Source organism: Escherichia sp. Lx600-2 (genome assembly GCF_036662595.1).
Lineage (GTDB): Bacteria > Pseudomonadota > Gammaproteobacteria > Enterobacterales > Enterobacteriaceae > Escherichia > Escherichia coli.
Genome location: NZ_JAYQWM010000013.1, coordinates 1 through 56581, shown reverse-complemented (window position 1 = coordinate 56581; position 56581 = coordinate 1). Strand labels below are relative to the sequence as shown.

General features: G+C 52.2%; 58 protein-coding genes and 2 pseudogenes (1 of these 60 cut by a window edge). 41 read left to right on the top strand and 19 right to left on the bottom strand.

What is annotated here, in order from left to right; translation table 11 throughout:
* Nucleotides 1-214: the 5' portion of a phosphoenolpyruvate carboxykinase (ATP) gene (pckA, locus tag OQV04_RS07275; RefSeq protein ID WP_032261894.1), read on the bottom strand. Its footprint begins 1409 nt before the window's first position; 214 of the gene's 1623 nt are visible here — the first part of the coding sequence; the start codon lies at nt 212-214; its stop codon lies off the left edge, out of view.
* A 378-nt stretch (nt 215-592) separates the two neighbouring features.
* Between pckA and OQV04_RS07270 the strand changes: the two genes are divergently transcribed.
* Nucleotides 593-2317, top strand: coding sequence for a DUF4153 domain-containing protein (locus tag OQV04_RS07270; RefSeq protein WP_032281712.1), 1725 nt, complete (start codon nt 593-595; stop codon nt 2315-2317).
* A gap of 62 nt (nt 2318-2379) precedes the next feature.
* Here OQV04_RS07270 and hslO read toward each other — a convergent pair whose 3' ends face one another.
* The 4 genes from hslO to igaA form a co-directional block, all read right to left on the bottom strand.
* A complete protein-coding gene (hslO, locus tag OQV04_RS07265) occupies nt 2380-3258 on the bottom strand; it encodes an Hsp33 family molecular chaperone HslO (protein WP_001135574.1) in 879 nt (292 codons plus the stop codon).
* Nucleotides 3259-3282: 24 nt separating this feature from the next.
* Nucleotides 3283-3684, bottom strand: a complete 402-nt coding sequence (gene hslR, locus OQV04_RS07260) for a ribosome-associated heat shock protein Hsp15 (protein ID WP_000660483.1) — start codon at nt 3682-3684, stop codon at nt 3283-3285.
* A 10-nt stretch (nt 3685-3694) separates the two neighbouring features.
* On the bottom strand, nt 3695-4363 hold the full coding sequence (gene yrfG / locus OQV04_RS07255; RefSeq protein ID WP_001295168.1) for a GMP/IMP nucleotidase: 669 nt from the start codon (nt 4361-4363) through the stop codon (nt 3695-3697).
* A gap of 64 nt (nt 4364-4427) precedes the next feature.
* Nucleotides 4428-6563 carry an intracellular growth attenuator protein IgaA gene (gene igaA / locus OQV04_RS07250; protein ID WP_000104522.1) on the bottom strand — a complete coding sequence of 712 codons (2136 nt, stop codon included), beginning with the start codon at nt 6561-6563 and terminating at the stop codon, nt 4428-4430.
* Nucleotides 6564-6882: 319 nt separating this feature from the next.
* Between igaA and nudE the strand changes: the two genes are divergently transcribed.
* Entirely contained in the window at nt 6883-7443 is a 561-nt protein-coding gene (gene nudE, locus OQV04_RS07245; RefSeq protein WP_000045739.1) for an ADP compounds hydrolase NudE, read from the top strand.
* A 164-nt stretch (nt 7444-7607) separates the two neighbouring features.
* On the opposite strand, the gene mrcA is transcribed toward nudE, so the two are convergent.
* Nucleotides 7608-10160: a peptidoglycan glycosyltransferase/peptidoglycan DD-transpeptidase MrcA gene (gene mrcA / locus OQV04_RS07240; protein ID WP_032281709.1), complete on the bottom strand. Its 2553-nt coding sequence runs from the start codon at nt 10158-10160 to the stop codon at nt 7608-7610.
* A 119-nt stretch (nt 10161-10279) separates the two neighbouring features.
* Between mrcA and hofM the strand changes: the two genes are divergently transcribed.
* From hofM to OQV04_RS07140, 20 genes and pseudogenes are all read left to right on the top strand, one after another.
* Nucleotides 10280-11059, top strand: a complete 780-nt coding sequence (gene hofM / locus OQV04_RS07235; RefSeq protein ID WP_032281708.1) for a DNA utilization protein HofM — start codon at nt 10280-10282, stop codon at nt 11057-11059.
* Nucleotides 11059-11598: a DNA utilization protein HofN gene (gene hofN / locus OQV04_RS07230; RefSeq protein WP_032281707.1), complete on the top strand. Its 540-nt coding sequence runs from the start codon at nt 11059-11061 to the stop codon at nt 11596-11598. Before hofM ends, hofN begins: the two co-directional genes overlap by 1 nt.
* Nucleotides 11582-12022: a DNA utilization protein HofO gene (gene hofO / locus OQV04_RS07225; RefSeq protein WP_032281706.1), complete on the top strand. Its 441-nt coding sequence runs from the start codon at nt 11582-11584 to the stop codon at nt 12020-12022. The genes hofN and hofO overlap by 17 nt, the downstream gene beginning before the upstream one ends.
* On the top strand, nt 12012-12416 hold the full coding sequence (gene hofP, locus OQV04_RS07220; RefSeq protein WP_001264141.1) for a DNA utilization protein HofP: 405 nt from the start codon (nt 12012-12014) through the stop codon (nt 12414-12416). Before hofO ends, hofP begins: the two co-directional genes overlap by 11 nt.
* Nucleotides 12328-13566, top strand: a complete 1239-nt coding sequence (gene hofQ / locus OQV04_RS07215) for a DNA uptake porin HofQ (RefSeq protein ID WP_000815972.1) — start codon at nt 12328-12330, stop codon at nt 13564-13566. The genes hofP and hofQ overlap by 89 nt, the downstream gene beginning before the upstream one ends.
* Before the next feature lie 400 nt (nt 13567-13966).
* Nucleotides 13967-14488 (top strand): shikimate kinase AroK, encoded by a 522-nt coding sequence (gene aroK, locus OQV04_RS07210; RefSeq protein WP_000818618.1) that lies wholly within the window; start codon nt 13967-13969, stop codon nt 14486-14488.
* Between the two features lie 56 nt (nt 14489-14544).
* Nucleotides 14545-15633 (top strand): 3-dehydroquinate synthase, encoded by a 1089-nt coding sequence (aroB, locus tag OQV04_RS07205; protein ID WP_000439850.1) that lies wholly within the window; start codon nt 14545-14547, stop codon nt 15631-15633.
* A 91-nt stretch (nt 15634-15724) separates the two neighbouring features.
* Nucleotides 15725-17011: a cell division protein DamX gene (gene damX / locus OQV04_RS07200; protein WP_000343210.1), complete on the top strand. Its 1287-nt coding sequence runs from the start codon at nt 15725-15727 to the stop codon at nt 17009-17011.
* A gap of 106 nt (nt 17012-17117) precedes the next feature.
* Nucleotides 17118-17954, top strand: a complete 837-nt coding sequence (gene dam / locus OQV04_RS07195) for an adenine-specific DNA-methyltransferase (protein ID WP_000742141.1) — start codon at nt 17118-17120, stop codon at nt 17952-17954.
* 17 nt (nt 17955-17971) lie between these two features.
* On the top strand, nt 17972-18649 hold the full coding sequence (gene rpe, locus OQV04_RS07190; protein ID WP_000816280.1) for a ribulose-phosphate 3-epimerase: 678 nt from the start codon (nt 17972-17974) through the stop codon (nt 18647-18649).
* Entirely contained in the window at nt 18642-19403 is a 762-nt protein-coding gene (gene gph, locus OQV04_RS07185) for a phosphoglycolate phosphatase (protein ID WP_274446646.1), read from the top strand. The genes rpe and gph overlap by 8 nt, the downstream gene beginning before the upstream one ends.
* The gene (trpS, locus tag OQV04_RS07180; RefSeq protein ID WP_000165543.1) at nt 19396-20400 is read left to right on the top strand and encodes a tryptophan--tRNA ligase; all 1005 of its coding nucleotides are present in this window, start codon (nt 19396-19398) and stop codon (nt 20398-20400) included. Before gph ends, trpS begins: the two co-directional genes overlap by 8 nt.
* Before the next feature lie 158 nt (nt 20401-20558).
* The gene (gene yhfZ / locus OQV04_RS07175) at nt 20559-21464 is read left to right on the top strand and encodes a GntR family transcriptional regulator YhfZ (protein WP_001254820.1); all 906 of its coding nucleotides are present in this window, start codon (nt 20559-20561) and stop codon (nt 21462-21464) included.
* A gap of 16 nt (nt 21465-21480) precedes the next feature.
* Nucleotides 21481-21843, top strand: a complete 363-nt coding sequence (locus tag OQV04_RS07170; protein ID WP_032281705.1) for a hypothetical protein — start codon at nt 21481-21483, stop codon at nt 21841-21843.
* An 83-nt stretch (nt 21844-21926) separates the two neighbouring features.
* Nucleotides 21927-23090: pseudogene (locus OQV04_RS07165) on the top strand (YhfX family PLP-dependent enzyme).
* Nucleotides 23090-24316 (top strand): annotated as a pseudogene (locus OQV04_RS07160) (phosphopentomutase). Before OQV04_RS07165 ends, OQV04_RS07160 begins: the two co-directional pseudogenes overlap by 1 nt.
* Nucleotides 24313-25191 (top strand): phosphotriesterase-related protein, encoded by an 879-nt coding sequence (locus tag OQV04_RS07155; RefSeq protein WP_028132032.1) that lies wholly within the window; start codon nt 24313-24315, stop codon nt 25189-25191. Before OQV04_RS07160 ends, OQV04_RS07155 begins: the two are co-directional and overlap by 4 nt.
* A 10-nt stretch (nt 25192-25201) precedes the next feature.
* Complete coding sequence (locus tag OQV04_RS07150; RefSeq protein WP_000719728.1) at nt 25202-25555, top strand: DUF2620 domain-containing protein; 354 nt, start codon at nt 25202-25204, stop codon at nt 25553-25555.
* A gap of 11 nt (nt 25556-25566) precedes the next feature.
* Entirely contained in the window at nt 25567-26871 is a 1305-nt protein-coding gene (locus tag OQV04_RS07145) for a YhfT family protein (RefSeq protein WP_000366876.1), read from the top strand.
* 11 nt (nt 26872-26882) lie between these two features.
* Complete coding sequence (locus OQV04_RS07140) at nt 26883-27968, top strand: aminotransferase class I/II-fold pyridoxal phosphate-dependent enzyme (protein ID WP_032281700.1); 1086 nt, start codon at nt 26883-26885, stop codon at nt 27966-27968.
* Between the two features lie 106 nt (nt 27969-28074).
* Here OQV04_RS07140 and OQV04_RS07135 read toward each other — a convergent pair whose 3' ends face one another.
* The 6 genes from OQV04_RS07135 to tsgA all read right to left on the bottom strand — a co-directional run bounded on the left by OQV04_RS07135 (nt 28075) and on the right by tsgA (nt 35131).
* Nucleotides 28075-28242: a YhfL family protein gene (locus OQV04_RS07135; protein WP_001031834.1), complete on the bottom strand. Its 168-nt coding sequence runs from the start codon at nt 28240-28242 to the stop codon at nt 28075-28077.
* Nucleotides 28243-28496: 254 nt separating this feature from the next.
* A complete protein-coding gene (cysG, locus tag OQV04_RS07130) occupies nt 28497-29870 on the bottom strand; it encodes a siroheme synthase CysG (protein WP_032281699.1) in 1374 nt (457 codons plus the stop codon).
* An 18-nt stretch (nt 29871-29888) separates the two neighbouring features.
* Complete coding sequence (nirC, locus tag OQV04_RS07125; RefSeq protein ID WP_032281698.1) at nt 29889-30695, bottom strand: nitrite transporter NirC; 807 nt, start codon at nt 30693-30695, stop codon at nt 29889-29891.
* A 125-nt stretch (nt 30696-30820) separates the two neighbouring features.
* On the bottom strand, nt 30821-31147 hold the full coding sequence (gene nirD, locus OQV04_RS07120; protein WP_000084764.1) for a nitrite reductase small subunit NirD: 327 nt from the start codon (nt 31145-31147) through the stop codon (nt 30821-30823).
* Complete coding sequence (gene nirB, locus OQV04_RS07115) at nt 31144-33687, bottom strand: NADPH-nitrite reductase large subunit (RefSeq protein WP_032281697.1); 2544 nt, start codon at nt 33685-33687, stop codon at nt 31144-31146. The genes nirD and nirB overlap by 4 nt, the downstream gene beginning before the upstream one ends.
* A gap of 262 nt (nt 33688-33949) precedes the next feature.
* Nucleotides 33950-35131: an MFS transporter TsgA gene (gene tsgA, locus OQV04_RS07110; RefSeq protein ID WP_000185243.1), complete on the bottom strand. Its 1182-nt coding sequence runs from the start codon at nt 35129-35131 to the stop codon at nt 33950-33952.
* A 270-nt stretch (nt 35132-35401) separates the two neighbouring features.
* Between tsgA and ppiA the strand changes: the two genes are divergently transcribed.
* The 5 genes from ppiA (at nt 35402) to argD (ending at nt 38739) form a co-directional block, all read left to right on the top strand.
* Nucleotides 35402-35974, top strand: a complete 573-nt coding sequence (gene ppiA / locus OQV04_RS07105; RefSeq protein ID WP_000477225.1) for a peptidylprolyl isomerase A — start codon at nt 35402-35404, stop codon at nt 35972-35974.
* A gap of 104 nt (nt 35975-36078) precedes the next feature.
* A complete protein-coding gene (locus OQV04_RS07100) occupies nt 36079-36246 on the top strand; it encodes a YhfG family protein (RefSeq protein ID WP_032281696.1) in 168 nt (55 codons plus the stop codon).
* The gene (locus OQV04_RS07095) at nt 36236-36838 is read left to right on the top strand and encodes a putative adenosine monophosphate-protein transferase Fic (protein WP_001280641.1); all 603 of its coding nucleotides are present in this window, start codon (nt 36236-36238) and stop codon (nt 36836-36838) included. Before OQV04_RS07100 ends, OQV04_RS07095 begins: the two co-directional genes overlap by 11 nt.
* A gap of 31 nt (nt 36839-36869) precedes the next feature.
* Entirely contained in the window at nt 36870-37433 is a 564-nt protein-coding gene (gene pabA, locus OQV04_RS07090; RefSeq protein ID WP_000601857.1) for an aminodeoxychorismate synthase component 2, read from the top strand.
* A gap of 85 nt (nt 37434-37518) precedes the next feature.
* Nucleotides 37519-38739 carry a bifunctional acetylornithine/succinyldiaminopimelate transaminase gene (gene argD / locus OQV04_RS07085; protein WP_247806587.1) on the top strand — a complete coding sequence of 407 codons (1221 nt, stop codon included), beginning with the start codon at nt 37519-37521 and terminating at the stop codon, nt 38737-38739.
* Between the two features lie 66 nt (nt 38740-38805).
* Here the strand turns inward: argD and OQV04_RS07080 are convergent, their stop codons facing one another.
* Nucleotides 38806-40896, bottom strand: a complete 2091-nt coding sequence (locus OQV04_RS07080; protein ID WP_001295162.1) for a YccS/YhfK family putative transporter — start codon at nt 40894-40896, stop codon at nt 38806-38808.
* A gap of 50 nt (nt 40897-40946) precedes the next feature.
* A complete protein-coding gene (gene crp, locus OQV04_RS07075; RefSeq protein ID WP_000242755.1) occupies nt 40947-41579 on the bottom strand; it encodes a cAMP-activated global transcriptional regulator CRP in 633 nt (210 codons plus the stop codon).
* A gap of 301 nt (nt 41580-41880) precedes the next feature.
* Between crp and OQV04_RS07070 the strand changes: the two genes are divergently transcribed.
* Nucleotides 41881-42285: an OsmC family protein gene (locus OQV04_RS07070; RefSeq protein WP_001148908.1), complete on the top strand. Its 405-nt coding sequence runs from the start codon at nt 41881-41883 to the stop codon at nt 42283-42285.
* Between the two features lie 54 nt (nt 42286-42339).
* Here OQV04_RS07070 and OQV04_RS07065 read toward each other — a convergent pair whose 3' ends face one another.
* Genes OQV04_RS07065 through OQV04_RS07050 form a run of 4 tightly spaced genes read right to left on the bottom strand, consistent with a single transcriptional unit; the run spans nt 42340 to nt 46410 of the window.
* Nucleotides 42340-43209, bottom strand: a complete 870-nt coding sequence (locus OQV04_RS07065; protein WP_001274680.1) for a phosphoribulokinase — start codon at nt 43207-43209, stop codon at nt 42340-42342.
* A gap of 53 nt (nt 43210-43262) precedes the next feature.
* The gene (locus OQV04_RS07060) at nt 43263-43481 is read right to left on the bottom strand and encodes a YheU family protein (protein WP_000907085.1); all 219 of its coding nucleotides are present in this window, start codon (nt 43479-43481) and stop codon (nt 43263-43265) included.
* Complete coding sequence (locus OQV04_RS07055) at nt 43475-44497, bottom strand: hydrolase (RefSeq protein ID WP_032281693.1); 1023 nt, start codon at nt 44495-44497, stop codon at nt 43475-43477. Before OQV04_RS07055 ends, OQV04_RS07060 begins: the two co-directional genes overlap by 7 nt.
* On the bottom strand, nt 44497-46410 hold the full coding sequence (locus OQV04_RS07050) for an ABC transporter ATP-binding protein (RefSeq protein ID WP_000634798.1): 1914 nt from the start codon (nt 46408-46410) through the stop codon (nt 44497-44499). The genes OQV04_RS07055 and OQV04_RS07050 overlap by 1 nt, the downstream gene beginning before the upstream one ends.
* Nucleotides 46411-46540: 130 nt before the next feature.
* Between OQV04_RS07050 and kefG the strand changes: the two genes are divergently transcribed.
* The 4 genes from kefG (at nt 46541) to slyD (ending at nt 49792) form a co-directional block, all read left to right on the top strand.
* A complete protein-coding gene (gene kefG, locus OQV04_RS07045) occupies nt 46541-47092 on the top strand; it encodes a glutathione-regulated potassium-efflux system ancillary protein KefG (protein ID WP_001297514.1) in 552 nt (183 codons plus the stop codon).
* Nucleotides 47092-48897 carry a glutathione-regulated potassium-efflux system protein KefB gene (gene kefB / locus OQV04_RS07040; protein ID WP_000399122.1) on the top strand — a complete coding sequence of 602 codons (1806 nt, stop codon included), beginning with the start codon at nt 47092-47094 and terminating at the stop codon, nt 48895-48897. The genes kefG and kefB overlap by 1 nt, the downstream gene beginning before the upstream one ends.
* Before the next feature lie 9 nt (nt 48898-48906).
* The gene (locus tag OQV04_RS07035; protein WP_001007730.1) at nt 48907-49107 is read left to right on the top strand and encodes a YheV family putative zinc ribbon protein; all 201 of its coding nucleotides are present in this window, start codon (nt 48907-48909) and stop codon (nt 49105-49107) included.
* 94 nt (nt 49108-49201) lie between these two features.
* Nucleotides 49202-49792, top strand: coding sequence for a peptidylprolyl isomerase (gene slyD / locus OQV04_RS07030; RefSeq protein ID WP_000861334.1), 591 nt, complete (start codon nt 49202-49204; stop codon nt 49790-49792).
* 48 nt (nt 49793-49840) lie between these two features.
* Here slyD and OQV04_RS07025 read toward each other — a convergent pair whose 3' ends face one another.
* Nucleotides 49841-50059 (bottom strand): protein SlyX, encoded by a 219-nt coding sequence (locus tag OQV04_RS07025; protein WP_001153615.1) that lies wholly within the window; start codon nt 50057-50059, stop codon nt 49841-49843.
* 220 nt (nt 50060-50279) lie between these two features.
* Here OQV04_RS07025 and fkpA point away from each other — a divergent pair, with 220 nt between their 5' ends.
* The 9 genes from fkpA to OQV04_RS06980 form a co-directional block, all read left to right on the top strand.
* Nucleotides 50280-51092: an FKBP-type peptidyl-prolyl cis-trans isomerase gene (fkpA, locus tag OQV04_RS07020; RefSeq protein WP_000838261.1), complete on the top strand. Its 813-nt coding sequence runs from the start codon at nt 50280-50282 to the stop codon at nt 51090-51092.
* A gap of 166 nt (nt 51093-51258) precedes the next feature.
* The gene (locus tag OQV04_RS07015; protein ID WP_000091472.1) at nt 51259-51981 is read left to right on the top strand and encodes a helix-turn-helix transcriptional regulator; all 723 of its coding nucleotides are present in this window, start codon (nt 51259-51261) and stop codon (nt 51979-51981) included.
* Nucleotides 51981-52367: a sulfurtransferase complex subunit TusD gene (gene tusD, locus OQV04_RS07010; RefSeq protein WP_001209705.1), complete on the top strand. Its 387-nt coding sequence runs from the start codon at nt 51981-51983 to the stop codon at nt 52365-52367. Before OQV04_RS07015 ends, tusD begins: the two co-directional genes overlap by 1 nt.
* A complete protein-coding gene (gene tusC / locus OQV04_RS07005) occupies nt 52367-52726 on the top strand; it encodes a sulfurtransferase complex subunit TusC (protein ID WP_000820736.1) in 360 nt (119 codons plus the stop codon). The genes tusD and tusC overlap by 1 nt, the downstream gene beginning before the upstream one ends.
* Nucleotides 52727-52733: 7 nt before the next feature.
* A complete protein-coding gene (gene tusB, locus OQV04_RS07000) occupies nt 52734-53021 on the top strand; it encodes a sulfurtransferase complex subunit TusB (RefSeq protein WP_000903377.1) in 288 nt (95 codons plus the stop codon).
* Between the two features lie 125 nt (nt 53022-53146).
* Nucleotides 53147-53521 carry a 30S ribosomal protein S12 gene (gene rpsL / locus OQV04_RS06995; RefSeq protein WP_000246815.1) on the top strand — a complete coding sequence of 125 codons (375 nt, stop codon included), beginning with the start codon at nt 53147-53149 and terminating at the stop codon, nt 53519-53521.
* Between the two features lie 96 nt (nt 53522-53617).
* Nucleotides 53618-54088, top strand: a complete 471-nt coding sequence (gene rpsG / locus OQV04_RS06990) for a 30S ribosomal protein S7 (protein WP_001138043.1) — start codon at nt 53618-53620, stop codon at nt 54086-54088.
* A 96-nt stretch (nt 54089-54184) separates the two neighbouring features.
* Entirely contained in the window at nt 54185-56299 is a 2115-nt protein-coding gene (fusA, locus tag OQV04_RS06985; protein ID WP_000124700.1) for an elongation factor G, read from the top strand.
* 70 nt (nt 56300-56369) lie between these two features.
* Nucleotides 56370-56581: GTP-binding protein (locus tag OQV04_RS06980; RefSeq protein WP_000031661.1), on the top strand; the 212-nt coding region annotated here is incomplete at its 3' end.

Below are 56581 nucleotides of genomic sequence, written 5' to 3'. Positions count from 1 at the left end.
TATACTTATCTTTTGGTGAACGACCGGTGAAGATCCCGGTATCGACGGCAACGGCACCCAGATTAGTTAACACCCCGCGCTCATAACCTGTCAGGCTCGGATCGAGCTCTTCCTGATACAGCAGGTCGTAGCTTGGGTTGTAAACGATATCATGTACGTCACTGATACCATAAGCCTCGAGTTCTTGCGGGGTCAAACCATTGTTAACGCGCATTTCACTGCTCCTTAGCCAATATGTATTGCCTGAATAGTAAAGTCTTTTTGGGGGTGTTAACCGCGACAAGGCTCATAGATTTACGTATCTGGAGAAATTCATATTTGACAAAAAACTCCGTGATTCCTGTCACGAAACGGTTGCTATTATCGCAGAAATAGCATTTTAGGTGTGGAAAATGTTCTCAAAAGGTTAAATCTTGGTTTATATGGCGGGAATATTGTGAGTGGAATCGCATTCCTGAATGAAATTGATGCAAATTCAACCGGTAAAGTATCGATTCACCACGCTAACTTTTTTTGATTATTTTCTGAAAAAAGCAAAATACTACTGCCCGGATGCGATAATTAACCCACCTTTTGATTCTGGATAACCAACATGGATAACGTTGAACTTTCACCCGCAACACGCTGGGGGATGATTGCTACCGGATTACTTCAGGGTCTGGTTTGCTACCTGCTGATCGCCTGGCTTTCCGGAAAAAATCACAGTTGGATTGTTTATGGCGTGCCTGCGACCGTCGCGTTTTCATCCGTTTTACTCTTCTCCGTGATCTCTTTTAAACAGAAGCGCCTTTGGGGATGGCTGGCGCTGGTGTTTATTGCCACGCTGGGGATGAGCGGTTGGCTGAAGTGGCAAACTGATGGCATGAACCCCTGGAGAGCTGAAAAGGCGCTTTGGGATTTTGGCTGCTATCTGCTGCTGATGGCAATGTTGTTGCTACCGTGGATACAACAAAGCCTTCGCATCCGCAATGGCAGTAGCCGCTATCGCTATTTTTACCAGTCAGTATGGCATAACGTACTTATATTACAGGTTATTTTTCTCGCCAATGGCCTGACGTGGCTGGTGCTTTTACTGTGGGGTGAGTTGTTTAAACTTGTTGGCATCACGTTTTTCAATACGCTCTTTTTTGCAACCGACTGGTTTATGTATCTTACATTAGGTCTGGTTACCGCGCTGGCGGTGATCCTCGCGCGAACACAGTCACGTTTAATCGACTCTATTCAAAAGTTGTTCACGTTAATCGCCACGGGGTTGCTGCCGTTAGTATCATTGCTAACCCTGATGTTTATCATCACCCTGCCGTTTACGGGCCTGAGCGCGATTTCTCGCCACATCTCCGCCGCCGGGTTGCTGTTGACGCTGGCCTTTTTGCAATTGATCTTAATGGCTATTGTCCGCGATCCGCAAAAAGCGTCTCTTCCCTGGACGGGGCCGTTGCGTTGCCTGATTAAAACCGCTTTGCTGGTTGCTCCGCTGTATGTGTTCGTCGCCGCCTGGGCGTTATGGCTGCGGGTCGCTCAGTACGGCTGGACTGTCGACCGCTTGCAGGGCGTGCTGGCGGTGCTGGTGTTACTGGTGTGGTCGCTGGGGTATTTTGTCAGCATCGTCTGGCGTAAAGGGCAAAATCCCCTTGTTCTTCAGGGCAAAGTGAACCTTGCGGTTTCGTTATTGGTGTTGGTAATACTGGTGCTTCTTAATTCTCCGGTGCTGGACAGTATGCGCATTAGTGTGAACAGTCATATGGCGCGTTATCAGAGCGGCAAAAATACGCCAGACCAGGTAACTATCTACATGCTCGAACAGAGCGGTCGCTATGGACGTGCGGCGCTTGAGTCGCTGAAAAGCGATGCCGAGTATATGAAAGACCCGAAACGTGCGCGGGATCTGTTGATGGCGTTAGATGGAGAGCAACATCTTCAGCAACAGATATCGGAAAAAGTATTAGCCGAAAATGTGTTAATTGCCCCAGGTTCTGGTAAACCGGATGCGACATTCTGGTCGGCCTTAATCCAGGATCGCTATAACGTGATGACCTGCATTGAAAAAGACGCCTGCGTACTTGTCGAGCAAGATCTGAATAGTGATGGCAGGGCAGAGCGGATCCTCTTTGCCTTTGATGATGAAAGATACATTGTCTATGGCTTTGATCCTGACAAGAAAGAATGGCAAGAGCTTACGATGAGTTTACTTCCGCGTGATATAACGAAAGAAAAATTACTCACAGCTGCGAAGGATGGAAAACTGGGAACGAAGCCTAAAGCGTGGCGCGATCTTGTAGTGGATGGTGAAAGGCTGGATGTGAATCTGAATGAGTGACAAAGCGCATCAGGTGTATTAGTCGTAAAATCCGGCAGAGCCCTCTCTGCCGGACATACTCATTAATGAACTTGCGGATCTGCCGGAGACGCGTTGTTGCGGATTTCAGCAATATCCATCGCATTGAACAGATAGTGGTTACCGCAGTAATCACAATGCATGTCAATTTCGCCATCTTCCGCCAGGATGCTATCGACTTCTTCATCAGGCAGCGTTTTCAGCGCATCGGCGCAACGTTCACGCGAGCAGGTGCATTTGAACTCCACATCCTGCGGATCGTAAACCGTCACCTCTTCTTCGTGATACAAACGCCACAACACTTCGTTTGCCGGTAAGGTCAGCAGTTCTTCGGTTTTGATGGTTTCGGTTAGCGTCGCCAGGTGGTCGAAGTCGTCCTGCTGGGCATTTTGCGCAGGCATTACCTGCAACAACATACCGCCCGCAGCCGGTTTGCCGTCTACGTCGCCGGTGCGAATAAACAGGCGCGTCGGCAGCTGTTCAGAACGCATAAAGTAATCTTCCAGGCAGGCCGCCAGGGTATCTCCTTCCAGACCCACCACGCCCTGATAGCGCTCACCTTCGCTCGGGGTAATGGTGATCACCACGTAACCATTGCCGACCAGCGTTTTCAGGTCGGCATTTTCTGGAATTTCGCCCTGCACGCGCGCCACACCGCGCATCTGCTGGTTGTTGTTACCGTTAATAACCGCCAGATTCATCGGACCGTCGCCTTGCAGCTGTACGGTGATATCACCATCAAACTTCAGCGTAGCGGTTAACAGGCTGGTCGCAACCAGCAGTTCTGCCAGCACGTTTTTAACGGGCTGCGGATAATCGTGGTTCTCAAGGATCTGTTGCAGGGTTTCCGAAACGGTTACCAGTTCGCCGCGAACGGCAAAATTTTCAAACAGATAGCGATGTAATTGGTCATGTTGCGGCATAATCATCTCTCTTGCAGGTAACAGTTATTCACTGTCGCCGTGTTTAAATCGTAACAGGTCGCGGCGCTCTTTTTTGTCTGGGCGTCGGTCCGGGTGCGGCATGGTTAAGGCATTAAGTTTACGTGCCAGCGCCATTTTTTCGCGTTTCTCTACACTTTCCGCAGTCTCTTCATACAGCAAGGCTGCCTCGCTGGCGGGGCGACGCTGTTCAGTAATCGCCTTTACAATCACCGTGCGTTCGTCATTTCCCTGGCGCAGAGTGAGCGTGGCATTCAGCTCGACGATTTTGCTCGGCTTGCTGCGCTGCCCGTTGTAATGCACCTTACCGCCCTCAATCATTTCACGGGCCAGCGCGCGGGTTTTATAAAAACGGGCAGCCCATAGCCATTTATCCAGTCGAACCTCAACAGCAGGTTTTTCTTTCATGGCGTCTCCTTCACATTAGCGAGGGGATCAGGCGGCGGTAGTCATTCAGTGACGGATGGCGTTGATACTGTTTCTCGGCAATCCCTGAGTCAGGATTAGTCACGCCGAGGCAGTAACGAATACCAAATTGCGCGGCAGCATCGAGAATCGCTTCGCTGTCATCAATAAACAGCGTTCTTTCAGCTTTCAGACCCGTAGCTTCGGCCACCGCATGCCATAACCGCTGATCCTCTTTCGGATAACCAAATGTGTGGGTGGAAAGTAATAAATCAAGGTGTGCGTCCAGACCGGTATGCTCAAGTTTTACCGCCAGGTTGTGCGGATGCGCATTGGTGAGCAAAATTCGCTGCTTACCGCTGGCTTTCAGTGCCTCAAGAAACGGAATGGTATCTTCACGCAGTACGGCACGCGGTCCCATCTCGGTGGTCATCGCACAGATATCCAGACCCAGTTGCTCACTCCAGTAATCAAGACAGTACCAGTTTAGCGTATGCTGTACGTCGTGATATTGCTGGCGCATATATTCCATCGCTTCCTGTGGCGTAACCCCGTTTTTCGCGCCCCATGTTTCAGGCACCAGCTTTTGCCAGAAATAGTTATCGAAGGCGAGGTCGAGCAACGTGCCGTCCATATCCAGCAGAACGGTATCTACGTCCTGCCAGGCAATGTTGATATGCATGAGGGAAATCTCCAGAGTGAAGCAATTTGCGCGACAGGGTAGCATAACCTGCCGCGCAAACGTGTTATTCGATAAGGCTTTCTGAAGGGGTGATCAGTTGCGGGTTCAGGCAGCTTTCATAATAGGCCTGAATCTTCATCATGCGAGTGCGATGACGCTGGTAACGCCGCCAGGCCTGTACGCCATTATAAATGGCGCTACCCAGCATCGTCAGTAGCAGCAGTGTGGTGCTGAGATAGCGCCACAGGCCGGAACGATCCGGGATCGGATGAAGGCCTATATGCTGCGTACCATTGGCGTCAGTGAAGATTTTTGTGACGATACCCTCGGCGTTAAACGGCGTATGCATCAGCATTTGTGCCAGTTTCTGGAAAGCGTTCCACTGTTCTTGCGGCGGGTAGTCGTAAAGTGATGCCGAAGGCCAGGGCTGATCAACAAAATCGCTGCCTTCATCGCTGACAATCAGGAATCCGCCGGGGGCCGGACTGTTTAGTGATTGTGCCGCTCGTGCCGTTTCATGCGTGATAAACGGCGCGGTGGAGGTTGCCACCAGGTTATCCAGCGATTCCGCACTCACCGGGCGTAATAACACATTCACGCCATCGAGCTTCCCGGCGTTGGCGCGTTTTACCAGCGCGTCCCAGTCTTTACTGTTGCCGAGATTGACCAGCGCATTTTTCAGTCGCACACAGTCATCTTTGGCAGAACACAGATCCGCTGTCTTCAGTACAATGTCGCCAAAATCATCAAGCAATACCATGCCGGATTTTTGAATCGCTGAACGTAATGAGGCACTGACGCGAGATTCATCTTCCGGTTTAGGGTGCAGCTGGCGATTAACTGCTTCAGTCAATGCCGTCGCTTTGTTGACCAGCTCAGATTCTGGTAATGGTAATGAGCGGGCGTCATTCCAGATGATCTGCGAGCAGTCAAACGGTAAAAAAGGTGAATTGGTTTTCGCGCTCCAGGTTCCGGAAGTGCGAATATTACACATTCCCGTACCGCTAATACGCAATGTATCGCCTACCCGCACGCCAGCGTCAGCCAGTTGTTTTACGCTGGTGGCTTCAATGGTCTGCGCGCCTTTCATCCATGAGAGAGTGAATTTCAGCGGCATATCCAGCGGGATCCAGAATAACAGCATAAACAGCACCAGCAGCGAGCCCGCAGCGATAATCGTACTGCGCAGCCAGTGCTGTAACGGAAAGTTTTTTACTTCATCATGCAGCGAAAGATATCGTCCCTGACGCACTACGTGGCGGTCGAGATAGATATCAATATCGGTTTGTTGACCGAGATCCTGAGCAATGTATGGCTGCCAGTGTGCGGGATAGACCAGGTCGATAATACCGAGTGAAATATTGTTGATCTGTTCCTGATCGTTTTCGCCAAACAATCCCCAACGACGGGGTGTACCGCGCAGACAATGAATTTCCCGCAGGGAGGATTTTGCCGGGGGGGCGAATAGCCCCCACAGACCTGCGCCCAGCAGCAGTAACGCGCCGCCTGCCAGCCACGGAACAAATACATCCGGGGTAATCAGGCAGAAAAAGAACATCAGAAAGGAGGCGACGATCAGCAACGCTTCACGCAGCCCGCGCGGACGACTCAGCGCATATTCTTCATGCGTTTCTTTGCGAATATTGAGTAGCTCGATTTGCTCACTCTCTTCCCCGCGAATCGACGCCTGCGTGGACGGAACAGGTTGCAAGGCATAGCCGCGCGTTTCCTGCATGTACTCCTGCAGCGTATGACCGTTGAGTGAAATAACCAGTGGCAGCGAATCGGTATGAATCAATTCAACGGTATTCTCATCGTTGATGTACTGCTCCCAGAAAGGGGGCAGGTGCACTTCTACCGAATCGAGGTAGTAACGCCATTTATTCGGATCGTCGGTAGAGATGCCGTAACGCGTGATAGCGTGTGTCAGCATCATGACGTTGTTGCTTTCGGCATTCAGCGCCAGAGAGATCGGTGCCGCGCTGGCTCCCGTTGGGCCAGGCACCTGTAATACCTGCGTCAGGCTCTCAAGATAATTTTCAACGGCGCTACGTTCTTCAGGTGTGAGTTTACGCGTTTGCGCATCCGCGAAGGCGTTGGTCCAGGGCAGCTGACGCCGTCTGGATCGCACTTTTATCAGCCATCCCGCAAGTAGTGAGCAGGCCAGCAAAGCAGCTAAAAAAATCACAATGGTGCTCATGCTTTCCCCATCTTACTTAGTCTGTCAGGCGTGGTCAGTCGCACCGGACACAATACATGATTCTGCGGTTGGCTATCGGCAAGCGTGGAGTTTAACTTGAGCATCATTAAGCACATCACAGTAACCGCTGATCATAGCAAACCCTCTGAAGGCGGAATATCAGCAAATTCCTGGAGTTATTTCAACCTATTGACTTTTAATTTGATTTGAGGACGATTATTTATTAAGTTACATAAATGTAAATAACATGCAATTCACATTGCCGAAAGCGTGTCCGATATCGCACAATAACCGCTGATTTCACAGCATAGATCCCACGATGAGCAAATCATTACAAAAACCCACCATTCTGAATGTTGAAACTGTAGCCCGTTCCCGACTGTTTACCGTCGAGAGCGTGGATCTGGAGTTCAGCAATGGCGTGCGGCGTGTTTATGAACGAATGCGTCCAACCAACCGGGAAGCAGTGATGATTGTGCCGATTGTGGACGATCACCTGATCCTGATCCGCGAATATGCAGTGGGAACTGAATCCTACGAATTAGGTTTTTCGAAAGGATTAATTGATCCGGGTGAAAGCGTCTTCGAAGCCGCTAACCGCGAGCTAAAAGAAGAGGTTGGATTTGGTGCGAACGATCTGACTTTTTTGAAGAAGCTCAGCATGGCACCGTCTTACTTTTCCAGCAAAATGAATATCGTGGTAGCGCAAGATCTCTACCCGGAATCGCTGGAAGGCGATGAGCCAGAGCCGCTACCACAGGTGCGCTGGCCGCTGGCGCATATGATGGATTTGCTGGAAGACCCTGACTTCAACGAAGCGCGTAATGTCAGCGCGCTGTTCCTCGTGCGCGAATGGTTGAAAGGGCAGGGGCGAGTGTAAATGCGTGAAGTTTGCCTGATGCACAACGCTTATCAGGCTTATGGGGTTCCTGCAATATATTGAGTTTTCACGATTTTGTTAGCCGGATAACGCGTTCACCCGTATCCGGCATAAACAAGTGCACTTTGTCAGCAAACTGAAAAGGCGCCGAAGCGCCTTTTTAATCAGAACAATTCCTGTGCCTCGCCATTATCGATAATGGTCGTTCCCACCTCGTGCACCGCCTGTTGTGTCGGCTGCGTACCTTCGATGAAATACTCTTCGCGGCTGTTGCCACCATTAGCTAACTGCCCGGTGCTGCGATCGATATTCACCGTCACAATACCCGGCGGCGGCGTCAGCGGCTGCTCCGGCACACCTTCAAGAACGGCTTTCATATAAGCGTCCCATGCAGGCTGGGCACTCTTGGCACCGCCTTCGTAACCTGAGATCTGATCTTTAATCGCTCCGGAAGCCGTTGTATGACCGAGATTACGACGGTGATCATCAAAGCCAATCCAGACCGAGGTCACAACGCCCGGACCGTAACCCGAGAACCACGCATCTTTCGAACTGTTAGTGGTACCGGTTTTCCCGCCGATATCGCGACGCTGCAAATCACGACCTGCACGCCAGCCGGTACCCTGCCAGCCTGGCTCACCAAAGATATTGGTGTTCAAAGCACTCTTAATCAGGAATGCCAGCGGAGTGTTGATGACGTGCGGTGCGTACTCCTGCGCGCCAGTCTTCGCAACTAACGCCTGATTTGCCTGCTCCAGCTGCGGCATTGGTACAGAAACATTCTGCTGCTCGCGGGAGATAGCGACATCTTCAACATTGTTATTTTCCAGCACGTTCGATTTCTGCGTATCACCGTAAATCACCGGAATATCACATTCCGGGCAAGCTACTTTCGGTTTCGCTTCGAAAATCACGCCGCCCTGATCGTTTTCAATTTTGCTGATAAACCACGGGTCCACCAGGAAGCCGCCGTTCGCCATGACCGCGTAGCCGCGCGCCACCTGCATTGGGGTGAAGGACGCTGAACCCAGCGCCAGCGATTCGGTGTGGACAATGTTTTGCGCCGGGAAGCCGAAGCGTTGCAGATATTCTGCAGCGTAGTCGACGCCCATCGCCCGCATTGCGCGTACCATCACCACGTTTTTCGACTGACCCAGCCCCTGACGTAAGCGAATTGGACCGGCATACTGCGGTGGTGAGTTCTTCGGCTGCCAGTCAGAACCGGCACCTGCATCCCAGCGAGAAATTGGCACATCGTTCAACATACTTGCCAGCGTCAGACCTTTATCCATCGCCGCGGTGTAGAGGAACGGTTTGATGTTGGAACCTACCTGACGCAGTGCCTGGGTGGCGCGGTTAAACTTGCTCTGATTGAAATCAAAGCCACCGACCAACGCCATAACGGCACCGTTTTGCGGATTGATCGACACCAGTGCCGAGTTCACTTCCGGCACTTGTGCCAGCCACCATGCATCGCCAACCTGACGAACCCAGATTTGCTGACCCGTTTGCAGAACATCGGTCACTTTACGCGGCGTCGGTCCCTGCTGAGTATCCGAACGGTAAGGACGCGCCCAGCGAACGCCTTCCATACTCAATGCGACGGTCGACCCGTCCGCCAGCATCGCCGTCGCTCCCTGAGGATTGGCGCTGGTGACTGCGGCAGGCAGCAGCGGACCATAGGTCGGCAGCGCCTTCAGCGTATCGGTAATCTTGTTGTTATCCCACGCCGACTCGCCCACTTTCCACAGCACATTTGCCGGGCCGCGATAGCCGTGGCGCATGTCGTAGTCCAGCACGTTATTACGTACCGCCTGCTGCGCGGCCTGCTGCACTTTGCGGGTGATGGTGGTGTAAATGCGATAACCGTCTTCATAGGCACTTTCGCCATAACGGTTATACATCTCCTGGCGCACCATTTCGCTCAGGTACGGCGCAGAAAAAGCAATCTCCGGCGCGTGATAGTTAGCGTTAATCGCCTCAGTGCGTGTCTGATCGAACTGTTGTTGGGTGATATACCCTTCATCCAGCATCCGCGATAGCACGACGTTACGCCGCGCGACGGCACGATCCATCGAGTAGAGCGGGTTGAAGGTGGAAGGCGCTTTCGGCAGTCCGGCTATCACCGCCATTTCGTTCAGCGTCAGTTGGTCGACCGTTTTTCCGAAATAGACTTGTGCCGCAGCACCGACACCATAGGCGCGGTAACCAAGGTAAATCTTGTTCAGATAAAGCTCGAGGATCTCGTCTTTCGTCAGCAGCTGTTCAATGCGAATCGCGAGGAAGACTTCCTTAATCTTACGCATCAGCGTGCGTTCTGGACTGAGGAAGAAGTTTCTCGCCAGCTGCTGGGTAATGGTACTCGCCCCTTGTGACGCGTGGCCGGAGAACAGCGCCACGCTTGCTGCACGGAAGATCCCCACCGGGTCAACGCCGTGATGCTCGTAGAAGCGGCTGTCTTCCGTCGCGATAAAGGCTTTCACCATCTCCGGCGGGATTTGATCCAGCGTAACCGGAATACGACGTTTCTCACCGTATTGAGCAATCAGCTCGCCATCGGCGCTGTAAATCTGCATCGGAATTTGCAGGCGAACATCTTTTAATGTCGCCACATCCGGCAGTTGTGGCTCGATGTAGCGGTATAGGCCATAAATCGAGCCTGCTCCCAGCAGAATGCAACAGACTGCAAGGATCAAAAAATACTTTACGAACTTCACTGGAAATTTCCCATTTAGTTTCATTTGGGCAGTTTATAAACAAACGCGCGGTAGTATAAAGGCAAGCCAGACGCATTGATATACCCGTCAGAGTGACGGGTGATAAGGAGATCATCACAATGGCATTTAAGATCTGGCAAATTGGTTTGCATTTACAACAGCAAGAAGCGGTAGCGGTTGCTATTGTGCGGGGCGCAAAAGAATGCTTTTTGCAACGCTGGTGGCGGTTGCCGCTGGCGCACGACATTATCAAAGATGGGCGGATTGTTGATGCGCAGCGGCTGGCTAAAACGTTGTTACCGTGGAGTCGCGAACTGCCGCAGCGCCATCACATCATGTTGGCGTTTCCCGCCAGTCGCACATTACAGCGGTCATTTCCGCGCCCGCCGATGTCCCTCGGTGAGCGGGAGCAAACGGCCTGGCTTTCCGGGACGATGGCCCGCGAGCTGGATATGGATCCGGACTCCCTGCGCTTCGATTACAGCGAAGACTCACTCAGTCCCGCCTATAACGTGACTGCCGCGCAAAGCAAAGAGCTGGCAACGCTGCTTACTCTGGCAGAAAGGTTGCGTGTTCATGTTAGTGCGATCACCCCGGATGCCAGTGCATTACAGCGATTCCTGCCTTTTTTACCTTCTCATCAGCAATGTCTGGCCTGGCGTGATAACGAACAGTGGCTGTGGGCGACGCGCTATCGCTGGGGGCGCAAACTGGCGGTGGGGATGACTAGCGCGAAGGAGCTGGCGGCAGCGTTATCCGTTGATCCCGAAAGCGTCGCGATATGTGGCGAAGGCGGATTTGATCCCTGGGAGGCCGTTTCTGTTCGTCAGCCGCCGTTACCGCCGCCAGGTGGAGACTTTGCCATCGCGCTGGGGCTGGCGCTTGGGAAGGCGTACTGATGAACCCGCCAATTAATTTTTTGCCCTGGCGACAGCAACGCCGGACCGCTTTTCTTCGTTTCTGGTTGCTGATGTTCGTTGCGCCTCTGCTGCTGGCCGTCGGGATAACGCTAATACTGCGTCTGACAAGCAGCGCCGAAGCTCGCGTAGACGCCGTTTTGCTTCAGGGGGAACAACAACTCGCCCGCAGCTTACAGATAACGAAACCACGTTTGCTGCAGCAACAGCAGTTACGCGAACAGCGTTTGCAACGGCAGCGCCAGCGACAATTTACCCGCGACTGGCAATCTGCGCTGGAAGCACTGGCGGCGCTTTTACCCGAGCACGCCTGGCTGACAACGATAAGCTGGCAGCAGGGAACGCTGGAGATCAAGGGGCTGACAACAAGCATTACCGCGTTAAACGCACTGGAAACGTCACTCCGCCAGGATGCGTCTTTTCATCTCAATCAGCGGGGGGCCACGCAGCAGGATGCGCAGGGACGCTGGCAATTTGAGTATCAGTTAACAAGGAAGGTTAGCGATGAACATGTTCTTTGACTGGTGGTTCGCCACATCACCCCGTCTCCGCCAGCTTTGCTGGGCAGTCTGGTTGCTGATGTTAGTTACGCTCATTTTTCTGTCATCGACACATCATGAAGAGAGCGACGCATTAATTCGACTACGGGCAAGTCATCACCAGCAGTGGGCCGCACTGTATCGCCTGGTAGACACCACTCCCTTCAGCGAGGAAAAAACGCTGCCCTTTTCGCCACTGGATTTTCAGTTATCCGGCGCGCAACTGGTTTCCTGGCATCCATCCGCGCAGGGAGGCGAGTTGGCGTTGAAAACGCTGTGGGAAGCAGTGCCGTCGGCATTTACACGGCTGGCAGAGCGCAACGTCAGCGTGAGCCGTTTTTCATTAAGCGTGGAAGGTGATGATCTTTTGTTCACCCTACAACTGGAGACGCCGCATGAGGGTTAAACGCTGGTTGTTGGCAGGTATTGCATTGTGCCTTTTAACCGGTATGCGTGACCCTTTTAAACCGCCGGAAGATCTATGCCGGATTAGCGAACTTAGCCAGTGGCGCTATCAGGGGATGGTAGGGCGAGGCGAGCGCATCATCGGTGTAATAAAAGACGGGCAAAAGAAATGGCGACGGGTGCAGCAAAACGATGTGCTGGAAAACGGCTGGACAATTTTACAGCTGACGCCAGACGTACTAACGCTGGGTACCGGGACAAACTGCGAACCGCCACAATGGTTGTGGCAACGGCAAGGAGATACAAATGAAGCAATGGATAGCCGCACTACTGTTGATGCTGATACCCGGCGTACAGGCGGCAAAGCCGCAAAAAGTGACGCTGATGGTGGATGACGTTCCGGTAGCTCAGGTGTTGCAGGCGCTGGCTGAACAGGAGAAGTTGAACCTGGTGGTGTCGCCAGACGTCAGCGGTACGGTGTCGTTACATCTAACAGATGTTCCCTGGAAGCAGGCACTACAAACTGTAGTGAAAAGCGCCGGACTGATAACGCGCCAGGAGGGCAACATTCTCTCAGTGCATTCCATTGCCTGGCAGAATGACAATATCGCCCGTCAGGAAGCGGAGCAGGCGCGGGCGCAGGCAAATCTGCCGCTGGAAAATCGCAATATTACTCTGCAATACGCCGACGCCGGAGAGCTGGCGAAAGCTGGGGAAAAGCTACTGAGTGCCAAAGGGAGTATGACCGTCGATAAACGCACCAATCGCCTTTTGCTACGAGATAACAAAACGGCGTTAAGCGCCCTTGAACAGTGGGTAGCGCAAATGGATCTGCCGGTCGGGCAGGTTGAGCTGTCGGCGCATATTGTCACCATTAATGAAAAAAGTTTGCGTGAGTTAGGCGTGAAATGGACGCTGGCCGATGCGCAACAAGCTGGTGGCGTTGGGCAAGTCACCACGCTTGGCAGCGACCTCTCCGTAGCGACGGCGACAACGCATGTCGGTTTTAACATTGGGCGCATCAACGGACGTTTGCTGGATCTTGAGCTTTCTGCGCTCGAACAAAAACAGCAGCTGGATATTATCGCTAGTCCGCGTCTGCTGGCCTCACATCTTCAGCCTGCCAGCATTAAACAGGGGAGCGAAATTCCATATCAAGTTTCCAGCGGGGAAAGTGGCGCGACGTCGGTGGAATTTAAAGAGGCAGTCCTGGGGATGGAGGTCACGCCCACGGTGTTACAAAAAGGTCGCATCCGGCTGAAATTACACATCAGCCAGAACGTTCCGGGGCAGGTGCTACAGCAGGCCGATGGCGAAGTGCTGGCGATTGATAAGCAGGAGATCGAAACGCAGGTCGAGGTCAAAAGCGGAGAAACGTTGGCGCTGGGCGGCATTTTTACCCGTAAAAATAAATCGGGTCAGGATAGCGTGCCGTTGCTTGGCGACATTCCCTGGTTCGGGCAATTATTTCGTCATGACGGAAAAGAAGATGAACGACGCGAGTTAGTGGTGTTTATCACGCCACGACTGGTTTCCAGTGAGTAAACAGCCGTAAAAGCGGTAATGTTTTTACGCTGAACGTGTTTCATCTATTTGACGCGCGCAGGTATTTAGCATACAAGGAGTACCGATTTGAGAGTTGGTGCTCTTCGCTGCCTGCGTTCCATGATGATGATTTATCATTCAGGCGGCATTTTGCTGTCTTTTTTACGCTAATCTTACCCGGTGATTTATCGCCAGAGCGGTGGTAGCAAGGCAGCGCGCTTGCAGCGACCAGATATGCAGAGGGATGGGTGATTTATTCAGTTGCCAAACCCGCTGGAGTATTGAGATAATTTTCAGTCTGACTCTCGCAATATCTTATGAGGTTTCAGTTCATGTCCTGCGGCGCTCTCTGAGCGAAGCGGGTTTATCATTAACGAATAGTCTTAGTAGTACCGAAAAAATGGCAGAGAAACGCAATATCTTTCTGGTTGGGCCTATGGGTGCCGGAAAAAGCACTATTGGGCGCCAGTTAGCTCAACAACTCAATATGGAATTTTACGATTCCGATCAAGAGATTGAGAAACGAACCGGAGCTGATGTGGGCTGGGTTTTCGATTTAGAAGGCGAAGAAGGCTTCCGCGATCGCGAAGAAAAGGTCATCAATGAGTTGACCGAGAAACAGGGTATTGTGCTGGCTACTGGCGGCGGCTCTGTGAAATCCCGTGAAACGCGTAACCGTCTTTCCGCTCGTGGCGTTGTCGTTTATCTTGAAACGACCATCGAAAAGCAACTTGCACGCACGCAGCGTGATAAAAAACGCCCGTTGCTGCACGTTGAAACACCGCCACGTGAAGTTCTGGAAGCGTTGGCCAATGAACGCAATCCGCTGTATGAAGAGATTGCCGACGTGACCATTCGTACTGATGATCAAAGCGCTAAAGTGGTTGCAAACCAGATTATTCACATGCTGGAAAGCAACTAATTCTGGCTTTATATACACTCGTCTGCGGGTACAGTAATTAAGGTGGATGTCGCGTTATGGAGAGGATTGTCGTTACTCTCGGGGAACGTAGTTACCCAATTACCATCGCATCTGGTTTGTTTAATGAACCAGCTTCATTCTTACCGCTGAAATCGGGCGAGCAGGTCATGTTGGTCACCAACGAAACCCTGGCTCCTCTGTATCTCGATAAGGTCCGCGGCGTACTTGAACAGGCGGGTGTTAACGTCGATAGCGTTATCCTTCCTGACGGCGAGCAGTATAAAAGCCTGGCTGTACTCGATACCGTCTTTACGGCGTTGTTACAAAAGCCGCATGGTCGCGATACTACGCTGGTGGCGCTTGGCGGCGGCGTAGTGGGCGATCTGACCGGCTTCGCGGCGGCGAGTTATCAGCGCGGTGTTCGTTTCATTCAAGTCCCGACGACGTTACTGTCGCAGGTCGATTCCTCCGTTGGCGGCAAAACTGCGGTCAACCATCCCCTCGGTAAAAACATGATTGGCGCGTTCTACCAGCCTGCTTCAGTGGTGGTGGATCTCGACTGTCTGAAAACGCTTCCCCCGCGTGAGTTAGCGTCGGGGCTGGCAGAAGTCATCAAATACGGCATTATTCTTGACGGTGCGTTTTTCAACTGGCTGGAAGAGAATCTGGATGCGTTGTTGCGTCTGGACGGTCCGGCAATGGCGTACTGTATTCGCCGTTGTTGTGAACTGAAGGCAGAAGTTGTCGCCGCCGACGAGCGCGAAACCGGGTTACGTGCTTTACTGAATCTGGGACACACCTTTGGTCATGCCATTGAAGCTGAAATGGGGTATGGCAATTGGTTACATGGTGAAGCGGTCGCTGCGGGTATGGTGATGGCGGCGCGGACGTCGGAACGTCTCGGGCAGTTTAGTTCTGCCGAAACGCAGCGTATTATAACTCTGCTCACGCGGGCTGGGTTACCGGTCAATGGGCCGCGCGAAATGTCCGCGCAGGCGTATTTACCGCATATGCTGCGTGACAAGAAAGTCCTTGCGGGAGAGATGCGCTTAATTCTTCCGTTGGCAATTGGTAAGAGTGAAGTTCGCAGCGGTGTTTCGCACGAGCTTGTTCTTAACGCCATTGCCGATTGTCAATCAGCGTAACAACAAGAAAGGTCAGGCCGCTTATCAAGCGGTCTATTAGCTTCAGGTTAATTGCAACGTGGTAAGCATTAACCTTTTAGTGGGGTGTTAAATGGATGAATTCAAACCAGAAGACGAGCTGAAACCCGATCCCAGCGATCGTCGTACTGGTCGTTCTCGTCAATCTTCTGAACGTTCTGAGCGTACTGAACGTGGCGAACCGCAGATCAATTTTGATGATATTGAACTTGATGACACTGACGATCGCCGTCCGACTCGTGCGCAAAAAGAGCGCAATGAGGAACCGGAAATCGAAGAAGAAATTGACGAATCCGAAGATGAAACCGTGGATGAAGAGCGCGTAGAGCGTCGTCCGCGTAAGCGCAAAAAAGCAGCCAGTAAACCCGCTTCTCGTCAGTATATGATGATGGGCGTCGGCATTCTGGTTCTACTGCTGTTGATCATCGGTATCGGTTCTGCGCTAAAAGCCCCCTCGACCACTTCCAGCGATCAAACCGCGTCTGGCGAGAAGAGTATTGATCTTGCTGGCAATGCGACCGATCAGGCGAATGGCGTGCAGCCAGCGCCGGGAACCACGTCTGCGGAAAATACTCAGCAGGATGTTTCTCTGCCGCCGATCTCTTCTACGCCGACTCAAGGGCAAACCCCGGCGGCAACGGATGGTCAACAACGTGTTGAAGTGCAGGGTGACCTGAACAATGCGCTGACCCAGCCACAAAATCAGCAACAGTTGAACAATGTGGCGGTCAATTCTACATTGCCGACTGAACCAGCAACTGTCGCGCCAGTACGCAATGGCAATGCATCGCGTGACACGGCGAAAACGCAAACTGCTGAACGTCCGGCCACTACGCGTCCAGCTCGTCAGCAGGCGGTGATTGAACCGAAAAAACCGCAAGCAACCGTGAAAACGGAACCGAAGCCGGTAGCACAGACGCCGAAGCGTACTGAACCAGCTGCTCCTGTGGCGAGCACGAAGGCACCGGCTGCGACTTCTACGCCAGCACCAAAAGAGACGGCGACTACGGCTCCAGTACAGACGGCATCCCCGGCGCAAACCACGGCAACACCAGCCGCTGGAGGGAAGACCGCAGGTAATGTGGGTTCGTTGAAATCGGCACCGTCCAGCCATTACACTCTGCAGCTGAGCAGTTCCTCTAACTACGACAACCTGAACGGTTGGGCGAAGAAAGAGAATCTGAAAAACTACGTTGTCTATGAAACGACGCGTAATGGTCAGCCGTGGTATGTCCTGGTTTCTGGCGTGTACGCTTCGAAAGAAGAGGCGAAAAAAGCGGTATCTACATTGCCAGCAGATGTCCAGGCCAAAAACCCGTGGGCGAAACCGCTGCGTCAGGTACAGGCCGATCTGAAGTAATCAAGGTTATCTCCCGCAATGGTTTATCGTTGCGGGAGCTGCCTGAAGCGCTGGATGCTGTCGGAGCTTTCTCCACAGCCGGAGAAGGTGTAATTAGTTAGTCAGCATGAAGAAAAATCGCGCTTTTTTGAAGTGGGCAGGGGGCAAGTATCCCCTGCTTGATGATATTAAACGGCATTTGCCCAAGGGCGAATGTCTGGTTGAGCCTTTTGTAGGTGCCGGGTCGGTGTTTCTCAACACCGACTTTTCTCGTTATATCCTTGCCGATATCAATAGCGACCTGATCAGTCTCTATAACATTGTGAAGATGCGTACTGATGAGTACGTACAGGCCGCACGCGAGCTGTTTGTTCCCGAAACAAATTGCGCCGAGGTTTACTATCAGTTCCGCGAAGAGTTCAACAAAAGCCAGGATCCGTTCCGTCGGGCGGTACTGTTTTTATATTTGAACCGCTACGGTTACAACGGCCTGTGTCGTTACAATCTGCGCGGTGAGTTTAACGTGCCGTTCGGCCGCTACAAAAAACCCTATTTCCCGGAAGCAGAGTTGTATCACTTCGCTGAAAAAGCGCAGAATGCCTTTTTCTATTGTGAGTCTTACGCCGATAGCATGGCGCGCGCAGATGATGCATCCGTCGTCTATTGCGATCCGCCTTATGCACCGCTGTCTGCGACCGCCAACTTTACGGCGTATCACACAAACAGTTTTACGCTTGAACAACAAGCGCATCTGGCGGAGATCGCCGAAGGTCTGGTTGATCGCCATATTCCTGTGCTGATCTCCAATCACGATACGATGTTAACGCGTGAGTGGTATCAGCGCGCAAAATTGCATGTCGTCAAAGTTCGACGCAGTATAAGCAGTAACGGCGGCACACGTAAAAAGGTGGACGAACTGCTGGCTTTGTACAAACCAGGAGTCGTTTCACCCGCGAAAAAATAATTCTCAAGGAGAAGCGGATGAAACAGTATTTGATTGCCCCCTCAATTCTGTCGGCTGATTTTGCCCGCCTGGGTGAAGATACCGCAAAAGCCCTGGCAGCTGGCGCTGATGTCGTGCATTTTGACGTCATGGATAACCACTATGTTCCCAATCTGACGATTGGGCCAATGGTGCTGAAATCCTTGCGTAACTATGGCATTACCGCCCCTATCGACGTACACCTGATGGTGAAACCTGTCGATCGCATTGTGCCTGATTTCGCTGCCGCTGGTGCCAGCATCATTACCTTTCATCCAGAAGCCTCCGAGCATGTTGACCGCACGCTGCAACTGATTAAAGAAAATGGCTGTAAAGCGGGTCTGGTATTTAACCCGGCGACACCTCTGAGCTATCTGGATTACGTGATGGATAAGCTGGATGTGATCCTGCTGATGTCCGTCAATCCTGGTTTCGGCGGTCAGTCTTTCATTCCTCAAACACTGGATAAACTGCGCGAAGTACGTCGTCGTATCGACGAGTCTGGCTTTGACATTCGTCTGGAAGTGGACGGTGGCGTGAAGGTGAACAACATTGGCGAAATCGCTGCGGCGGGCGCGGATATGTTCGTCGCCGGTTCGGCAATCTTCGACCAGCCAGACTATAAAAAAGTCATTGATGAAATGCGCAGTGAACTGGCAAAGGTAAGTCATGAGTAAGTTTGAAGATATTCGCGGCGTCGCTTTTGATCTCGACGGTACGCTGGTGGACAGTGCTCCCGGTCTTGCTGCTGCGGTAGATATGGCGCTGTATGCGCTGGAGTTGCCCGTCGCAGGTGAAGAACGCGTTATTACCTGGATTGGTAACGGCGCAGATGTTCTGATGGAGCGCGCATTGACCTGGGCGCGTCAGGAACGTGCGACTCTGCGTAAAACAATGGGTAAACCGCCCGTTGATGACGACATTCCGGCAGAAGAACAGGTACGTATTCTGCGTAAACTGTTCGATCGCTACTATGGCGAGGTTGCCGAAGAGGGGACGTTTTTGTTCCCGCACGTTGCCGATACGTTGGGCGCGTTGCAGGCTAAAGGCCTGCCGCTAGGCCTGGTCACCAACAAACCGACGCCGTTCGTCGCGCCGCTGCTCGAAGCCTTAGATATCGCCAAATACTTCAGCGTGGTGATTGGTGGTGATGATGTGCAAAACAAAAAACCGCATCCGGACCCGCTGTTACTGGTGGCTGAGCGGATGGGAATTGCTCCACAACAGATGCTGTTTGTTGGCGACTCACGACGCAATGATATTCAGGCAGCAAAAGCGGCAGGTTGCCCATCAGTTGGCTTAACCTACGGATATAACTACGGCGAGGCTATCGATCTCAGCCAGCCTGATGTAATTTATCAGTCTATAAATGACCTTCTGCCCGCATTAGGGCTTCCGCATAGCGAAAATCAGGAATCGAAAAATGACTAAGCCCATCGTTTTTAGTGGCGCACAGCCCTCAGGTGAATTGACCATTGGTAACTACATGGGTGCGCTGCGTCAGTGGGTAAACATGCAGGATGACTACCATTGCATTTACTGTATCGTTGACCAACACGCGATCACCGTGCGCCAGGATGCACAGAAGCTGCGTAAAGCGACGCTGGATACGCTGGCCTTGTATCTGGCTTGTGGTATCGATCCTGAGAAAAGCACCATTTTTGTTCAGTCCCACGTACCGGAACATGCGCAGTTAGGCTGGGCACTGAACTGCTATACCTACTTCGGCGAACTGAGCCGCATGACGCAGTTTAAAGATAAATCTGCGCGTTATGCCGAGAACATCAACGCTGGTCTGTTTGACTATCCGGTGCTGATGGCAGCGGACATCCTGCTGTATCAAACTAATCTGGTACCGGTGGGTGAAGACCAGAAACAGCACCTGGAACTGAGCCGTGATATCGCCCAGCGTTTCAACGCGCTGTACGGCGATATCTTTAAGGTGCCGGAGCCGTTTATTCCGAAATCCGGCGCGCGCGTAATGTCGCTGCTGGAGCCGACCAAGAAGATGTCCAAGTCTGACGATAACCGCAATAACGTTATTGGCCTGCTGGAAGATCCGAAATCGGTAGTGAAGAAAATCAAACGCGCGGTCACCGACTCCGACGAGCCGCCGGTAGTTCGCTACGATGTGCAGAACAAAGCGGGCGTTTCCAACCTGCTGGATATCCTTTCTGCGGTAACGGGCCAGAGTATCCCGGAATTGGAAAAACAGTTCGAAGGCAAGATGTATGGTCATCTGAAAGGTGAAGTGGCTGATGCCGTTTCCGGTATGCTGACTGAATTGCAGGAACGTTACCACCGTTTCCGCAACGATGAAGCCTTCCTGCAACAGGTGATGAAAGACGGCGCAGAAAAAGCCAGCGCGCACGCTTCCCGTACGCTAAAAGCGGTGTACGAAGCGATTGGTTTTGTGGCGAAGCCGTAATTTAACATTAATGCCAAAACCGGGGAAACCCGGTTTTTTTATCCTCATTTGCAATAATCCGAAAAAATGTGAAGCGCCTCGCCGTTTCCACATCTCACAGTTGCGCCTTATCTTCAAATTCCTGAAGATATAAATATTCAATTTACTGAAAATTTATTATGCGTCGAACGTTTATCAAAAAAGAAGGCGTCGTCATCACGACGCTGGCCCGTTATTTGTTGGGTGAAAAGTGCGGTAACCGATTGAAAACTATAGATGAACTGGCCACTGAATGCCGTTCATCCGTTGGCCTGACGCAGGCCGCGTTGAAAACGCTGGAATCAAGCGGAGCGATACGGATTGAACGCCGTGGGCGCAATGGCAGTTATCTGGTCGAGATGGATAACAAAGCATTGCTGAGTCATGTGGATATCAACAACGTGGTATGTGCGATGCCTTTGCCCTATACCCGCTTGTACGAAGGTTTAGCGAGCGGATTGAAAGCCCAGTTTGATGGCATTCCTTTTTACTATGCGCATATGCGCGGCGCGGATATTCGCGTGGAGTGTTTACTTAACGGCGTGTATGACATGGCGGTGGTTTCCCGACTGGCGGCGGAAAGTTATCTCACGCAAAAAGGGTTATGCCTCGCGCTGGAGTTGGGGCCGCACACCTACGTTGGCGAGCACCAGTTGATTTGCCGTAAAGGCGAGTCTGCAAACGTGAAGCGCGTGGGGCTGGATAACCGTTCGGCGGATCAGAAAATCATGACTGATGTCTTTTTTGGCGGTAGTGATGTGGAACGAGTCGATCTCTCTTATCACGAGAGTTTACAACGCATTGTTAAAGGCGATGTTGATGCGGTTATCTGGAACGTGGTGGCGGAAAACGAACTGACCATGCTGGGATTAGAGGCGACGCCGCTCACAGACGATCCGCGATTTTTACAGGCCACCGAAGCCGTGGTCCTGACGCGAGTCGATGATTACCCAATGCAACAACTGCTGCGTGCCGTTGTAGATAAACACGCCCTGCTCGCCCATCAACAACGGGTGGTGAGTGGGGAACAGGAACCGAGTTATTAAACGAAAGGCATCTGATATGGAAACCAGACTCAACCTGCTTTGCGATGCAGGCGTTATTGATAAGGACATCTGCAAAGGCATGATGCAGGTCGTCAAGGTACTGGAAACAGAGTGCCATCTGCCGGTGCGCAGTGAGCAAGGAACGATGGCGATGACACATATGGCGAGTGCACTGATGCGCAGTCGCCGTGGTGAAGAAATTGAGCCACTGGATAACGAGTTGCTGGCAGAGCTGGCGCAATCCAGCCACTGGCAAGCCGTTGTGCAATTGCATCAGGTGTTGTTGAAGGAATTCGCACTGGAAGTTAACCCGTGTGAAGAAGGCTATTTGCTGGCCAACCTTTATGGATTATGGATGGCTGCTAACGAAAGTATCTGAGGCATTCGGCAAATCCACGTCGCACAATCTAAATATTCAAAAAAATGAATATTTAATTCAAGGAACAGAAACGAGGCAACAAGATGTTTGTAGAAGCATTGAAACGCCAGAACCCGGCGCTGATTTCCGCCGCTTTAAGTCTGTGGCAGCAGGGCAAGATCGCCCCGGACAGCTGGGTGATCGACGTGGATCAGATACTGGAAAACGGTAAGCGGCAGATTGAGACGGCGCGGCTTTACGGCATTGAACTGTATCTGATGACCAAACAATTCGGTCGTAACCCATGGCTGGCGGAAAAACTGCTGGCGTTGGGCTACAGCGGCATTGTGGCGGTGGATTACAAAGAGGCGCGAGTCATGCGCCGCGCTGGTTTGCCGGTGGCGCATCAGGGGCATCTGGTACAAATCCCTTGTCATCAGGTTGCTGACGCCGTTGAACAGGGCACCGACGTCATCACCGTGTTTACTCTCGACAAAGCGCGGGAAGTTTCTGCGGCGGCGGTGAAAGCCGGGCGAATCCAGTCTGTGCTGCTCAAAGTTTATAGCGACGATGATTTTCTTTATCCGGGGCAGGAGAGCGGTTTTGTACAGCATTCGCTGCACGAGGTGGTTGCTGAAATTAAGAAACTGCCGGGGCTGCATTTAGCCGGACTAACCCATTTCCCTTGCCTGCTTTGGGATGAGGCTGCCGGGAAAGTTTTGCCGACACCGAATCTTCACACGCTGATACAGGCACGGGATCAACTGGCGAAATCTGGTATTGCGATTGAGCAACTGAACGCACCTTCTGCGACCAGCTGCACTTCGTTGCCATTGCTGGCGCAATACGGTGTGACTCATGCCGAACCCGGTCATGCGCTGACGGGCACAATTCCGGCAAACCAGCAGGGCGATTAGCCTGAACGTATCGCGATGCTTTGGTTAAGTGAAATTTCCCACCATTTCCGTGGCGACAGCTACTGCTACGGCGGCGGTTATTACCGTCGTGGTCATGCGCAACATGCGCTGGTGTTTACGCCAGAAAATCAAAAGATTACTGAAACAAATCTCAAAACTGTGGATGACAGCAGTATCGACTATTACCTGCCGTTAGCAGGCGAGTTTCCGGTGAGTAGTGCCGTAGTGTTCTGTTTTCGTACGCAGATTTTTGTTACCCGCAGTGATGTGGTGTTGGTATCGGGTATTCAGCGTGGCGAACCGGAAATTGTCGGTCGTTATGACAGTCTTGGAAACTCTCTGGAGGCGTAATGGCGCGATTTGTGGTGTTAGTGATTGATAGCTTTGGCGTAGGTGCAATGAAAGATGTCACGCTGGTGCGCCCGCAAGATGCCGGAGCGAATACCTGTGGTCACATCCTGAGCCAGCTGCCGCATTTGCAGCTACCAACGCTGGAGAAGCTGGGGCTAATCAACGCATTGGGTTATGCGCCAGGTGATATGCAGCCGTCAGACTCCGCAACCTGGGGTGTGGCAGAGCTGCAACATGAAGGTGGCGATACCTTTATGGGGCATCAGGAAATTTTAGGCACGCGCCCGTTACCGCCGCTGCGGATGCCCTTTCGCGATGTGATTGACCGTGTTGAGCAGGCATTAGTATCCGCCGGTTGGCAGGTGGAGCGCCGTGGCGATGAACTGCAATTTCTGTGAGTCAATCAGGCGGTTGCGATTGGCGATAATCTCGAGGCGGATTTAGGCCAAGTCTATAACATTACCGCCAATCTCTCTGTGATCTCTTTTGACGACGCAATCAAAATTGGTCGTATCGTGCGTGACCAGGTACAGGTCGGTCGGGTCATTACATTTGGCGGCCTGTTAACCGACAGTCAGCGTATTCTCGATGCCGCAGAAAGCAAAGAAGGGCGCTTTATTGGTATTAATGCGCCGCGTTCTGGCGCTTATGACAACGGTTTCCAGGTCGTGCATATGGGCTATGGCGTCGATGAAAAAGTGCAGGTGCCACAAAAACTGTATGAAGCAGGCGTGCCAACCGTGCTGGTGGGTAAGGTGGCAGATATCGTCAACAATCCTTATGGCGTGAGCTGGCAAAATCTGGTGGATAGCCAGCGGATTATGGATATCACCCTCGACGAATTTATCACCCATCAGACAGCGTTTATTTGCACCAACATTCAGGAAACCGACCTCGCTGGTCACGCAGAAGACGTCGCAAGTTATGCCGAACGTTTGCAGGTCGTTGACCGTAATCTTGCCCGGCTTGTCGAGGCGATGCAGCCAGATGATTGCCTGGTCGTGATGGCGGATCACGGTAACGATCCGACCATTGGTCACAGCCACCATACCCGTGAAGTGGTGCCAGTGCTGGTTTATCAGCAAGGGCTGGTCACTACGCAGATCGGTGTGCGCACCACGCTTTCTGATGTGGGGGCTACCGTGTGTGAATTTTTCCGTGCGCCACCGCCACAAAATGGTCGCTCTTTTCTTTCCTCCCTCCGGTTTGCAGGAGACACCCTATGAGTTTTGATCCGACGGGTTACACCCTCGCCCATGAGCATCTGCATATTGATCTCTCCGGCTTTAAAAACAACGTGGACTGCCGCCTTGATCAGTATTCGTTCATTTGCCAGGAGATGAACGACCTGATGGCCCGGGGCGTGCGTAATGTGATTGAGATGACCAACCGTTACATGGGGCGCAATGCGCAATTTATGCTCGATGTAATGCGCGAGACGGGGATCAACGTGGTGGCCTGTACCGGTTATTACCAGGACGCGTTTTTCCCGGAACATGTGGCGACCCGCAGCGTGCAGGAACTGGCGCAGGAGATGGTCGATGAAATTGAGCAGGGTATCGATGGCACGGAACTGAAAGCCGGGATCATCGCGGAGATCGGCTCCAGCGAAGGGAAGATTACGCCGCTGGAAGAGAAGGTATTTATTGCCGCCGCGCTGGCACATAACCAGACCGGACGCCCGATCTCCACGCATACGTCGTTCAGCACGATGGGGCTGGAGCAACTGGCTTTGTTGCAAGCCCACGGAGTTGATCTTTCGCGCGTCACCGTTGGTCACTGCGATCTGAAAGACAACCTCGACAACATTTTGAAGATGATCGATCTCGGCGCGTATGTGCAGTTCGACACCATTGGTAAGAACAGTTACTACCCGGACGAAAAGCGTATTGCGATGCTTCATGCGCTACGCGACCGTGGGTTGCTGAACCGCGTCATGCTGTCGATGGATATTACGCGCCGCTCCCATTTAAAAGCCAACGGTGGTTATGGCTATGACTATTTACTAACCACCTTTATTCCGCAATTGCGCCAGTCAGGATTCAGTCAGGCCGATGTGGATGTGATGTTACGTGAAAATCCCTCTCAATTTTTCCAATAAGGACAGACTCATGAAAAAGATTGGCGTTGCAGGCTTACAGCGTGAGCAGATTAAAAAAACTATTGAAGCGACGGCTCCTGGCTGTTTTGAAGTTTTCATTCACAACGACATGGAAGCGGCAATGAAGGTGAAATCCGGGCAACTGGATTATTACATCGGCGCGTGTAATACCGGTGCGGGCGCGGCATTGTCGATTGCCATCGCGGTGATTGGCTATAACAAAAGTTGCACCATTGCCAAACCAGGCATTAAAGCGAAAGACGAGCATATCGCCAAAATGATCGCTGAAGGAAAAGTGGCGTTTGGCCTTTCCGTTGAGCACGTCGAACACGCGATTCCGATGCTGATTAACCATCTGAAATAAAAGGCACGACTATGGATCTGTATATTCAGATTATCGTGGTGGCGTGCCTGACGGGTATGACATCGCTTCTGGCGCATCGCTCGGCGGCTGTTTTTCATGACGGCATCCGCCCGATCCTGCCGCAACTGATTGAAGGCTATATGAACCGTCGCGAGGCGGGGAGTATCGCTTTTGGTCTGAGCATTGGTTTTGTGGCCTCGGTGGGGATCTCTTTTACCCTGAAAACCGGGCTGCTAAACGCATGGTTACTCTTTCTTCCTACCGATATCCTCGGCGTACTGGCGATAAACAGCCTGATGGCGTTTGGTCTTGGCGCTATCTGGGGCGTGTTGATCCTTACTTGCCTGTTGCCAGTAAACCAGCTGCTGACCGCGCTGCCGGTGGATGTATTAGGTAGCCTCGGGGAATTAAGCTCGCCGGTGGTTTCTGCTTTTGCACTGTTCCCGCTGGTGGCGATTTTCTACCAGTTTGGCTGGAAGCAAAGTCTGGTCGCCGCCGTGGTTGTTCTGATGACCCGTGTGGTAGTCGTGCGCTATTTCCCACATCTTAACCCTGAATCCATCGAAATCTTTATTGGCATGGTGATGCTGCTGGGGATCGCGATAACTCACGACCTGCGTCATCGTGATGAAAATGACATCGATGCCAGCGGGCTTTCGGTGTTTGAAGAACGCACGTCGCGGATTATCAAAAACTTACCGTATATCGCTATTGTAGGGGCGCTGATTGCCGCCGTTGCCAGCATGAAGATTTTTGCTGGCAGTGAAGTGTCGATCTTCACCCTTGAGAAAGCATATTCCGCAGGCGTAACGCCGGAACAATCGCAAACGCTGATCAACCAGGCGGCACTGGCAGAATTTATGCGCGGGCTGGGTTTTGTACCGTTGATTGCCACCACCGCCTTAGCAACGGGTGTGTATGCAGTTGCGGGCTTTACCTTTGTTTATGCGGTGGGCTATCTCTCGCCGAATCCGATGGTTGCAGCGGTATTAGGCGCAGTGGTTATTTCGGCGGAAGTCTTGCTGCTTCGTTCTATCGGCAAATGGCTGGGACGCTACCCGTCGGTGCGTAATGCGTCGGATAACATCCGTAACGCCATGAATATGCTGATGGAAGTGGCGCTGCTGGTCGGTTCGATTTTCGCAGCAATTAAGATGGCGGGTTATACCGGATTCTCTATCGCGGTTGCCATTTACTTCCTCAACGAATCCCTGGGCCGTCCGGTACAGAAAATGGCGGCACCGGTCGTGGCAGTAATGATCACCGGCATCCTGCTGAATGTTCTTTACTGGTTTGGCCTGTTTATTCCGGCTTAAGGAATGCACCTATGAAGACGTTTCCTCTGCAAAGCCTGACGCTTAATGAAGCGCAGCAAAAGCAGTTTGCGCTGGTGGACACCATCTGCCGCCATTTCCCCGGCAGCGAGTTTCTTACTGGCGGTGATTTAGGGTTAACTCCAGGGTTGAATCAACCGCGCATTACCCAGCGGGTGGAGCAGGTGCTGGCAGATGCGTTTCATGCACCAGCGGCGGCGCTGGTGCAGGGCGCGGGGACTGGCGCGATTCGCGCCGGGCTGGCGGCTTTGCTCAAACCGGGGCAGCGTCTTCTGGTGCATGACGCGCCTGTTTACCCAACGACACGGGTTATTATTGAGCAGATGGGGCTGACGCTTATTACTGCTGATTTCAATGCCCTGTCGGCACTGAAGCAGGTCGTCGACGAGCAACAACCTGATGCCGCGCTGGTGCAGCATACGCGCCAGCAGCCGCAGGACAGCTATGTGCTGGCAGATGTGCTGGCAACGTTGCGCGCGGCAGGTGTTCCAGCGTTAACCGATGACAACTATGCGGTGATGAAGGTGGCGCGAATCGGCTGTGAATGCGGCGCGAATGTCTCGACATTCTCCTGCTTCAAGCTGTTTGGGCCGGAGGGCGTTGGTGCAGTGGTTGGCGATGCCGATGTTATTAGTCGGATTCGCGCCACGCTTTACTCCGGCGGCAGCCAGATCCAGGGCTCACAGGCGCTGGAAGTGTTGCGTGGGCTGGTGTTCGCGCCAGTGATGCACGCGGTGCAGGCAGGGGTATCTGAACGGTTGCTGGCTTTGCTCAACGGTGGTGCAGTGCCGGAAGTGAAAAGCGCCGTCATTGCCAATGCGCAGTCGAAGGTGTTGATTGTCGAGTTTCATCAGCCGATTGCCGCCAGGGTGCTGGAAGAAGCGCAAAAGCGTGGCGCGTTGCCTTACCCGGTCGGTGCAGAGTCGAAATATGAAATCCCGCCGCTCTTTTATCGCCTTTCCGGAACGTTCCGCCAGGCGAATCCGCAACTCGAACATTGTGCGATTCGCATTAACCCGAATCGCAGCGGTGAAGAGACGGTGCTGCGGATTTTGCGTGAGAGTATTGCCAGTATTTAATCTTGTGAATGATGTTTTCGAAAAGAATGCAGAAACAAATACGCCCTCGGAAAATCCAGAGGGCGTCGGGCAATTAAACCGGTGTTAGCTGATTTCTGTCAGAGACTTACTGTGCAGTAGGACCGCAACCGCCAATGATTTTAGAAATAGAAATTGCTGGGTGCAGCAGGTAGTCGTAAGAGCAGTTCTTATCACGGTTTTCAATATGACCAGTACATGCAGTTAACGTAGCCAGTACTGCACCTACCAGTGCAACTTTAATAAATTTGTTCATTTACATTCCCTATGTATTATATATTGATTAATATTCATTGATTATATGAATATAAGTAGACTGCTCATTAAGAACGATACAGGAATATTTAATCGGCGTCAGTGAGTGAATGACTTAATTTTGTAAGTCGCTGTAACGGTGAATATAACGGGGCAAAAACAAATGATTTTTGTTAATGAGTTATATTTTTATCTGCTGAATATATAAAGAGAGTTGTAAACGAAAAAGGCCAGAATTCTCTGGCCCTGATTAAATTAATGGTTGGAGAACCAGTTTAGTTTATCGCGCAGGCCAACAACCCGACCAATAATAATTAGCGATGGACTGTTCATTTGCTGCGCCAGTTCGCCCAGTTGTGTGAGCGTACCGTCAATCACGCGCTGCGTGACTGCTGTTCCGTTTTCGACAATTGCTACCGGCATTTCGCCAGGCATACCGTGTTCAATCAGCTTTTGCTGAATAGTCGCAGCCTGATTCAGCCCCATATAGAACACCAGCGTCTGTTTTTCTGCCGCCAGGTTTTCCCAGTCCAGCTCGCCACCGGTTTTTAAGTGTCCGGTAATTAAGCGCACGCTCTGGGCATAATCGCGATGCGTGAGCGGAATACCCGAATAGGCAGAGCAACCAGAAGCTGCGGTAATACCCGGAACCACCGAGAACGGAATACCCGCGTTGCACAGTGTTTCCAGCTCTTCGCCACCACGGCCAAAAATAAACGGATCGCCGCCTTTCAGCCGCACCACGCGTTTGCCTTTTTGCGCTTCCCGCAGCAGGATCTGGTTAATCTCCTCCTGCGGTACGCAGTGGTATCCCGCGCGTTTGCCGACGAAAACACGATCCGCATCGCGGCGTACCAGATTCATAATATCGTCAGAAACCAGACGGTCGTAGACCACCACATCTGCCTGCTGAATTTGTTGCAGACCTTTCAGTGTCAGCAGCCCGGCATCGCCCGGACCTGCACCAACCAGCACCACTTCACCACGATGGTCGAGCGGTTCGTTGATTAACTGTTCGGTGGTTTCAGTAATGGCTTTCTGATCGTTGTTCGCCAGCGACTGCGCCAGACGGTCGTTAACGAACAGTTTTTCCCAGAAGCGGCGGCGTTCACCCATCGTGGCGAACTGTTGTTTTACCCGACCGCGTAACTGCCCGGCGTATTTCGCTACCTGGCCCAGATGCAGCGGCAGCAGTGATTCGAGTTTTTCGCGCAACAGGCGCGCCAGAACCGGAGAAGTACCGCCAGAGGAAACCGCCACCATCAGCGGTGAGCGGTCAATAATCGACGGCATAATGAAGCTGGCGGCTTTCGGCGCATCGACCACGTTACAGAAGATGCGACGAGCTTCAGCGGCTTCGCTGACGCGCTGGTTAAGCGCGTCATCATCCGTCGCTGTAATCGCCAGCCAGCAGGTGTCGAGAAGGCTTTCATCAAATGGCCCTTCGACGAGGGTTAACATGCCTGCATCTGCCCATGCGGTGAACTGTGGAATAAACGCTAATGCATTCACCGTTAAGCGAGCGCCTGCGTCTAACAGCAACCTTGCTTTGCGTTCCGCGACATCACCACCGCCGACAATCAGACAGTCGCGATTGCGTAATTGGCAAAATATAGGCAAATGATCCACGTAAAAACCCCTTAGTAATTAACCGGCAGCCGTTTCAGTTTGATTAAATTTGTCCGCAACCGGACGATTCGCTTTCGGCGTAGCATACCAATAACCCAATCCCATGAATACGGCGCCCGATAAAGTATTACCCAGCGTCACCCACAGCAGGTTATGACCAATACCCGCCAGCGTGTAGGCTTCGCTGTGGTTGCCGAACCAGGAGAGCGCGAACAGCGTCATGTTAGCGATGGAGTGCTCGTAGCCGGACGCGATAAATGCCAGCAGACACCACCAGATTGCGATAAATTTCGCCGCCCCTTCAGTGCGCAGCGCCATCCAGATTGCCAGACAAACCAGCCAGTTACACAATGCACCTTTGAAGAACAGTACCATTGCCGGTGCAGTGGTTTTAGCCAGCGCGACGGAGTGAACGATGCTGGTATCTACCGGCAGCAGGCTACCACCACCCCAGCTATAGAACATGGCAACGAAGACGGAACCGACCAGATTACCCAGCCAGGTTTGCGGCAGGATTGCCCACATTTGCCCGTGGCTGATGGTGCCCGCTTTCACCCCAAAGGTGAGGAACATGGTGTGTCCGGTGAACAGTTCAGAACCGGCGATAATCACCAGCGTTAAGGCGATACCAAAGGTCGCGCCCATCACCAGAGGACGTATGGACGGATCGAGCAAATTACCGAGCGTGAAAATCAGGATGATCCCAAGACCCACATACGCGCCCGCCATGGCGGAGCTGACCCAAAAGCCGAGCGGGTTATTTGCCGACAGGCGTGCAATGCGCGCAGCGTTAGCCGCACACTTATTAATAGTGTCTGTAAACATTTGATTATCCTTTAAAAAATAAAAACAAAAAATAAAACAAAAAGTTTAAAAAATATCCTGCAATATACCGAAGATTATTACAGGACCATGCAAAAAGGGGAGGCATTGCGCCTCCCGTTAAAACATTAACCGCGCAGCTGCACCACGCCGTCTTTCACTCGCGCTTCGTAATGTTTGACGGAAAACTGTTCGTCTTCCATGCACAAGCCGTCGCTTAAGCGAAAACGCTGTTTTTTCAGCGGGCTGGCGACCCACAGCTCGCCCTGGTGTTCCGCAATCAGTCCGCGTGACAGCACGCTGGACTCGAAGAACGGGTCGATGTTGCTGATCGCAAACACCTGGTCGCTGTGATACGGGCGGAAAATTGCTACCTGCTCGTCACCTAACAGCGCGCAGACGCCGGTTTCAGGCAGGATGTCATCGATTTTGCAGATGTCTTTCCACTGGCTCATGCGTTGTCCTCCACCAGAGTTACCGGGATACGTTCATACGGCGTTGCCGGACGGTGCTGTTCGCGCTCTGGCACCATCTGTACGTTCGGGTCACGCTTGTCGCTGTTGATGAAGTGTTTGAAGCGAGTCTGCGCAGACGGCGTATTGACCGTTTCAGTCCACTCACACACTACCGCTTCACGCAGGCGCGCCATCTCTTCTTCCAGATGTGCGTTCAGCCCCAGTTTGTCGTCAATGATCACCGCTTTCAGGTAATCGATGCCGCCTTCGAGGTTTTCTAACCACGGTGCGGTACGCGTCAGTTTGTCGGCAGTACGGATGTAGAACATCATGAAGCGGTCGAGATATTTGATCAGCGTTTCGCGATCGATATCCGCCGCCAGCAGATCCGCATGACGCGGTTTCATGCCGCCGTTACCGCAAACATACAGGTTCCAGCCTTTTTCAGTGGCGATAATACCCACGTCTTTACCCTGAGCTTCTGAACATTCACGGGTACAGCCGGAGACACCGAACTTCATTTTGTGCGGCGTACGGATGCCTTTGTAGCGGTTTTCCAGTTCCACGCCGAGGCCGACGCTGTCGCCAACGCCGTAGCGGCACCAGGTGCTACCCACGCAGGTTTTCGCCATACGTAGTGCTTTCGCATAGGCATGACCGGTTTCGAAGCCAGCTTCAATCAGCTGGCGCCAGATCTCCGGCAGATCGTCTTTCTGTGCGCCAAACATCGCCAGGCGCTGAGAGCCGGTGATTTTGGTGTAGAGATTAAATTCACGCGCGATACGACCCACTGCCATCAGTCCTTCCGGGGTGATTTCACCGCCCGGAGAGCGCGGGATCACCGAGTAGGTGCCGTCTTTCTGGATGTTAGCGAGGAAGTTATCGTTAGAATCCTGCAGCGGAGTATGTTCCGGCTTCAGAATGTATTCGTTCCAGCAGGAGGCCAGCAGCGAACCGACGGTCGGTTTACAAACTTCACAACCGTAGCCTTTGCCGTGTTTCGCCAGCAGTTCTTCGAAGGTTTTAATGCCTTCAACGCGGATCAAATGGAACAGTTCCTGACGCGAATAAGCAAAGTGTTCGCACAGGTTGTTGTTAACTTCGATGCCCTGTTTCGCCAGTTCCGCGTTCAGTACCTGAGTGACCAGCGGGATACAGCCACCGCAGCCAGTACCCGCTTTGGTTTCGGCTTTCAGCGCCGCAACGGTGTGGCAGCCTTTGTTGATGGCAGCAATCAGATCACCTTTGGTGACGTCGAAGCAGGAGCAGATTTGCGCGCTGTCCGGCAGTTTATCAACACCGATAGACGGCTTACCGCTACCCGAGTGCGCCGGCAGAATCAGAGAATCCGGGTTTTCCGGCAGCTCGATAGCATTCAGCACCAGTTGCAGCAGGTTGCCGTAGTCGCTGGTATCGCCCACCAGTACCGCACCGAGCAGGGTTTTGTTGTCTTCGCTGACAATAAGGCGTTTGTAGATCTCTTTGCTTTCGTCGAGGTAAACGTAGCTACGTGCGCCTGGTGTGCGACCGTGCGCATCACCAATACCGCCTACGTCTACGCCCAGCAGTTTCAGCTTGGCGCTAAGGTCAGCACCTTCAAAGGCGTTTTCGCTACCGAGAATATGGTCAACGGCGACCTGCGCCATTTTGTAGCCTGGTGCTACCAGACCAAATACACGGTTGTTCCAGCTTGCGCATTCACCGATGGCGTAGATATCCGGATCGGAAGTCTGGCAGGAATCATTAATGACAATACCCCCACGCGGAGCAACGTCCAGACCACACTGGGTTGCCAGCTTATCGCGCGGACGGATACCGGTAGAGAAGACGATAAAGTCGACTTCCAGTTCGCTGCCGTCGGCAAAACGCATGGTTTTACGCGCTTCGACACCTTCCTGCACAATCTCAAGGGTGTTTTTGCTGGTGTGAACGCGCACGCCCATGCTTTCGATTTTGCGACGCAGCTGCTCGCCGCCCATCTGATCAAGCTGTTCTGCCATCAGCATAGGGGCAAATTCGATAACGTGGGTTTCAATACCTAAGTTTTTCAGCGCGCCAGCGGCTTCCAGACCTAACAGGCCGCCACCTACAACGGCACCACGCTTGCTGCGACGGGCGCAGGATTCAATGGCGTTGAGGTCTTCAATGGTGCGATAGACAAAGCAGTCCTGAGTATCAGAACCTTTGATTGGCGGGATCCACGGGTAGGAGCCGGTCGCCATGATCAGCTTGTCATAAAAAACGGTGCGCCCGGCGCTGGAGTGAATCACCTTCTCCTGACGGTTGATGGTGATAGCGCGTTCGCCGACCAGAACTTTGATGCCGTGTTTCTCGTAGAAGCCTTCGCGCACCAGCGACAGCTCTTCGGCGGTGTGGTGAGAGAAGTAAGACGAGAGGTGTACGCGGTCATAAGCGATGCGCGGTTCTTCACAGAAAACGGTAATATCAAAGTTGGCCGCATCAGATTTATCAAGAAGATTTTCGATAAAGCGATGGCCGACCATACCGTTACCGATAATTGCGAGTCTGACTTTGCTCATTTTTGCCTCGATTTCTTTTCTATTACCGCCTACCTTAACGATTCAGCAACCCCGCTTATTGATGTAAATCAAATTCACCTTTATATACTCCTTAAGGGGTATATTGCTGATTTGTATAAATTTTCTTAAGTCACGGAATTGTCTGACATTTCATGTTTGTGCAAAAAATAGACAAAATGAACGGGTTTATAGAAATAGATGCACGTAGCGGGGGTAAGAGAGGAAAAGGCCGGACGACGATAGTGCCGTCCGGCATGAGCAATTAATGAGAGGTCAGGGTGTTATGCTGACGGTGACGGCTGACGAAACCTAACAGGAAGCACATCACAAAGACGACAGCGTACAGACCGTTTGCTGTAAGCAGTGCCGCCTGCGGACCGCTATGTTCAACAATCGGGCCGGTAACTACGAAGGTCAACATAGTACCGATGGTCCCGCAGGTCAGGACAAAGTTAACCAGTTTTGGCGACGGTACTTTGGTCTGCTGTGAACCCAGGGTGATGATGGTGGTATAGATCGCGCTGGAGAAGAAGCCCAGGGCGAGAATTGACCACGCCATATGTGCCGGTGTTCCGGTGTTAAAGACGTACATCAGAATCGCAGCCAGACCAGCCAGTACGGTCAGGATACGTTGCAAATCAAAGAAGCGAAGAATAAAGCTGAACGCCCACATGCCGACCATGTACGACATCCAGAAGTTACTTACCAGCGTGCCGGCGTCGTTCAGGCTCATGCCCAGGCCTTTGGCATACTCAGGCACCCAGGAGATAAAACCTAACTGACCGAGGATGTAGCACAGCGCCGCAACAGAGAGAAACAGTACGCCGATCCCCCACTTTTCTTTCGCTACCGGAGCATCCGTTTTTGGCGCATGTTTGCCCAGCGCCGGGAACTCACAGCCGAAAGTCAGAATAAAAATAGCGACATACACCAGCCCGATGCAGGCATAAACCCAGTACCACTCAATGCTGCGCGCCAGTAGAAACGCGGCGATCATTGGGAAAATCATCCCAGCCATACTGAAGAAGGAGTCGGTAAATAACAGGCGGGAACCGCGCTGACGCCCTTCATACATTTGTGTTACCAGGAATGTACCAATCGACATGGTGATGCCGCTGACCACCCCGAGAATGAACATCGCCGCCGAGAACAGCGCCAGGCTGTGGCTGAACATCAAACCGGCAACCGCCAGCACCATCAGGAGAAAGCCAAAACGTAACTGCGTTTTCAACGGGACGATTTCCATCAGCCAGGCGTTGAGGAAGATAGAGATTAAAATGCCGGCGTTGAGGAAGGTGAAGGTGTTACTCATACTGGAAACAGGCAGATTGAAATAATCGGCGATATTTCCCATCACCATCCCGGTGACAATAACCAACGCACCAGTCAGTGCGTAGGAGAGAAAGCTAATCCATGTGAGCTTGATGCGATTGCTGTTAGTCATGATTGGCCTGCGTTCAAAAATAAAATGGCATAGCGGGATATGCCGCGAGCGGGCGATTTTAGGTGATTTTGTGATCTGTTTAAATGTTTTATTGCAATCGGTTGCTAAATTGCATTTTAAGAGGTGATTTTGATCACGAAATAAAAAGTGATCGTCAGGTTACATATATTTCAGATACGTAAAATTAGGTAAAGGGATGGCCTTGTTCTTGAAGGCTATTTAGAATCTCTTCACTTGCTTTTTTTCTGCTCTGTTTGTTAAGGAAATCTCATGTTCAAATCGACCCTGGCGGCGATGGCTGCTGTTTTCGCTCTTTCTGCTCTTTCTCCCGCAGCAATGGCAGCGAAAGGGGACCCGCACGTATTGTTGACAACCTCAGCTGGTAACATCGAACTGGAGCTGGATAAACAAAAAGCGCCAGTGTCTGTGCAAAACTTTGTCGATTATGTGAACAGCGGTTTTTATAACAACACTACCTTTCACCGCGTCATTCCTGGCTTTATGATTCAGGGCGGCGGTTTCACCGAGCAGATGCAGCAGAAAAAACCAAACCCGCCAATCAAAAATGAAGCCGATAACGGCCTGCGCAACACGCGTGGCACCATCGCGATGGCGCGTACCGCTGACAAAGACAGCGCCACCAGCCAGTTCTTTATCAACGTTGCCGATAACGCCTTCCTTGACCATGGTCAGCGTGATTTCGGTTACGCGGTATTTGGTAAAGTGGTGAAAGGCATGGACGTTGCCGATAAGATTTCCCAGGTGCCGACTCATGACGTTGGTCCGTACCAGAATGTGCCGTCAAAACCGGTAGTTATCCTTTCCGCTAAAGTCCTGCCGTAATGATTTCTCGCGCGGGCAATCTTGCCCGCGCTTCTGCTCTCCCGGCGTAACCCGGATTTGCCGCTTATACTTGTGGCAAATGGACACGTTCAGGGAGGCATCAAGTGAAGAAACTCACCGATAAGCAAAAGTCCCGTCTCTGGGAGCTTCAGCGTAATCGTAATTTTCAGGCCAGTCGCCGTCTTGAAGGCGTCGAGATGCCTTTAGTCACTCATACTGCCGCAGAGGCTTTAGCGCGCCTTGAAGAGCTGAGGAGGCACTATGAGCGATAAATTCGGCGAAGGGCGCGATCCGTATCTTTATCCAGGCCTTGATATCATGCGTAACCGGCTGAACATCCGCCAGCAGCAGCGGCTGGAACAGGCCGCTTACGAAATGACGGCGCTGCGTGCTGCGACCATTGAGCTTGGTCCGCTGGTGCGCGGTTTACCGCATTTGCGCACTATCCATCGCCAGCTGTATCAGGATATTTTCGACTGGGCAGGGCAACTGCGTGAAGTTGATATTTATCAGGGCGATACGCCGTTCTGCCACTTTGCTTATATCGAAAAAGAGGGCAATGCCCTGATGCAGGATCTGGAGGAAGAAGGTTATCTGGTTGGCCTGGAGAAAGCGAAGTTCGTCGAGCGGCTGGCGCATTACTATTGTGAAATCAACGTGCTGCATCCCTTCCGGGTGGGAAGTGGTCTGGCACAGCGGATCTTCTTCGAGCAACTGGCGATTCATGCCGGATATCAACTGAGCTGGCAGGGTATCGAAAAAGAGGCCTGGAATCAGGCAAATCAGAGTGGGGCAATGGGGGATCTTACCGCACTGCAGATGATATTTAGCAAAGTGGTAAGCGAAGCCGGGGAATCTGAGTAAAATAGCGCGGTTCTTTCGTACCGGAGCCGCCATGATCCTGCTTATAGATAACTACGATTCTTTTACCTGGAACCTCTACCAGTACTTTTGTGAACTGGGGGCGGATGTGCTGGTTAAGCGCAACGATGCGTTGACGCTGGCGGATATCGACGCCCTGAAACCGCAAAAAATTGTCATCTCACCCGGCCCCTGTACGCCAGATGAAGCCGGGATCTCCCTTGACGTTATTCGTCACTATGCCGGGCGCTTGCCGATTCTTGGCGTTTGCCTCGGTCATCAGGCAATGGCGCAGGCATTTGGCGGTAAAGTTGTGCGCGCCGCAAAGGTCATGCACGGCAAAACCTCGCCGATTACACATAGCGGTGAGGGCGTATTTCGGGGGCTGGCAAATCCACTTACCGTGACACGCTACCATTCGCTGGTGGTGGAACCTGACTCATTACCAGCGTGCTTTGAAGTGACGGCCTGGAGCGAAACCCGCGAGATTATGGGGATTCGCCATCGCCAGTGGGATCTGGAAGGTGTGCAGTTCCATCCGGAAAGTATTCTCAGCGAACAAGGACATCAACTGCTGGCTAATTTCCTTCATCGCTGATTTGTGATTGCCATTCAGTGATTTTTTATGCATATTTTGTGATTATAATTTCACATTGATTTATGCGTAACAGGGTGATCATGAGATGGCAATTGAACAAACAGCAATTACACGCGCGACTTTCGATGAAGTGATCCTGCCGATTTATGCTCCGGCAGAGTTCATTCCGGTAAAAGGTCAGGGCAGCCGAATCTGGGATCAGCAAGGCAAGGAGTATGTCGATTTCGCGGGTGGCATTGCAGTTACGGCGTTGGGCCATTGCCATCCTGCGCTGGTGAACGCGTTAAAAACCCAGGGCGAAACTCTGTGGCATATCAGTAACGTTTTCACCAATGAACCGGCGCTGCGTCTTGGGCGTAAACTGATTGAGGCAACGTTTGCCGAACGCGTGGTGTTTATGAACTCCGGCACGGAAGCTAACGAAACCGCCTTTAAACTGGCACGCCATTACGCCTGTGTGCGTCATAGTCCATTCAAAACCAAAATTATTGCCTTCCATAACGCTTTTCATGGTCGCTCGCTGTTTACTGTCTCGGTGGGTGGGCAGCCAAAATATTCCGACGGCTTTGGGCCGAAACCGGCAGACATCATCCACGTTCCCTTTAACGATCTCCACGCAGTGAAAGCGGTGATGGATGATCACACCTGTGCGGTGGTGGTTGAGCTGATCCAGGGCGAGGGCGGTGTGATGGCAGCGACGCCAGAGTTTTTGCAGGGCTTGCGTGAGCTGTGCGATCAATATCAGGCATTATTGGTGTTTGATGAAGTGCAGTGCGGGATGGGGCGGACCGGCGATTTGTTTGCTTACATGCACTACGGCGTGACGCCGGATATTCTGACTTCTGCGAAAGCGTTAGGCGGCGGCTTCCCGATTAGCGCCATGCTGACCACGGCGGAAATTGCTTCTGCGTTTCATCCTGGTTCTCACGGTTCCACCTACGGCGGTAATCCTCTGGCCTGTGCAGTAGCGGGCGCGGCGTTTGATATCATTAATACCCCTGAAGTGCTGGAAGGCATTCAGGCGAAACGCCAGCGTTTTGTTGACCATTTGCAGAAGATCGATCAGCAGTACGATGTGTTTAGCGATATTCGCGGTATGGGGCTGTTAATTGGCGCGGAGCTGAAACCACAGTACAAAGGTCAGGCGCGTGATTTCCTGTATGCGGGCGCAGAGGCTGGCGTAATGGTGCTGAATGCCGGACCGGATGTGATGCGTTTTGCGCCGTCGCTGGTGGTGGAAGATGCGGATATCGATGAAGGGATGCAACGTTTCGCCCACGCAGTGGCTAAGGTGATTGGGGCGTAAATACGACGCATCAGGAAAAAGATGTCGGATGCGGCGTGAATGCCTTATCCGATGGTTTAGCCTGCATTACGCCTTCGAATCCCGCAACTTGCGACTCAGCCAAATCCCGTGATGCGGTCGCTGACGCCATGCCATCGACGAAATGGTGTGCATGGTGTTCAGATGACCAATAACCCGCTGTAAATGCTGCTCCAGCGTACCTGCCGCGCCTTCGTGCGGCTGCATCTCCGGCGCATCCATGATATTGGCATCGCCAGAACTCCCCGGTTCGTCATACTCCAGTCGCTGCTGACAACGCTGAATGGCGATTTCACAAGACTGTAAATACTCTTGTGCCAGTTCAGGTGGCAATGCCCGGTGTTCCCGTGCCAGCGTGGTCATGGCATTGATATGCTCAACTATAAACTGACTGTGCGTTACCCACAGTTTCATATCTGCCAGATAATGGCTGTTGAACGCTGGTTCCTGCATCGCCTGATTCAATGAGTTATACAGAGTGTTATGTGCCTGATTTACCCGCATTCGCTGCCAGGCCAGTGGCGTAGGTTGCGGATCCTCGCTCAGAATCAAGCGAATCGCTTCCTGATAGGCTTCTAAAGCGTCATGGGCGTTTTTACGCAATAACCCGCTCTGCCACTGCGGCCACAGCCAGACGGTACCACCGAAAGCAATTAAACAACCAATAATGGTATCGATAAGACGCGGAAGGATGTACTGCTCACCGTTCAGCCACAACAGTTGCAGGGTATACACTGCGGTAATAGTAAAACCGACCGTCGCCCAGCCGTAGTTTTTGCGCAATATCAGGTAGCTGGCAAGGGTGGTAATCAGCATCAAGGTCAGGGTGTAACCTTCGGGAATTTTAAAGTGCAGCGCCACGCCCGCAATGATTAACCCGACCACGGTTCCCACGGAGCGATTCACAATCCTCAGACGGGTTGCGCCATAGCCATTTTGCGTCACCAGCAATACCGTCATCAGGATCCAGTACGACTTCGGCAGATGTAGCGCGGTGCCCATCAAGCTGGCAACGCTTAACATCACACTGAGTCGTCCGGCATTGCGTAGCGCCGGAGACTTTAGTGACAGATAACTTTTCAGCGCCGGAAGTAACGGCATTCGTCGCTGTTTATCGGCCAGTAAGTCACGCGCATAGAGCGGTTTTTGGGTGCGCAGCACGCGGGCAATGCGGCTGAAGTGCCAATAGCAGAATTGCCCAACCGGATTATCCGGATGCTGGCGGGCGATTTTTTCCAGTGCGCCAATTTGCTTTTCCATCGTAAAACGCGTCGGCAGGCGATGGTAAAGAATGTCATCAGCCAGCACGCGCAGGCGAGCGGCGACGGTTTGCGCATTCCAGCGGATAACTTCTTCCGCATGGCTACGCTCGACCAGCTTTTGCACCTCTTCCGGCTGATGCAAACTGACCGAAATATGTTCCTGTAAATCCAGCGCCTCCTGGAAAATACGCAGCATCCGCTTGTAGTCAGTATTATTTTGCGCGGAAAGCATATGCATTTGCTGATAGCACTGGGTAATTAGATCGACCGCTTTTTGCTGGCGCACCAGCAGCGGCGGCAGCGCTTTTTCAGGGTCGGTGTGCTGGGTAAGCAGGCTGTATTTGGCTTCACAATAATCTGCCAGTTCACGGTACAGCAGACTTAGTGACTCGCGCAGCGGTTGTTCACGCCAGATCCAGAACCAAAACCAGTTAAACAATCCGTACCAGAGAGTGCCCAACGCATAGATGAGCAACGGTTCCCAGACCGGCATGTATCCCGCCAGACTGAGGGTAAAAATGGCGGCGAGCAGCGATGCAGGAAGCAATTTTGCGTGCAATGGCCCCAGCTCAGCAGTGACGCCAAGTACCAGCGTTAATCCGGTCAGCAAAAAGGGCAGGGGAACATCTTTTGCCAGTAGCAGCTGTGTCAGTAAGCTACAGGTGGCAAACAGCGACGCACCAATGATTAAGCGTTTGAAAAAACGTTTATGAGGCGTATCAAGGCCCGCAATATTGCAACAGGCAGGAACGAGAGAGAAGAGCAGACCGAATCGTAATTCGCCAAGCATTAACCCAACGGCCACGGGCAAACATAGCACCAGCGTTTGTCGTAGTGCATAGTTGATATCGGGGTGATAAATCAGTCTGCGCCACATCGGGGGAAACAAAATGGCGCGCTACCAGGTAACGCGCCACTCCGACGGGATTAACGAGTGCCGTAAACGACGATGGTTTTACCGTGTGCGGAGATCAGGTTCTGATCTTCAAGCATCTTCAGAATGCGTCCCACGGTTTCACGAGAACAGCCGACAATCTGACCGATTTCCTGACGGGTAATTTTGATTTGCATACCGTCCGGGTGAGTCATAGCGTCTGGTTGTTTTGCCAGATTCAGCAGAGTCTGTGCAATGCGGCCCGTCACGTCGAGGAACGCCAGGTTGCCCACTTTCTCTGAAGTGACTTGCAGACGACGCGCCATCTGTGCAGACAGACGCATCAGAATGTCCGGGTTTACCTGAATCAATTGGCGAAATTTTTTGTACGAAATTTCAGCCACTTCACAGGCGGTTTTCGCACGTACCCATGCGCTACGTTCCTGGCCCTCTTCAAACAGGCCCAGTTCGCCAATAAAATCACCCTGATTCAGATAGGAGAGGATCATTTCTTTACCCTCTTCGTCTTTGATCAGCACTGCCACAGAGCCTTTAACGATGTAGTACAGCGTTTCCGCTTTTTCACCCTGGTGAATAAGCGTGCTCTTGGATGGGTACTTATGAATGTGGCAATGAGACAAGAACCATTCGAGAGTCGGGTCTGTTTGCGGTTTGCCAAGCACCATGCGCGGTTATCCTCTGTTATAAGCTTTCTCCAGAGCCAGATAACGCCGCTGTCTCTGGATTGCCGAAATATGCTTCCCGCTACCTGGGAAGGGGCTATCAACTGTACTGCACGGTAATGTGACGTCCTTTGCATACATGCAGTACATCAATGTATTACTGTAGCATCCTGACTGTTTTAGCATAGCTTTCGCTTTGTGTCTCCTGGTGTCTCGCTTCAGCATGACCCAGGTCGCCTTCCGTTGCGCGATTTGGTTAGTACGCGTACTCTGTCAGGAAAATTGACGCAGTGGAGTAGCAAAAATGCAAGCGCGAGTGAAGTGGGTCGAAGGGTTAACTTTTCTGGGCGAATCTGCCTCTGGTCACCAGATTTTAATGGACGGCAATTCAGGCGATAAAGCACCAAGTCCGATGGAAATGGTGTTGATGGCGGCGGGTGGTTGCAGTGCCATCGATGTGGTTTCGATCCTGCAAAAAGGGCGTCAGGATGTGGTCGATTGTGAAGTAAAATTGACCTCTGAACGCCGCGAAGAGGCACCACGCCTGTTTACGCACATTAATCTGCATTTTATCGTCACCGGTCGCGACCTGAAAGACGCAGCGGTTGCGCGTGCGGTTGATCTCTCTGCTGAGAAATATTGTTCAGTGGCGTTGATGCTGGAAAAAGCGGTGAATATTACTCACTCGTATGAAGTGGTTGCCGCGTGATTTAACTATCCCGTTGTGAAGCCGGATAGTATTTTATCCGGCGTAATAGCAGAGTTACTCGATTTTCTTTCCTTCCATCAATCGTTGCACCAGCGGCAGCATAATTAATTCCATTGCCAGACCCATTTTGCCGCCGGGCACCACTAACGTATTGATGTGGGAAATGAATGAGCCTTGCAACATCGCCAGCAGCCAGGGGAAATCGATCCCTTCCAGATTACGAAAATGGATCACCACAAAGCTTTCATCCAGCGACGGGATACCTTTTGCCGCGAACGGGTTTGAAGTGTCGACGGTGGGAACGCGCTGGAAGTTAAGATGGGTGCGGGAAAACTGCGGTGTGATGTAGTTGATATAGTCTTCCATTGAACGCACTACTGAGTCCATCACTGCTTCTCGTGAGTGCCCGCGCTCGCTGGTGTCGCGGATCAGTTTTTGAATCCACTCAAGGTTAACGATAGGCACCACGCCGACCAGTAAGTCCACATGCTGCGCAACGTTATGCTGTGGCGTGACTACGCCGCCGTGTAAACCTTCATAAAACAGTACATCAGTGGGTTCTGGTAAAGGTTGCCAGGGGGTGAATGTTCCCGGTACCTGATTCCAGGGTACGGCTTCGTCGTAGGTATGCAGATATTTGCGAGATTTCCCTTTGCCGCTCTGACCATATTCAATGAAGGTTTGTTCCAGCAGGCCAAAGTCGTTCGCTTCGGGGCCGAAGTAGCTGATATGCCGCCCGGCGTCGCGCGCTTTGCGGATCGCCATGTCCATTTCCGGGCGGGTGTAACGGTGAAAACTGTCACCTTCCACCTCGGCTGCATGCAGATTTAACTGCGCGAATATTTTACGAAACGCGAGGCTGGTGGTGGTGGTCCCCGCGCCGCTGGATCCTGTTACCGCAATGACCGGATGTTTGGCAGACATAGTAACTCCATGACTTAGCTATCATTATTATCTCGTCCGCCGACGGTTGCAGGTTATTCGCGAAACTGACTGCGCGGCATGATATTGACCGTTTCGTGCAGCTCCGACCATACCAGCACCGCTTCTCCGCACTGTAGCTGGCGTTTGACGTCGGCGACTTTCTGTTCAAGTGTACGCTCATGTTCACCATAATCGGTGCCTTCACGTAACACAAAGCTTTCAATTAAATTTTCCAGCGTTTCGGGGGAGAGGTCTTGCCACGGAATCAACATGATTTCGCCTCCAGATACGTTGTTAACCAGTCAGGAATGCGTGACTCCAGCCACATTTGCGGATGAAGTAATGTACCGCCAATAAAGCCAACATGACCGCCATGTTCAGTCAGTTGATACTCCACCTGCGGGGGAAGACTTTCCGGTTTCGGGATCACCTGATGATCCATAAACGGATCGTCTTTGGCGTGAATAATCAGCGTCGGTTTGGCGATCCGGTTCAGCATCGTCATGGCGCTACACTGACGATAATAGTCGATAGCGTCAGCGTAGCCGTGAATCCTGGCGGTGATTAGATCGTCAAATTCACGGATGCGACGTACCGATTTTAATTGCGCGAGATTTATCGGCAGCGTTCCGGGGTAGGCAGCCAGCTTGCGTGCGGCATTGGCTTTTAACAGGTTCAGCAAGTAACGCTGATAAACGCGGGAAAAGCCCTTTTCCATATGGTAACTACAGGCCTCCAGCATAAACGGCGCAGAGACAATCACCGCCGCATCAACCGGGAGATCATTGCCTTCTTTTGCCAGCAAACAGGCCAGCATATTACCGCCGAGCGAATAGCCGACGGTAGCCGTTGGCGCATGACCAAACCCGCGTTGCAGCCAGCGTAAAAACCAACTGGCGTCTTCGGTTTCGCCCGAATGGTAAATGCGGTGCATACGGTTTGGTTCACCGCTGCATCCGCGAAAATGCATCACCACGCCCAGCCAGCCGCGCTTTTGCGCCGCCTCAACCAGACCGTGGGCGTAAGGGCTATTGAGACTGCCTTCCAGCCCGTGAAATACCACTAAACGCGGTTTATGCCGCGCCTGTGCTGGGGCTTCACTCCACGCGAGATCGACAAAATCGCCGTCGGGCAACTCCAGCCGCTGCCAGTACGGGGTGAATTTCACCTTGCGACGAAACAGACGCGGCAGCATGGTTTGCAGATGACAATTGCTAAAGCCGCGCATAGGGGTGAATTCAGCACTGCTGCTGAATTCATTGGCATCGGTCGTCGTTATCTGCGCCATCAGTTGCTTTGGCCTTCCAGCAACATCTGCTCAAGCTGCTCCTGGGCTTCCAGCCATGCCATTTCGCACTCTTCCAGGCCGGATTTGGCGCTGGCTTGCTGTTGCAGGCAGGCGGTCAACTCCGCTTTACGGCTCTGGTCATACAGTTCGCTGTCGCCGAGTTTCTCTTCTGCCTGCGCCAGTTGCGCGTTCAGCTTCTCCATCTCTTTTTCCAGACGGGCAATCTCTTTACGCAGTGGCTGGGTTTGCGCACGCAACTCCGCTTCCCGACGCTTCTGATCTTTACGTGCCTGGGCGCTGTTCGCGTTCTCTTTTGGCGCTTCGTCGGTCTGGTTTTCCTGCTTTTGTACGTCGCTCAACCACTGTTGATAATCTTCCAGATCGCCGTCGAACGGTTCGACTTTACGATCGTGAACCAGGTAGAGGTCGTCAGTGGTGGAACGCAGCAAATGACGGTCGTGCGAAACGACAACCAGCGCGCCTTCAAACTCGATTAATGCTTCGGTGAGTGCCTGACGCATATCAAGGTCAAGGTGGTTAGTCGGTTCGTCGAGCAGCAGCAGATTCGGACGCTGCCAGACGATTAATGCCAGCACCAGGCGGGCTTTTTCCCCACCGGAGAAGCGGCGCGTTTCTTCGGTTACTTTATCGCCCTGGAAACCAAAGCCGCCGAGGTAGTCACGCAGTTTTTGCTCCAGTTCCTGCGGCGCTAAACGTGCCAGATGTTGAATAGGCGATTCGTCGGCGCGCAGGTATTCAAGTTGATGCTGGGCGAAGTAGCCGAGCTTGATCCCTTTTGCCAGGCCTATTTCACCACTGACTGGCGCAAGTTCACCGGCTAACAGTTTGATTAATGTCGATTTACCCGCGCCGTTGCGGCCTAACAGACCAATGCGCGAACCGGGGACCAGATTCAGTTTAATCGAGTCGAGAATAATGCGATCGCCATAGCCTGCGCTGACCTTTTCCATCTTCAGTAACGGATTTGGCAGACTTTCCGGCGCGCGGAAGCTAAAGCGGAACGGATTGTCGACGTGCGCCGGGGCAATCAGCTCCATACGCTCGAGCATCTTAATGCGGCTCTGGGCCTGCTTCGCTTTGGTGGCTTTGGCACGGAAACGGTCGATATAACTTTGCAGATGCGCTACGCGTTCCTGCTGGCTTTCGTACATCGCTTGTTGCTGCGCCAGACGGGTGGCGCGCTGTACTTCAAACGAACTGTAGTTGCCGGTGTACTCGAACATGCTTTGTTGTTCGATATGAATAATTTTATCGACGATCGGATCGAGGAAGTCGCGGTCGTGAGAGATCAGGATCAGCGTGCCCTGATAGCTCTTCAGCCATTTTTCCAGCCAGATAACGGCATCGAGATCGAGGTGGTTAGTCGGTTCGTCGAGCAGCAGCAAGTCTGAACGGCAAATCAGCGCCTGGGCAAGGTTAAGACGCATACGCCAGCCCCCGGAAAAATCACTTACCGGGCGCTCCAGTTGTTCATTGCTGAAACCGAGGCCGTGCAGCAGGCTGGCGGCACGGGAGCGAATACTCCATGCGTCAATAGCATCCAGCTTGCCATGAATGGTCGCAATGGCGTGCCCGTCGTTACGTTCGTTGGCGTCGTGTAGCTGCGCTTCCAGTTGACGATATTCACGGTCGCCGTCAATGACATATTCCAGCGCCGCTTGCGGTAACGCCGGCGTTTCCTGATTCACCCACGCCAGTTGCCAGCTTCCCGGAAAGGTGTAGCTGCCGCCGTCGGCGCTGATTTCATTTTTCAGCAATGCCAGCAGGGTAGATTTACCACAGCCGTTTTTACCCACCAGGCCGACTTTCTGCCCGGGGTTGATGGTGGCGGTGGCATTATCCAGCAGGACGCGCACGCCGCGACGAATTTGTAACGAGGAGAAAACAATCATAAGGTGCCGTATGTTCAGACTATGTTAACTTATCATTATGATAATGTAATGTATGGGCGAGCTGCCGCACCGGGCGCAATGGTAGCCCAAAACAGCGACTATACACAAAAACCATACCGGGAGGGGGATGATGTCTCAGCCAGCGAAAGTTTTGCTGCTGTATGCCCATCCGGAATCTCAGGACTCGGTGGCAAACCGGGTACTGCTTAAACCGGCCACGCAGCTCAGCAATGTTACCGTGCACGACCTTTACGCGCACTATCCCGATTTTTTTATTGATATCCCCCGTGAGCAGGCATTACTGCGCGAGCACGAGGTGATTGTCTTTCAGCATCCTCTTTATACCTATAGCTGCCCGGCGCTACTGAAAGAGTGGCTGGACCGGGTATTAAGCCGTGGTTTTGCCAGCGGGCCGGGAGGAAACCAACTGGCGGGAAAGTACTGGCGTAGTGTGATTACCACCGGCGAGCCGGAAAGTGCTTACCGTTATGACGCGTTGAATCGCTACCCGATGAGCGATGTCCTGCGCCCCTTTGAACTGGCGGCGGGCATGTGCCGGATGCATTGGTTAAGTCCCATCATTATTTATTGGGCGAGACGGCAAAGCGCACAGGAGCTGGCGAGCCACGCCAGAGCCTACGGTGACTGGCTGGCAAATCCGCTGTCTCCAGGAGGCCGCTGATGGAAGGTTCCGATTTTTTACTTGCAGGAGTGCTGTTTCTCTTCGCGGCGGTGGCTGCGGTGCCGTTGGCATCGCGGCTGGGTATTGGCGCTGTGTTGGGATATTTGCTGGCAGGGATTGCAATTGGCCCGTGGGGGCTGGGGTTTATTAGCGACGTCGATGAGATCCTCCACTTTTCGGAACTCGGCGTGGTGTTCCTGATGTTTATCATCGGCCTTGAGTTGAATCCCTCCAAGCTTTGGCAACTGCGGCGTTCGATTTTTGGCGTAGGCGCGGCACAGGTGCTGTTAAGCGCGGCGTTGCTGGCGGGATTATTGATGCTGACGGATTTCGCCTGGCAGGCGGCGGTGGTCGGTGGCATTGGCCTTGCGATGTCTTCGACCGCAATGGCGTTGCAATTGATGCGTGAGAAAGGGATGAATCGCAGCGAATCCGGGCAGCTCGGGTTTTCGGTACTGCTGTTTCAGGATCTGGCGGTGATCCCGGCACTGGCGTTAGTGCCGTTGCTGGCGGGTTCGGCAGACGAACATTTCGACTGGATGAAGATCGGCATGAAGGTGCTGGCGTTTGTCGGCATGCTGATTGGCGGGCGCTATTTATTGCGTCCGGTATTCCGTTTTATTGCAGCTTCTGGCGTGCGGGAAGTGTTCACCGCCGCGACGCTGCTGCTGGTATTGGGTTCCGCATTGTTTATGGATGCGTTGGGGCTGTCGATGGCGCTCGGTACGTTTATTGCAGGCGTGCTGCTGGCGGAAAGTGAATATCGCCATGAACTGGAAACGGCTATCGATCCGTTTAAGGGGTTGCTGCTCGGTTTGTTCTTTATCTCTGTCGGCATGTCGCTCAATCTCGGGGTGCTTTATACCCATCTGTTATGGGTAGTGATAAGCGTGGTTGTGCTGGTGGCGGTGAAAATTCTCGTGTTGTATCTGCTGGCGCGATTGTATGGCGTGCGTAGCTCAGAGCGGATGCAGTTTGCGGGCGTGTTGAGTCAGGGCGGCGAGTTTGCCTTTGTGCTCTTTTCTACCGCTTCTTCACAACGCTTATTCCAGGGCGACCAGATGGCGCTGTTGCTGGTGACGGTGACGCTTTCCATGATGACCACGCCGTTGCTGATGAAGCTGGTGGATAAATGGCTATCCCGCCAGTTTAACGGACCGGAAGAAGAAGACGAAAAACCGTGGGTCAATGATGATAAACCGCAGGTGATTGTGGTCGGTTTCGGGCGTTTTGGGCAGGTGATTGGTCGTTTGCTGATGGCAAATAAAATGCGCATTACCGTGCTGGAGCGGGATATCAGCGCCGTTAACCTGATGCGCAAATATGGCTACAAAGTTTATTACGGTGATGCCACGCAGGTCGATCTTTTACGTTCTGCGGGTGCAGAGGCCGCTGAGTCTATCGTCATTACCTGTAACGAGCCGGAAGACACCATGAAGCTGGTGGAAATATGCCAGCAGCACTTTCCGCATTTGCATATTCTTGCGCGAGCGCGCGGACGTGTGGAAGCGCATGAGTTATTACAGGCAGGGGTGACGCAGTTTTCCCGTGAAACATTCTCCAGTGCGTTAGAGCTGGGGCGCAAGACGCTGGTCACGCTTGGCATGCATCCGCATCAGGCACAGCGGGCGCAACTGCATTTTCGCCGCCTGGATATGCGGATGCTGCGAGAGCTCATCCCAATGCATGCCGATACCGTACAAATTTCTCGCGCCAGGGAAGCCCGACGCGAACTGGAAGAGATTTTCCAGCGTGAAATGCAACAAGAACGACGCCAGCTGGACGGCTGGGATGAATTTGAGTAGAGGGTAAAGATGGCAATCCGAAAACGTTTTATTGCGGGCGCAAAATGCCCGGCCTGTCAGGCGCAGGATTCAATGGCGATGTGGCGCGAAAATAATATTGATATTGTTGAATGCGTTAAGTGCGGACACCAGATGCGAGAAGCAGACAAAGAAGCCCGCGATCACGTTCGCAAAGATGAGCAAGTGATCGGGATTTTTCATCCGGACTAGCGATATGCGCCGAGTTTTTTTAAGCTAGTGAGTACACGGCTGCAGAATTCCGCTACAATCTGCGCCACTATTCTTCCCATGCTCAGGAGATATCATGAAAGTAGCAAAAGACCTGGTGGTCAGCCTGGCCTATCAGGTACGTACAGAAGACGGTGTGTTGGTTGATGAGTCTCCGGTGAGTGCGCCGCTGGACTACCTGCATGGTCACGGTTCCCTGATCTCTGGCCTGGAAACGGCGCTGGAAGGTCATGAAGTTGGCGACAAATTTGATGTCGCTGTTGGCGCGAACGACGCTTACGGTCAGTACGACGAAAACCTGGTGCAACGTGTGCCTAAAGACGTATTTATGGGCGTTGATGAACTGCAGGTAGGTATGCGTTTCCTGGCTGAAACCGACCAGGGTCCGGTACCGGTTGAAATCACTGCGGTTGAAGACGATCACGTCGTGGTTGATGGTAACCACATGCTGGCCGGTCAGAACCTGAAATTCAACGTTGAAGTTGTGGCGATTCGCGAAGCGACTGAAGAAGAGCTGGCTCATGGCCACGTTCACGGTGCGCACGATCATCACCACGATCACGACCACGACGGTTGCTGCGGTGGTCATGGCCATGATCACGGTCATGAGCACGGTGGCGAAGGCTGCTGTGGCGGTAAAGGTAACGGCGGTTGCGGTTGCCACTAATACCGAAAAAGTGACAAAAAAGCGGGGAATCCCCGCTTTTTTTACGCCTCAATAATGTGGCGGTGGCGTTTCTTCAGCCTGCGACGCGATGTTCGACGGCTGGCTGGCTTTTAACTTCTCGGTCAGCAGACGCAGATGATCGCGCAGTTTCGCCATCTCCATTTCATGAGCGGTCACCGTGACGTTCAGTTCTTCAATGGTGATTTCCTGAAAAGCCAGTCGGCTCTCCAGCTCTGCCAGGCGTGCTTCCAATGATAAATCCTGCATGATTCACCTCTTTTGTCGAATGGTCGCCGCGGATTCTACTTAACTTTGCTGCCCGAGACAGCACTCATTTCGCGGTCATCGAAACTAATTTAAACAAAAAGAGTCTGAAAATAGATGATAATAGGGCGTGTCTGTATGTAGATTTGTTCGACAACGCTTTATAGTACCCTTCTGATAATAGTTAACCCTGGGGTGAGATGCCCCGATCCTGGAGATATGGATGAAATCACTGTTTAAAGTAACGCTGCTGGCGACCACAATGGCCGTTGCCCTGCATGCACCAATCACTTTTGCTGCTGAAGCTGCAAAACCTGCTACAACTGCTGACAGCAAAGCAGCGTTCAAAAATGACGATCAGAAATCAGCTTATGCACTGGGTGCCTCGCTGGGTCGTTACATGGAAAACTCTCTAAAAGAACAAGAAAAACTGGGCATCAAACTGGATAAAGATCAGCTGATCGCTGGTGTTCAGGATGCATTTGCTGATAAGAGCAAACTCTCCGACCAAGAGATCGAACAGACTCTGCAAGCATTCGAAGCTCGCGTGAAGTCTTCTGCTCAGGCGAAGATGGAAAAAGACGCGGCTGATAACGAAGCAAAAGGTAAAGAGTACCGCGAGAAATTTGCCAAAGAGAAAGGTGTGAAAACCTCTTCAACTGGTCTGGTTTATCAGGTAGTAGAAGCCGGTAAAGGCGAAGCACCGAAAGACAGCGATACTGTTGTAGTGAACTACAAAGGTACGCTGATCGACGGTAAAGAGTTCGACAACTCTTACACCCGTGGTGAACCGCTTTCTTTCCGTCTGGACGGTGTTATCCCGGGTTGGACAGAAGGTCTGAAGAACATCAAGAAAGGCGGTAAGATCAAACTGGTTATTCCACCAGAACTGGCTTACGGCAAAGCGGGTGTTCCGGGGATCCCACCGAATTCTACCCTGGTGTTTGACGTAGAGCTGCTGGATGTGAAACCAGCGCCGAAGGCTGATGCAAAGCCGGAAGCTGATGCGAAAGCCGCAGATTCTGCTAAAAAATAAGCATTAAGAACCGCCGCCTGACCAGGCGGCGGTTTTTTTATTACAGGCCGGATATAATTAGTGCTGGAAAGCGGAACCTCCGCTGTATTAATTTAGTTACCCGCATCATTAATGAGCCTGCCCTGAAAAGTTAACGACAGGCTCCTGAAAAGGAGTGTTTTTTTTCATGTCCAGGTCGCTTTTAACCAACGAAACCAGTGAGTTGGATTTACTGGATCAACGTCCTTTCGAGCAGACCGATTTTGATATTCTGAAATCCTACGAAGCGGTGGTGGACGGGTTAGCGATGCTTATTGGCTCCCACTGTGAAATCGTTTTGCACTCTTTGCAGGATCTAAAATGTTCAGCCATTCGCATTGCTAACGGTGAACATACAGGCCGGAAGATTGGTTCGCCAATTACTGACCTGGCGCTACGTATGCTGCACGATATGACGGGAGCGGATAGCAGCGTTTCTAAATGCTACTTTACTCGCGCCAAAAGCGGCGTATTAATGAAGTCCCTGACTATCGCGATTCGTAACCGCGAACAGCGTGTAATTGGTCTGCTGTGCATCAATATGAATCTTGATGTTCCCTTCTCGCAGATTATGAGCACCTTTGTGCCGCCAGAAACCCCGGATGTCGGTTCAAGCGTCAACTTTGCCTCTTCTGTTGAAGATCTGGTTACCCAAACGCTGGAGTTCACCATCGAAGAAGTGAATGCCGATCGCAATGTTTCTAATAACGCCAAAAATCGTCAGATCGTGCTGAATCTCTACGAGAAAGGGATCTTCGATATTAAAGATGCGATCAACCAGGTTGCTGACCGCCTGAACATCTCCAAACACACTGTCTATCTCTACATCCGCCAGTTCAAGAGCGGTGATTTCCAGGGGCAAGATAAGTAATGCGTTTTGCCATCGTGGTGACCGGGCCAGCATACGGTACGCAACAGGCGAGTAGTGCTTTTCAGTTTGCGCAGGCGCTGATAGCAGAAGGCCATAAGTTAAGCAGCGTCTTTTTCTATCGGGAAGGGGTCTATAACGCTAACCACTTGACCTCACCGGCAAGCGACGAATTTGACCTTGTGCGCGGCTGGCAACAGTTGAATGCGCAACATGGTGTGGCGCTGAATATCTGCGTAGCGGCAGCATTACGCCGTGGCGTTGTTGATGAAACGGAGGCCGGAAGACTGGGGCTGGCTTCGTCAAACCTTCAGCAGGGATTTACCTTAAGCGGACTTGGCGCGCTGGCGGAAGCCTCGCTGACCTGTGACAGGGTGGTACAGTTCTGATGAAACGAATTGCGTTTGTTTTTTCTACTGTGCCTCATGGTACCGCTGCCGGGCGGGAAGGTTTAGATGCTTTACTGGCAACTTCCGCGTTAACTGACGAGCTGGCCGTCTTCTTTATTGCTGATGGCGTTTTTCAGCTACTGCCAGGACAAAAGCCCGATGCAGTGCTGGCGCGTGATTACATTGCCACTTTTAAATTGTTGGGTCTGTACGACATTGAACAGTGCTGGGTTTGTGCGGCTTCACTGCGCGAACGCGGGTTAGATCCGCAGACCCCCTTTGTTGTCGAAGCCACGCCGCTCGAAGCAGATGCCTTACGCCGCGAACTCGCCAACTACGATGTTATTTTGAGGTTTTGAGGCGTTTATGCTGCACACGTTACATCGTTCACCCTGGCTGACGGATTTTGCTGCGCTGCTGCGTCTGCTCAGTGAAGGCGACGAACTGCTATTATTGCAAGATGGCGTAACTGCCGCAGTTGACGGTAACCGCTACCTTGAAAGTCTGCGTAATGCCCCCATTAAGGTCTATGCCCTGAACGAAGACCTTATTGCCCGCGGTTTGACTGGTCAAATTTCGAATGACATCATTCCCATTGACTATACTGATTTCGTCAGACTTACGGTTAAGCACTCCAGCCAGATGGCCTGGTGATGGCGGGATCGTTGTATATTTCTTGACACCTTTTCGGCATCGCCCTAAAATTCGGCGTCCTCATATTGTGTGAGGACGTTTTATTACGTGTTTACGAAGCAAAAGCTAAAACCAGGAGCTATTTAATGGCAACAGTTAACCAGCTGGTACGCAAACCACGTGCTCGCAAAGTTGCGAAAAGCAACGTGCCTGCGCTGGAAGCATGCCCGCAAAAACGTGGCGTATGTACTCGTGTATATACTACCACTCCTAAAAAACCGAACTCCGCGCTGCGTAAAGTATGCCGTGTTCGTCTGACTAACGGTTTCGAAGTGACTTCCTACATCGGTGGTGAAGGTCACAACCTGCAGGAGCACTCCGTGATCCTGATCCGTGGCGGTCGTGTTAAAGACCTCCCGGGTGTTCGTTACCACACCGTACGTGGTGCGCTTGACTGCTCCGGCGTTAAAGACCGTAAGCAGGCTCGTTCCAAGTATGGCGTGAAGCGTCCTAAGGCTTAATGGTTCTCCGTTAAGTAAGGCCAAACGTTTTAACTTAAATGTCAAACTAAACTCGTAGAGTTTTGGACAATCCTGAATTAACAACGGAGTATTTCCATGCCACGTCGTCGCGTCATTGGTCAGCGTAAAATTCTGCCGGATCCGAAGTTCGGATCAGAACTGCTGGCTAAATTTGTAAATATCCTGATGGTAGATGGTAAAAAATCTACTGCTGAATCTATCGTATACAGCGCGCTGGAGACCCTGGCTCAGCGCTCTGGTAAATCTGAACTGGAAGCATTCGAAGTAGCTCTCGAAAACGTGCGCCCGACTGTAGAAGTTAAGTCTCGCCGCGTTGGTGGTTCTACTTATCAGGTACCAGTTGAAGTCCGTCCGGTTCGTCGTAATGCTCTGGCAATGCGTTGGATCGTTGAAGCTGCTCGTAAACGCGGTGATAAATCCATGGCTCTGCGCCTGGCGAACGAACTTTCTGATGCTGCAGAAAACAAAGGTACTGCAGTTAAGAAACGTGAAGACGTTCACCGTATGGCCGAAGCCAACAAGGCGTTCGCACACTACCGTTGGTAATCCCTTCGGAGTTTTAGTCACCAGGCGGGCGCTTCCAGTAAGCAGCCCGCTTTGGGCTACTTAAATTGAACGCCTAAAAGATAAACGAGGAAACAAATGGCTCGTACAACACCCATCGCACGCTACCGTAACATCGGTATCAGTGCGCACATCGACGCCGGTAAAACCACTACTACCGAACGTATTCTGTTCTACACCGGTGTAAACCATAAAATCGGTGAAGTTCATGACGGCGCTGCAACCATGGACTGGATGGAGCAGGAGCAGGAACGTGGTATTACCATCACTTCCGCTGCGACTACTGCATTCTGGTCTGGTATGGCTAAGCAGTATGAGCCGCATCGCATCAACATCATCGACACCCCGGGGCACGTTGACTTCACAATCGAAGTAGAACGTTCCATGCGTGTTCTCGATGGTGCGGTAATGGTTTACTGCGCAGTTGGTGGTGTTCAGCCGCAGTCTGAAACCGTATGGCGTCAGGCAAACAAATATAAAGTTCCGCGCATTGCGTTCGTTAACAAAATGGACCGCATGGGTGCGAACTTCCTGAAAGTTGTTAACCAGATCAAAACCCGTCTGGGCGCGAACCCGGTTCCGCTGCAGCTGGCGATTGGTGCTGAAGAACATTTCACCGGTGTTGTTGACCTGGTGAAAATGAAAGCTATCAACTGGAACGACGCTGACCAGGGCGTAACCTTCGAATACGAAGATATCCCGGCAGACATGGTTGAACTGGCTAACGAATGGCACCAGAACCTGATCGAATCCGCAGCTGAAGCTTCTGAAGAGCTGATGGAAAAATACCTGGGTGGTGAAGAACTGACTGAAGCAGAAATCAAAGGTGCTCTGCGTCAGCGCGTTCTGAACAACGAAATCATCCTGGTAACCTGTGGTTCTGCGTTCAAGAACAAAGGTGTTCAGGCGATGCTGGATGCGGTAATTGATTACCTGCCATCCCCGGTTGACGTACCTGCGATCAACGGTATCCTGGACGACGGTAAAGACACTCCGGCTGAACGTCACGCAAGTGATGACGAGCCGTTCTCTGCACTGGCGTTCAAAATTGCTACCGACCCGTTTGTTGGTAACCTGACCTTCTTCCGTGTTTACTCCGGTGTGGTTAACTCTGGTGATACCGTACTGAACTCCGTGAAAGCTGCACGTGAGCGTTTCGGTCGTATCGTTCAGATGCACGCTAACAAACGTGAAGAGATCAAAGAAGTTCGCGCGGGCGACATCGCTGCTGCTATCGGTCTGAAAGACGTAACCACTGGTGACACCCTGTGTGACCCGGATGCGCCGATCATTCTGGAACGTATGGAATTCCCTGAGCCGGTAATCTCCATCGCAGTTGAACCGAAAACCAAAGCTGACCAGGAAAAAATGGGTCTGGCTCTGGGCCGTCTGGCTAAAGAAGACCCGTCTTTCCGTGTATGGACTGACGAAGAATCTAACCAGACCATCATTGCGGGTATGGGCGAACTGCACCTCGACATCATCGTTGACCGTATGAAGCGTGAATTCAACGTTGAAGCGAACGTAGGTAAACCGCAGGTTGCTTACCGTGAAACTATCCGCCAGAAAGTTACCGATGTTGAAGGTAAACACGCGAAACAGTCTGGTGGTCGTGGTCAGTATGGTCATGTTGTTATCGACATGTACCCGCTGGAGCCGGGTTCAAACCCGAAAGGCTACGAGTTCATCAACGACATTAAAGGTGGTGTAATCCCTGGCGAATACATCCCGGCCGTTGATAAAGGTATCCAGGAACAGCTGAAAGCAGGTCCGCTGGCAGGCTACCCGGTAGTAGACATGGGTATTCGTCTGCACTTCGGTTCTTACCATGACGTTGACTCCTCTGAACTGGCGTTTAAACTGGCTGCTTCTATCGCCTTTAAAGAAGGCTTTAAGAAAGCGAAACCAGTTCTGCTTGAGCCGATCATGAAGGTTGAAGTAGAAACTCCGGAAGAGAACACCGGTGACGTTATCGGTGACTTGAGCCGTCGTCGTGGTATGCTCAAAGGTCAGGAATCTGAAGTTACTGGCGTTAAGATCCACGCTGAAGTACCGCTGTCTGAAATGTTCGGATACGCAACTCAGCTGCGTTCTCTGACCAAAGGTCGTGCATCATACACTATGGAATTCCTGAAGTATGATGAAGCGCCGAGTAACGTTGCTCAGGCCGTAATTGAAGCCCGTGGTAAATAAGCCTAAGGGTTAATACCAAAGTCCCGTGCTCTCTCCTGAAGGGGAGAGCACTATAGTAAGGAATATAGCCGTGTCTAAAGAAAAATTTGAACGTACAAAACCGCACGTTAACGTTGGTACTATCGGCCACGTTGACCACGGTAAAACTACTCTGACCGCTGCAATCACCACCGTACTGGCTAAAACCTACGGCGGTGCTGCTCGTGCATTCGACCAGATCGATAACGCGCCGGAAGAAAAAGCTCGTGGTATCACCATCAACACTTCTCACGTTGAATACGA

Bases quoted from the DNA above. Each gene is read 5' to 3' on its own strand.
- dam (WP_000742141.1), top strand. From the start codon at position 17,118: ATGAAGAAAAATCGCGCTTTTTTGAAGTGGGCAGGGGGCAAGTATCCC.
- gph (WP_274446646.1), top strand. From the start codon at position 18,642: ATGAGTAAGTTTGAAGATATTCGCGGCGTCGCTTTTGATCTCGACGGT.
- argD (WP_247806587.1), top strand. From the start codon at position 37,519: ATGGCAATTGAACAAACAGCAATTACACGCGCGACTTTCGATGAAGTG.
- igaA (WP_000104522.1), bottom strand. From the start codon at position 6,563: ATGAGCACCATTGTGATTTTTTTAGCTGCTTTGCTGGCCTGCTCACTA.
- crp (WP_000242755.1), bottom strand. From the start codon at position 41,579: ATGGTGCTTGGCAAACCGCAAACAGACCCGACTCTCGAATGGTTCTTG.
- OQV04_RS07055 (WP_032281693.1), bottom strand. From the start codon at position 44,497: ATGGCGCAGATAACGACGACCGATGCCAATGAATTCAGCAGCAGTGCT.
- hofO (WP_032281706.1), top strand. From the start codon at position 11,582: ATGAACATGTTCTTTGACTGGTGGTTCGCCACATCACCCCGTCTCCGC.
- OQV04_RS07170 (WP_032281705.1), top strand. From the start codon at position 21,481: ATGGAAACCAGACTCAACCTGCTTTGCGATGCAGGCGTTATTGATAAG.
- damX (WP_000343210.1), top strand. From the start codon at position 15,725: ATGGATGAATTCAAACCAGAAGACGAGCTGAAACCCGATCCCAGCGAT.
- slyD (WP_000861334.1), top strand. From the start codon at position 49,202: ATGAAAGTAGCAAAAGACCTGGTGGTCAGCCTGGCCTATCAGGTACGT.
- tusC (WP_000820736.1), top strand. From the start codon at position 52,367: ATGAAACGAATTGCGTTTGTTTTTTCTACTGTGCCTCATGGTACCGCT.
- hofM (WP_032281708.1), top strand. From the start codon at position 10,280: ATGGCATTTAAGATCTGGCAAATTGGTTTGCATTTACAACAGCAAGAA.
- nudE (WP_000045739.1), top strand. From the start codon at position 6,883: ATGAGCAAATCATTACAAAAACCCACCATTCTGAATGTTGAAACTGTA.
- nirC (WP_032281698.1), bottom strand. From the start codon at position 30,695: ATGTTTACAGACACTATTAATAAGTGTGCGGCTAACGCTGCGCGCATT.
- OQV04_RS07070 (WP_001148908.1), top strand. From the start codon at position 41,881: ATGCAAGCGCGAGTGAAGTGGGTCGAAGGGTTAACTTTTCTGGGCGAA.
- yrfG (WP_001295168.1), bottom strand. From the start codon at position 4,363: ATGCATATCAACATTGCCTGGCAGGACGTAGATACCGTTCTGCTGGAT.
- hofQ (WP_000815972.1), top strand. From the start codon at position 12,328: ATGAAGCAATGGATAGCCGCACTACTGTTGATGCTGATACCCGGCGTA.
- OQV04_RS07080 (WP_001295162.1), bottom strand. From the start codon at position 40,896: ATGTGGCGCAGACTGATTTATCACCCCGATATCAACTATGCACTACGA.
- fkpA (WP_000838261.1), top strand. From the start codon at position 50,280: ATGAAATCACTGTTTAAAGTAACGCTGCTGGCGACCACAATGGCCGTT.
- pabA (WP_000601857.1), top strand. From the start codon at position 36,870: ATGATCCTGCTTATAGATAACTACGATTCTTTTACCTGGAACCTCTAC.
- aroB (WP_000439850.1), top strand. From the start codon at position 14,545: ATGGAGAGGATTGTCGTTACTCTCGGGGAACGTAGTTACCCAATTACC.
- hslO (WP_001135574.1), bottom strand. From the start codon at position 3,258: ATGCCGCAACATGACCAATTACATCGCTATCTGTTTGAAAATTTTGCC.
- OQV04_RS07065 (WP_001274680.1), bottom strand. From the start codon at position 43,209: ATGTCTGCCAAACATCCGGTCATTGCGGTAACAGGATCCAGCGGCGCG.
- OQV04_RS07060 (WP_000907085.1), bottom strand. From the start codon at position 43,481: ATGTTGATTCCGTGGCAAGACCTCTCCCCCGAAACGCTGGAAAATTTA.
- nirD (WP_000084764.1), bottom strand. From the start codon at position 31,147: ATGAGCCAGTGGAAAGACATCTGCAAAATCGATGACATCCTGCCTGAA.
- OQV04_RS07015 (WP_000091472.1), top strand. From the start codon at position 51,259: ATGTCCAGGTCGCTTTTAACCAACGAAACCAGTGAGTTGGATTTACTG.
- OQV04_RS07035 (WP_001007730.1), top strand. From the start codon at position 48,907: ATGGCAATCCGAAAACGTTTTATTGCGGGCGCAAAATGCCCGGCCTGT.
- kefG (WP_001297514.1), top strand. From the start codon at position 46,541: ATGTCTCAGCCAGCGAAAGTTTTGCTGCTGTATGCCCATCCGGAATCT.
- fusA (WP_000124700.1), top strand. From the start codon at position 54,185: ATGGCTCGTACAACACCCATCGCACGCTACCGTAACATCGGTATCAGT.
- ppiA (WP_000477225.1), top strand. From the start codon at position 35,402: ATGTTCAAATCGACCCTGGCGGCGATGGCTGCTGTTTTCGCTCTTTCT.
- OQV04_RS07270 (WP_032281712.1), top strand. From the start codon at position 593: ATGGATAACGTTGAACTTTCACCCGCAACACGCTGGGGGATGATTGCT.
- tusD (WP_001209705.1), top strand. From the start codon at position 51,981: ATGCGTTTTGCCATCGTGGTGACCGGGCCAGCATACGGTACGCAACAG.
- OQV04_RS07095 (WP_001280641.1), top strand. From the start codon at position 36,236: ATGAGCGATAAATTCGGCGAAGGGCGCGATCCGTATCTTTATCCAGGC.
- OQV04_RS07050 (WP_000634798.1), bottom strand. From the start codon at position 46,410: ATGATTGTTTTCTCCTCGTTACAAATTCGTCGCGGCGTGCGCGTCCTG.
- yhfZ (WP_001254820.1), top strand. From the start codon at position 20,559: ATGCGTCGAACGTTTATCAAAAAAGAAGGCGTCGTCATCACGACGCTG.
- kefB (WP_000399122.1), top strand. From the start codon at position 47,092: ATGGAAGGTTCCGATTTTTTACTTGCAGGAGTGCTGTTTCTCTTCGCG.
- OQV04_RS07135 (WP_001031834.1), bottom strand. From the start codon at position 28,242: ATGAACAAATTTATTAAAGTTGCACTGGTAGGTGCAGTACTGGCTACG.
- nirB (WP_032281697.1), bottom strand. From the start codon at position 33,687: ATGAGCAAAGTCAGACTCGCAATTATCGGTAACGGTATGGTCGGCCAT.
- OQV04_RS07140 (WP_032281700.1), top strand. From the start codon at position 26,883: ATGAAGACGTTTCCTCTGCAAAGCCTGACGCTTAATGAAGCGCAGCAA.
- hofN (WP_032281707.1), top strand. From the start codon at position 11,059: ATGAACCCGCCAATTAATTTTTTGCCCTGGCGACAGCAACGCCGGACC.
- trpS (WP_000165543.1), top strand. From the start codon at position 19,396: ATGACTAAGCCCATCGTTTTTAGTGGCGCACAGCCCTCAGGTGAATTG.
- OQV04_RS07155 (WP_028132032.1), top strand. From the start codon at position 24,313: ATGAGTTTTGATCCGACGGGTTACACCCTCGCCCATGAGCATCTGCAT.
- rpe (WP_000816280.1), top strand. From the start codon at position 17,972: ATGAAACAGTATTTGATTGCCCCCTCAATTCTGTCGGCTGATTTTGCC.
- tusB (WP_000903377.1), top strand. From the start codon at position 52,734: ATGCTGCACACGTTACATCGTTCACCCTGGCTGACGGATTTTGCTGCG.
- aroK (WP_000818618.1), top strand. From the start codon at position 13,967: ATGGCAGAGAAACGCAATATCTTTCTGGTTGGGCCTATGGGTGCCGGA.
- rpsG (WP_001138043.1), top strand. From the start codon at position 53,618: ATGCCACGTCGTCGCGTCATTGGTCAGCGTAAAATTCTGCCGGATCCG.
- tsgA (WP_000185243.1), bottom strand. From the start codon at position 35,131: ATGACTAACAGCAATCGCATCAAGCTCACATGGATTAGCTTTCTCTCC.
- hofP (WP_001264141.1), top strand. From the start codon at position 12,012: ATGAGGGTTAAACGCTGGTTGTTGGCAGGTATTGCATTGTGCCTTTTA.
- OQV04_RS07150 (WP_000719728.1), top strand. From the start codon at position 25,202: ATGAAAAAGATTGGCGTTGCAGGCTTACAGCGTGAGCAGATTAAAAAA.
- OQV04_RS07145 (WP_000366876.1), top strand. From the start codon at position 25,567: ATGGATCTGTATATTCAGATTATCGTGGTGGCGTGCCTGACGGGTATG.
- OQV04_RS07025 (WP_001153615.1), bottom strand. From the start codon at position 50,059: ATGCAGGATTTATCATTGGAAGCACGCCTGGCAGAGCTGGAGAGCCGA.
- rpsL (WP_000246815.1), top strand. From the start codon at position 53,147: ATGGCAACAGTTAACCAGCTGGTACGCAAACCACGTGCTCGCAAAGTT.
- hslR (WP_000660483.1), bottom strand. From the start codon at position 3,684: ATGAAAGAAAAACCTGCTGTTGAGGTTCGACTGGATAAATGGCTATGG.